The organism is Ramlibacter tataouinensis TTB310 (genome assembly GCF_000215705.1).
In the GTDB taxonomy this organism is placed as follows: domain Bacteria; phylum Pseudomonadota; class Gammaproteobacteria; order Burkholderiales; family Burkholderiaceae_C; genus Ramlibacter; species Ramlibacter tataouinensis.
Window position 1 is genome coordinate 325,960 of record NC_015677.1, and the last position, 52,962, is coordinate 378,921.

At 70.4% G+C, this 52,962-nt stretch carries 62 protein-coding genes (2 of these 62 cut by a window edge); 40 read left to right on the forward strand and 22 right to left on the reverse strand.

All coding sequences use genetic code 11. From position 1 onward, the window contains the following. The 20 genes from RTA_RS01585 to RTA_RS01680 form a co-directional block, all read left to right on the forward strand. Positions 1–807, forward strand: partial view of a VanZ family protein gene (locus RTA_RS01585; protein ID WP_013899620.1) — the 3' portion only. It extends 309 nt beyond the left edge of the window; only the last 807 of its 1,116 coding nucleotides appear in the window; its start codon lies off the left edge, out of view; its stop codon occupies positions 805–807. Positions 808–816: 9 nt separating this feature from the next. Continuing rightward, the gene (locus RTA_RS01590; protein ID WP_013899621.1) at positions 817–1,164 is read left to right on the forward strand and encodes a (2Fe-2S) ferredoxin domain-containing protein; all 348 of its coding nucleotides are present in this window, start codon (positions 817–819) and stop codon (positions 1,162–1,164) included. Next, on the forward strand, positions 1,164–1,790 hold the full coding sequence (locus RTA_RS01595; protein WP_013899622.1) for an alpha/beta hydrolase: 627 nt from the start codon (positions 1,164–1,166) through the stop codon (positions 1,788–1,790). Before RTA_RS01590 ends, RTA_RS01595 begins: the two co-directional genes overlap by 1 nt. 19 nt (positions 1,791–1,809) lie before the next feature. Then, positions 1,810–2,967, forward strand: coding sequence for a D-alanyl-D-alanine carboxypeptidase family protein (locus RTA_RS01600; RefSeq protein ID WP_041674953.1), 1,158 nt, complete (start codon positions 1,810–1,812; stop codon positions 2,965–2,967). A 162-nt stretch (positions 2,968–3,129) separates the two neighbouring features. After that, positions 3,130–3,507, forward strand: a complete 378-nt coding sequence (rpsL, locus tag RTA_RS01605) for a 30S ribosomal protein S12 (protein WP_013899624.1) — start codon at positions 3,130–3,132, stop codon at positions 3,505–3,507. A 142-nt stretch (positions 3,508–3,649) separates the two neighbouring features. Continuing rightward, positions 3,650–4,123 (forward strand): 30S ribosomal protein S7, encoded by a 474-nt coding sequence (gene rpsG / locus RTA_RS01610; RefSeq protein WP_013899625.1) that lies wholly within the window; start codon positions 3,650–3,652, stop codon positions 4,121–4,123. A gap of 68 nt (positions 4,124–4,191) precedes the next feature. Further along, complete coding sequence (gene fusA / locus RTA_RS01615; protein ID WP_013899626.1) at positions 4,192–6,294, forward strand: elongation factor G; 2,103 nt, start codon at positions 4,192–4,194, stop codon at positions 6,292–6,294. 196 nt (positions 6,295–6,490) lie between these two features. Continuing rightward, positions 6,491–7,681, forward strand: coding sequence for an elongation factor Tu (gene tuf / locus RTA_RS01620; protein ID WP_013899627.1), 1,191 nt, complete (start codon positions 6,491–6,493; stop codon positions 7,679–7,681). 15 nt (positions 7,682–7,696) lie between these two features. After that, positions 7,697–8,014 (forward strand): 30S ribosomal protein S10, encoded by a 318-nt coding sequence (gene rpsJ / locus RTA_RS01625; RefSeq protein ID WP_013899628.1) that lies wholly within the window; start codon positions 7,697–7,699, stop codon positions 8,012–8,014. Positions 8,015–8,199: 185 nt separating this feature from the next. After that, on the forward strand, positions 8,200–8,895 hold the full coding sequence (gene rplC, locus RTA_RS01630; protein ID WP_013899629.1) for a 50S ribosomal protein L3: 696 nt from the start codon (positions 8,200–8,202) through the stop codon (positions 8,893–8,895). After that, positions 8,895–9,515, forward strand: coding sequence for a 50S ribosomal protein L4 (gene rplD, locus RTA_RS01635; protein WP_013899630.1), 621 nt, complete (start codon positions 8,895–8,897; stop codon positions 9,513–9,515). The genes rplC and rplD overlap by 1 nt, the downstream gene beginning before the upstream one ends. Further along, the gene (rplW, locus tag RTA_RS01640) at positions 9,512–9,847 is read left to right on the forward strand and encodes a 50S ribosomal protein L23 (protein WP_013899631.1); all 336 of its coding nucleotides are present in this window, start codon (positions 9,512–9,514) and stop codon (positions 9,845–9,847) included. Before rplD ends, rplW begins: the two co-directional genes overlap by 4 nt. Positions 9,848–9,850: 3 nt before the next feature. Next, positions 9,851–10,675, forward strand: coding sequence for a 50S ribosomal protein L2 (gene rplB / locus RTA_RS01645; protein WP_013899632.1), 825 nt, complete (start codon positions 9,851–9,853; stop codon positions 10,673–10,675). Between the two features lie 13 nt (positions 10,676–10,688). Further along, positions 10,689–10,967, forward strand: a complete 279-nt coding sequence (gene rpsS, locus RTA_RS01650; protein WP_013899633.1) for a 30S ribosomal protein S19 — start codon at positions 10,689–10,691, stop codon at positions 10,965–10,967. 9 nt (positions 10,968–10,976) lie between these two features. Further along, positions 10,977–11,306, forward strand: a complete 330-nt coding sequence (rplV, locus tag RTA_RS01655) for a 50S ribosomal protein L22 (protein ID WP_013899634.1) — start codon at positions 10,977–10,979, stop codon at positions 11,304–11,306. A gap of 13 nt (positions 11,307–11,319) precedes the next feature. Further along, positions 11,320–12,252, forward strand: a complete 933-nt coding sequence (rpsC, locus tag RTA_RS01660; protein WP_013899635.1) for a 30S ribosomal protein S3 — start codon at positions 11,320–11,322, stop codon at positions 12,250–12,252. 2 nt (positions 12,253–12,254) lie between these two features. Further along, positions 12,255–12,671 (forward strand): 50S ribosomal protein L16, encoded by a 417-nt coding sequence (gene rplP / locus RTA_RS01665; RefSeq protein WP_013899636.1) that lies wholly within the window; start codon positions 12,255–12,257, stop codon positions 12,669–12,671. A 15-nt stretch (positions 12,672–12,686) separates the two neighbouring features. After that, a complete protein-coding gene (gene rpmC, locus RTA_RS01670) occupies positions 12,687–12,896 on the forward strand; it encodes a 50S ribosomal protein L29 (RefSeq protein ID WP_013899637.1) in 210 nt (69 codons plus the stop codon). A gap of 10 nt (positions 12,897–12,906) precedes the next feature. Beyond that, positions 12,907–13,176 (forward strand): 30S ribosomal protein S17, encoded by a 270-nt coding sequence (gene rpsQ, locus RTA_RS01675; protein ID WP_013899638.1) that lies wholly within the window; start codon positions 12,907–12,909, stop codon positions 13,174–13,176. Between the two features lie 77 nt (positions 13,177–13,253). Continuing rightward, positions 13,254–13,760 carry a peroxiredoxin gene (locus RTA_RS01680; RefSeq protein WP_013899639.1) on the forward strand — a complete coding sequence of 169 codons (507 nt, stop codon included), beginning with the start codon at positions 13,254–13,256 and terminating at the stop codon, positions 13,758–13,760. Between the two features lie 4 nt (positions 13,761–13,764). On the opposite strand, the gene RTA_RS01685 is transcribed toward RTA_RS01680, so the two are convergent. Together RTA_RS01685 and RTA_RS01690 are read right to left on the reverse strand one after the other, a co-directional pair. Further along, positions 13,765–14,205, reverse strand: coding sequence for a GNAT family N-acetyltransferase (locus RTA_RS01685; protein WP_013899640.1), 441 nt, complete (start codon positions 14,203–14,205; stop codon positions 13,765–13,767). A 129-nt stretch (positions 14,206–14,334) separates the two neighbouring features. Next, positions 14,335–15,009, reverse strand: coding sequence for a cytochrome b/b6 domain-containing protein (locus RTA_RS01690; protein WP_013899641.1), 675 nt, complete (start codon positions 15,007–15,009; stop codon positions 14,335–14,337). Positions 15,010–15,153: 144 nt separating this feature from the next. Between RTA_RS01690 and RTA_RS01695 the strand changes: the two genes are divergently transcribed. Further along, on the forward strand, positions 15,154–15,609 hold the full coding sequence (locus RTA_RS01695; protein WP_013899642.1) for a c-type cytochrome: 456 nt from the start codon (positions 15,154–15,156) through the stop codon (positions 15,607–15,609). A 4-nt stretch (positions 15,610–15,613) separates the two neighbouring features. On the opposite strand, the gene RTA_RS01700 is transcribed toward RTA_RS01695, so the two are convergent. The 3 genes from RTA_RS01700 to RTA_RS01710 are packed head-to-tail and all read right to left on the reverse strand — an operon-like array spanning position 15,614 to position 18,156. Beyond that, a complete protein-coding gene (locus RTA_RS01700; protein ID WP_041674954.1) occupies positions 15,614–16,126 on the reverse strand; it encodes a TlpA disulfide reductase family protein in 513 nt (170 codons plus the stop codon). Between the two features lie 59 nt (positions 16,127–16,185). Then, positions 16,186–16,920: an alpha/beta fold hydrolase gene (locus RTA_RS01705; RefSeq protein ID WP_013899644.1), complete on the reverse strand. Its 735-nt coding sequence runs from the start codon at positions 16,918–16,920 to the stop codon at positions 16,186–16,188. Further along, the gene (locus tag RTA_RS01710) at positions 16,921–18,156 is read right to left on the reverse strand and encodes a CaiB/BaiF CoA transferase family protein (RefSeq protein ID WP_013899645.1); all 1,236 of its coding nucleotides are present in this window, start codon (positions 18,154–18,156) and stop codon (positions 16,921–16,923) included. Between the two features lie 30 nt (positions 18,157–18,186). On the opposite strand from RTA_RS01710, the gene RTA_RS01715 reads away from it, so the two are divergent. The 5 genes from RTA_RS01715 (at position 18,187) to RTA_RS01735 (ending at position 23,843) form a co-directional block, all read left to right on the forward strand. After that, positions 18,187–19,398 (forward strand): MFS transporter, encoded by a 1,212-nt coding sequence (locus tag RTA_RS01715; protein ID WP_041674955.1) that lies wholly within the window; start codon positions 18,187–18,189, stop codon positions 19,396–19,398. After that, entirely contained in the window at positions 19,395–19,850 is a 456-nt protein-coding gene (locus tag RTA_RS01720; protein ID WP_013899647.1) for a PTS sugar transporter subunit IIA, read from the forward strand. The genes RTA_RS01715 and RTA_RS01720 overlap by 4 nt, the downstream gene beginning before the upstream one ends. Then, entirely contained in the window at positions 19,819–20,088 is a 270-nt protein-coding gene (locus RTA_RS01725; protein ID WP_013899648.1) for an HPr family phosphocarrier protein, read from the forward strand. The genes RTA_RS01720 and RTA_RS01725 overlap by 32 nt, the downstream gene beginning before the upstream one ends. Then, complete coding sequence (ptsP, locus tag RTA_RS01730; RefSeq protein WP_013899649.1) at positions 20,085–21,845, forward strand: phosphoenolpyruvate--protein phosphotransferase; 1,761 nt, start codon at positions 20,085–20,087, stop codon at positions 21,843–21,845. Before RTA_RS01725 ends, ptsP begins: the two co-directional genes overlap by 4 nt. Before the next feature lie 141 nt (positions 21,846–21,986). Then, positions 21,987–23,843, forward strand: coding sequence for a sensor histidine kinase (locus tag RTA_RS01735; protein WP_013899650.1), 1,857 nt, complete (start codon positions 21,987–21,989; stop codon positions 23,841–23,843). On the opposite strand, the gene RTA_RS01740 is transcribed toward RTA_RS01735, so the two are convergent. The 7 genes from RTA_RS01740 to RTA_RS01770 all read right to left on the reverse strand — a co-directional run bounded on the left by RTA_RS01740 (position 23,818) and on the right by RTA_RS01770 (position 30,270). Continuing rightward, the gene (locus tag RTA_RS01740) at positions 23,818–24,690 is read right to left on the reverse strand and encodes a DMT family transporter (protein ID WP_013899651.1); all 873 of its coding nucleotides are present in this window, start codon (positions 24,688–24,690) and stop codon (positions 23,818–23,820) included. The two genes, RTA_RS01735 and RTA_RS01740, sit on opposite strands and share 26 nt — an antisense overlap. A gap of 40 nt (positions 24,691–24,730) precedes the next feature. Then, complete coding sequence (locus tag RTA_RS01745) at positions 24,731–25,948, reverse strand: choice-of-anchor X domain-containing protein (RefSeq protein WP_049871203.1); 1,218 nt, start codon at positions 25,946–25,948, stop codon at positions 24,731–24,733. Between the two features lie 61 nt (positions 25,949–26,009). Then, positions 26,010–26,894, reverse strand: coding sequence for a hypothetical protein (locus tag RTA_RS01750; protein ID WP_013899653.1), 885 nt, complete (start codon positions 26,892–26,894; stop codon positions 26,010–26,012). A gap of 510 nt (positions 26,895–27,404) precedes the next feature. Beyond that, entirely contained in the window at positions 27,405–28,388 is a 984-nt protein-coding gene (gene lipA, locus RTA_RS01755) for a lipoyl synthase (protein ID WP_013899654.1), read from the reverse strand. A 12-nt stretch (positions 28,389–28,400) separates the two neighbouring features. Further along, positions 28,401–29,081 carry a lipoyl(octanoyl) transferase LipB gene (gene lipB, locus RTA_RS01760; RefSeq protein ID WP_013899655.1) on the reverse strand — a complete coding sequence of 227 codons (681 nt, stop codon included), beginning with the start codon at positions 29,079–29,081 and terminating at the stop codon, positions 28,401–28,403. A gap of 2 nt (positions 29,082–29,083) precedes the next feature. Continuing rightward, complete coding sequence (locus RTA_RS01765; RefSeq protein ID WP_013899656.1) at positions 29,084–29,380, reverse strand: YbeD family protein; 297 nt, start codon at positions 29,378–29,380, stop codon at positions 29,084–29,086. A 2-nt stretch (positions 29,381–29,382) separates the two neighbouring features. Further along, positions 29,383–30,270, reverse strand: a complete 888-nt coding sequence (locus RTA_RS01770; RefSeq protein ID WP_041674956.1) for a D-amino acid aminotransferase — start codon at positions 30,268–30,270, stop codon at positions 29,383–29,385. Positions 30,271–30,411: 141 nt separating this feature from the next. Here RTA_RS01770 and RTA_RS01775 point away from each other — a divergent pair, with 141 nt between their 5' ends. The 9 genes from RTA_RS01775 (at position 30,412) to RTA_RS01815 (ending at position 37,471) form a co-directional block, all read left to right on the forward strand. Beyond that, positions 30,412–30,873 (forward strand): ATP synthase subunit I, encoded by a 462-nt coding sequence (locus RTA_RS01775; RefSeq protein ID WP_041674957.1) that lies wholly within the window; start codon positions 30,412–30,414, stop codon positions 30,871–30,873. Between the two features lie 14 nt (positions 30,874–30,887). Continuing rightward, on the forward strand, positions 30,888–31,766 hold the full coding sequence (gene atpB / locus RTA_RS01780; RefSeq protein WP_041674958.1) for a F0F1 ATP synthase subunit A: 879 nt from the start codon (positions 30,888–30,890) through the stop codon (positions 31,764–31,766). 63 nt (positions 31,767–31,829) lie between these two features. Beyond that, the gene (gene atpE, locus RTA_RS01785; protein WP_013899660.1) at positions 31,830–32,078 is read left to right on the forward strand and encodes a F0F1 ATP synthase subunit C; all 249 of its coding nucleotides are present in this window, start codon (positions 31,830–31,832) and stop codon (positions 32,076–32,078) included. 37 nt (positions 32,079–32,115) lie between these two features. Next, positions 32,116–32,586 carry a F0F1 ATP synthase subunit B gene (locus RTA_RS01790; RefSeq protein WP_013899661.1) on the forward strand — a complete coding sequence of 157 codons (471 nt, stop codon included), beginning with the start codon at positions 32,116–32,118 and terminating at the stop codon, positions 32,584–32,586. Between the two features lie 2 nt (positions 32,587–32,588). Then, entirely contained in the window at positions 32,589–33,119 is a 531-nt protein-coding gene (locus tag RTA_RS01795; RefSeq protein ID WP_013899662.1) for a F0F1 ATP synthase subunit delta, read from the forward strand. A 45-nt stretch (positions 33,120–33,164) separates the two neighbouring features. Then, a complete protein-coding gene (gene atpA, locus RTA_RS01800) occupies positions 33,165–34,718 on the forward strand; it encodes a F0F1 ATP synthase subunit alpha (RefSeq protein WP_013899663.1) in 1,554 nt (517 codons plus the stop codon). Between the two features lie 9 nt (positions 34,719–34,727). Further along, on the forward strand, positions 34,728–35,612 hold the full coding sequence (gene atpG / locus RTA_RS01805) for a F0F1 ATP synthase subunit gamma (protein ID WP_013899664.1): 885 nt from the start codon (positions 34,728–34,730) through the stop codon (positions 35,610–35,612). Positions 35,613–35,630: 18 nt separating this feature from the next. Further along, positions 35,631–37,040, forward strand: a complete 1,410-nt coding sequence (gene atpD / locus RTA_RS01810; protein WP_013899665.1) for a F0F1 ATP synthase subunit beta — start codon at positions 35,631–35,633, stop codon at positions 37,038–37,040. Between the two features lie 2 nt (positions 37,041–37,042). After that, entirely contained in the window at positions 37,043–37,471 is a 429-nt protein-coding gene (locus tag RTA_RS01815) for a F0F1 ATP synthase subunit epsilon (RefSeq protein ID WP_013899666.1), read from the forward strand. 100 nt (positions 37,472–37,571) lie between these two features. Here RTA_RS01815 and RTA_RS01820 read toward each other — a convergent pair whose 3' ends face one another. From RTA_RS01820 to RTA_RS01830, 3 genes are read right to left on the reverse strand one after another with little or no spacing between them, the layout of a single operon-like run. Beyond that, positions 37,572–38,342, reverse strand: a complete 771-nt coding sequence (locus RTA_RS01820; RefSeq protein ID WP_013899667.1) for a carboxymuconolactone decarboxylase family protein — start codon at positions 38,340–38,342, stop codon at positions 37,572–37,574. Continuing rightward, positions 38,317–38,817: a (R)-mandelonitrile lyase gene (locus RTA_RS01825; RefSeq protein ID WP_013899668.1), complete on the reverse strand. Its 501-nt coding sequence runs from the start codon at positions 38,815–38,817 to the stop codon at positions 38,317–38,319. Before RTA_RS01825 ends, RTA_RS01820 begins: the two co-directional genes overlap by 26 nt. 17 nt (positions 38,818–38,834) lie before the next feature. Continuing rightward, on the reverse strand, positions 38,835–40,037 hold the full coding sequence (locus tag RTA_RS01830; RefSeq protein ID WP_081466183.1) for an MFS transporter: 1,203 nt from the start codon (positions 40,035–40,037) through the stop codon (positions 38,835–38,837). A 116-nt stretch (positions 40,038–40,153) separates the two neighbouring features. On the opposite strand from RTA_RS01830, the gene RTA_RS01835 reads away from it, so the two are divergent. After that, positions 40,154–41,044: a LysR family transcriptional regulator gene (locus RTA_RS01835; protein WP_041675901.1), complete on the forward strand. Its 891-nt coding sequence runs from the start codon at positions 40,154–40,156 to the stop codon at positions 41,042–41,044. Positions 41,045–41,050: 6 nt separating this feature from the next. Here the strand turns inward: RTA_RS01835 and RTA_RS01840 are convergent, their stop codons facing one another. From RTA_RS01840 to RTA_RS01850, 3 genes are read right to left on the reverse strand one after another with little or no spacing between them, the layout of a single operon-like run. After that, on the reverse strand, positions 41,051–43,270 hold the full coding sequence (locus RTA_RS01840; RefSeq protein ID WP_013899671.1) for a xanthine dehydrogenase family protein molybdopterin-binding subunit: 2,220 nt from the start codon (positions 43,268–43,270) through the stop codon (positions 41,051–41,053). Then, complete coding sequence (locus RTA_RS01845; RefSeq protein ID WP_013899672.1) at positions 43,267–44,268, reverse strand: FAD binding domain-containing protein; 1,002 nt, start codon at positions 44,266–44,268, stop codon at positions 43,267–43,269. The genes RTA_RS01840 and RTA_RS01845 overlap by 4 nt, the downstream gene beginning before the upstream one ends. A 3-nt stretch (positions 44,269–44,271) precedes the next feature. After that, positions 44,272–44,910, reverse strand: coding sequence for a (2Fe-2S)-binding protein (locus RTA_RS01850; RefSeq protein ID WP_013899673.1), 639 nt, complete (start codon positions 44,908–44,910; stop codon positions 44,272–44,274). 433 nt (positions 44,911–45,343) lie between these two features. Here RTA_RS01850 and RTA_RS01855 point away from each other — a divergent pair, with 433 nt between their 5' ends. Both RTA_RS01855 and RTA_RS01860 read left to right on the forward strand, forming a co-directional pair. After that, positions 45,344–47,035 carry a DUF1800 domain-containing protein gene (locus RTA_RS01855; protein ID WP_226986100.1) on the forward strand — a complete coding sequence of 564 codons (1,692 nt, stop codon included), beginning with the start codon at positions 45,344–45,346 and terminating at the stop codon, positions 47,033–47,035. Between the two features lie 16 nt (positions 47,036–47,051). After that, the gene (locus tag RTA_RS01860) at positions 47,052–48,437 is read left to right on the forward strand and encodes a DUF1501 domain-containing protein (protein WP_013899675.1); all 1,386 of its coding nucleotides are present in this window, start codon (positions 47,052–47,054) and stop codon (positions 48,435–48,437) included. 19 nt (positions 48,438–48,456) lie between these two features. On the opposite strand, the gene RTA_RS01865 is transcribed toward RTA_RS01860, so the two are convergent. The 4 genes from RTA_RS01865 to RTA_RS01880 form a co-directional block, all read right to left on the reverse strand. Beyond that, a complete protein-coding gene (locus tag RTA_RS01865) occupies positions 48,457–49,674 on the reverse strand; it encodes an MFS transporter (protein ID WP_013899676.1) in 1,218 nt (405 codons plus the stop codon). 61 nt (positions 49,675–49,735) lie between these two features. After that, positions 49,736–50,245 (reverse strand): TPM domain-containing protein, encoded by a 510-nt coding sequence (locus RTA_RS01870; protein ID WP_013899677.1) that lies wholly within the window; start codon positions 50,243–50,245, stop codon positions 49,736–49,738. Next, a complete protein-coding gene (locus tag RTA_RS01875; protein ID WP_013899678.1) occupies positions 50,245–51,195 on the reverse strand; it encodes a TPM domain-containing protein in 951 nt (316 codons plus the stop codon). Before RTA_RS01875 ends, RTA_RS01870 begins: the two co-directional genes overlap by 1 nt. Before the next feature lie 26 nt (positions 51,196–51,221). Further along, positions 51,222–51,848, reverse strand: a complete 627-nt coding sequence (locus tag RTA_RS01880) for a LemA family protein (protein WP_013899679.1) — start codon at positions 51,846–51,848, stop codon at positions 51,222–51,224. A gap of 46 nt (positions 51,849–51,894) precedes the next feature. On the opposite strand from RTA_RS01880, the gene RTA_RS01885 reads away from it, so the two are divergent. Both RTA_RS01885 and RTA_RS01890 read left to right on the forward strand, forming a co-directional pair. Then, complete coding sequence (locus RTA_RS01885) at positions 51,895–52,647, forward strand: hypothetical protein (RefSeq protein WP_013899680.1); 753 nt, start codon at positions 51,895–51,897, stop codon at positions 52,645–52,647. A 22-nt stretch (positions 52,648–52,669) separates the two neighbouring features. After that, positions 52,670–52,962, forward strand: the 5' portion of a protein-coding gene (locus RTA_RS01890) for a YybH family protein (RefSeq protein ID WP_013899681.1). Its footprint extends 157 nt past the window's final position; the window shows 293 of its 450 coding nt (coding positions 1–293); the start codon lies at positions 52,670–52,672; its stop codon lies beyond the right edge, outside the window.

Here is a 52,962-nt window from a genome sequence, read left to right on the forward strand (position 1 = left end):
CTGCAGACCTACCTGCCTTCGCGCGTGCCGTCGAATGTCGATTTCGCCCTCAATGCGGCGGGCACGCTGGGCGGCGCAGTGGCGGCCGGCGGGCTGGAGCTGGCCGGCGCCATCGACCGCTGGGGGCGCTTCCGCCAGCGCTGGTTCGTGGCCGAGGCGCGCGGCGCGCTGGTGCTGCTGGCGCTGTGGCCGTTCGCGCTGCTGTTCCCGGCCTCGGTGCCGCTGGGGCTGGGCCAGGTGTTCGAGCGCCTGGAGACGGCACTGGCCGAGTGGCTGCTGGACACGCCCTTCCTGGAATGGCTGCCGGTGCGCGACGTCGAGCTGCAGCCGCTGGTGCCCGGGGCCGAGATGGTCTGCGTGGCGCTGGGCACCCTGATCCCCTGCCTGCTGGGGTACTCGGTGATGCAGTCCATCAGCCGCCGGGCCGTGCTGGCCGGCGTGGCCGTGACGGCCGGGGTGCTGGCGACGGCCCTGTCGGCCGCGCTGAGCTGGGGCCCGGTGCATGCCTGGGCCTGGCTGAGCCTGCCGGTGCGGCTGGGCCTGGTGGTGGGCCTGGCGCTGGCCCTGGTCCTGCTGCCGCTGCCGCGGCGCGGCTGCGCCGCGCTGGTGCTGCTGGCGCTGGTGGTCCACCTCAGCCTGCTGAACCAGGCGCCGGCCAGCGCCTATTTCGCCGACACGCTGGCCGCCTGGGAGCAGGGCCGGTTCATCCGCTTCAACGGCCTGGCGCAGTGGCTCGGCTGGCTGTGGCCTTATGCCACCCTGGTGTATGTGCTGGTGCGGGTCTCGCGGGCGGAAGGCGGCTCCTAGAATCCCCGCATGAGCGCGCCGTCCGACCCCTCGGGTTCCTACTACAAGCACCACGTCTTCTTCTGCCTGAACGAGCGCAAGGGCGAGGCCTGCTGCGCCGACCATGGCGCCCAGAAGGCCTTCGACCGCTGCAAGAAGCAGGTGAAGGCGGCCGGCCTGGCCGGCCCCGGCGGCGTGCGCGTCAACAAGGCGGGCTGCCTGGACCGCTGCGCCGCCGGCCCGGTGGCGGTGGTCTACCCCGAGGCCGTCTGGTACACCTACGTGGATGCCGACGACATCGACGAGATCGTCGAGTCGCACCTGAAGAACGGGCAAGTGGTCGAACGGCTGCTGACCCCGCCCCACCTGGGGCGCTGATGAACGCGCACAGCGAGCGGCTGAGCGTGATCGGGCCGGCGGGCGCGATCGAGGTGCTGCGCGACGAGCCCGCGGCCGACGTGGCGGCGCGGGGCACGGCCGTGATCGCGCACCCGCATCCCCTGTTCGGCGGCACCATGGACAACAAGGTGGTGCAGACCCTGGCGCGCGCCTTCGTGCAGACCGGCTGGCGCGCCATCCGCTTCAACTTCCGCGGCGTGGGCGCCACCGAAGGCCAGCACGACGAGGGCCGCGGCGAGGCGCAGGACCTGCTGGCCGTGGTGGCCGCGCTCGCGCCGCAGGGCCCGCTGGCGCTGGCGGGCTTCTCCTTCGGCGCCTTCGTCGCGAGCCGCGCGCTGGAGGCCTTGTGGGCCGGCCGCCCGGCCGAGAGCCTGGTGCTGGTGGGCACGGCCGCGTCGCGTTTCCCGGTGGCCACCCTGCCGGCCCAGGTGCACGAGCGCACCCTGGTCGTCCACGGCGAGCAGGACGACACCGTGCCCCTAGCCTCGGTGATGGACTGGGCGCGCCCGCAGTCACTGCCGGTTACGGTCGTGCCGGGCGGCGGCCATTTCTTTCACGGACAATTGCCGCTCCTGAAGAGCTTGGTGGTTCGCCACCTGCGTTGACCCTCCCTCCTTCCGAACGATGAACCGAATCGCCAAGGCGCTGGCTGCGCCGTTGCTCGCGCTGATGTGCCTCGCGGCCGCCGCGCAGACCCCCCAGCCGCCCGAGATCGCCGCGCGCAGCTACCTGCTGTGGGACACCACCGCCAACCAGCTGCTGGCCGGCCGCGAGATCGACACCCCGGTCGAGCCGGCCTCGCTGACCAAGCTGATGACCGCCTACCTGGTGTTCGATGCGCTGCGCAGCAAGAAGATCGACCTGCAGCAGAGGCTGCCGGTGAGCGAGCGCGCCTGGAAGATGCCGGGCTCGCGCATGTTCATCGACCCCAAGATGAAGGTGCCGGTGGAGGACCTGATCAAGGGGATGATCGTGCAGTCCGGCAACGACGCCACGGTGGCCCTGGCCGAGGCGGTGGGCGGCAGCGTCGAGCGCTTCGTCGAGCTGATGAACGAGCAGGCCAAGGCCCTGGGTATGAAGTCCACCGGCTACCGCAACCCGGAGGGCCTCACGGCGCCGGGCCACACCACCACCGCCCGCGACCTGAGCATCCTGGCCACCCGCCTGCTGCAGGACTTCCCGGACTACGTGGGCTACTACGCCCTCAAGAAGTACCGCTACGAGGGCACGCCCACGGCCAACGACACCAACCGGAACATGCTGCTGTTCCGCGACCCGACCGTGGACGGCCTCAAGACCGGCCACACCGAGGCGGCCGGCTACTGCCTGATCGCCACGGCCCGGCGCGACTTCCCCAACGTGGGCGGCCGGCGGCTGGTCTCCATCGTGCTGGGCGCCTCCAGCGAGAACGCCCGGGCCAACGAGTCCCAGAAGCTGCTCAACTGGGGCTACACGGCCTTCGAGGCGGTCAAGCTGTTCGACGCCAACCAGGCCGTGGTCTCGCCCGAGGTCTGGAAGGGCGCGCAGAACGTGGTCAAGCTCGGCCGGCCCCAGGCCGTGGTGGTGGCCGTGCCGGCCGGCACGGCGTCGCGCCTGCAGACCCAGGTGGTGCGCCCGGACCCGCTGGTCGCGCCGTTCGCCAAGGGGCAGGCGGTGGGCACGCTCAAGGTGTCCGCCGGCGGCCAGCCGGTGCTGGACGTGCCGCTGGTGGCGCTCGAGGCCGTGGAGCAGGCCGGCGTGCTGGGCCGCGCCTGGGACGCCCTGCGCCTGTGGATCAAGTAGGGCCGCACCGGCCACAGCCCGCCTCCCCAAGCCCCTGTTTTGCAAGCCCGCCGGGCTCGGGCTATACTGGCGGGCTTTCCCGCGATTGGGGCGGGAGAGGTATTTGCGTTTGCCGCATGTTTTCGCGGCTGTCAGTCACGACGTTTAGGGACGTTTTTTCCAATGCCAACCATCAACCAACTCGTGCGTCACGGGCGGGAGGTCGAGAAGACCAAATCCAAGAGCCCGGCGATGCAGAACAGCCCGCAGCGGCGCGGCGTGTGCACCCGCGTGTACACCACCACGCCCAAGAAGCCGAACTCGGCCCTGCGCAAGGTCGCCAAGGTGCGCCTGACCAACGGTTTCGAGGTCATCTCGTACATCGGCGGCGAGGGCCACAACCTGCAGGAGCACTCGGTGGTGCTCGTGCGCGGCGGCCGCGTCAAGGACCTGCCGGGCGTGCGTTACCACATCGTCCGCGGTTCGCTCGACCTGCAGGGCGTGAAGGATCGCAAGCAGGCCCGCTCCAAGTACGGCGCAAAGCGTCCGAAGAAGGCCTAAACAGTTTTTCGTTTGTCGGTGCTTCATTCGCTCGGCAGGCGAATCGAAGCGTAGTGACCCGCTGTCGGGTCGAGTAAGCGGGAAGCCGGTTGGCTCCCAGGGCCTCGCGAGAGGCCAGCTGAAGCAATTTGAGAGGTGAAACATGCCACGTCGTCGCGAAGTCCCCAAACGTGAAATCCTGCCGGATCCCAAGTACGGCAATGTCGAGCTCGCCAAGTTCATGAACGTCATCATGCAAGGCGGCAAGAAGGCGATCGCCGAGCGCATCGTCTACGGCGCGCTCGAGCAGATCGAGAAGAAGAACCCCGGCCGTGACCCGGTCGAGGCCTTCACCCTGGCCATCAACAACGTCAAGCCGATGGTCGAGGTGAAATCCCGCCGCGTCGGCGGCGCCAACTACCAGGTGCCGGTGGAAGTGCGCCCGGTGCGCCGCCTAGCCCTGTCCATGCGCTGGCTCAAGGAAGCCGCCAAGAAGCGCGGCGAGAAGTCCATGGCCATGCGCCTGGCCAACGAGCTCATGGAGGCCACGGAAGGCCGTGGCGGCGCCATGAAGAAGCGCGACGAGGTGCACCGCATGGCCGAGGCGAACAAGGCCTTCAGCCACTTCCGCTTCTAAGAACCGTCCCCATCTGTCGGAGCGGGCCCGCCACGAGCGGGCCGTTCCACTTTCAACGAAAGACCATCATGGCCCGCAAGACGCCCATCGAGCGCTACCGCAACATCGGTATTTCGGCGCACATCGACGCCGGCAAGACCACGACCACCGAGCGCATCCTGTTCTACACCGGCGTGAACCACAAGATCGGCGAAGTGCACGATGGCGCCGCCACCATGGACTGGATGGAGCAGGAGCAGGAGCGCGGCATCACCATCACGTCGGCGGCCACCACCTGCTTCTGGAAGGGCATGGACATGTCCTTCCCCGAGCACCGCATCAACATCATCGACACCCCCGGCCACGTGGACTTCACCATCGAGGTGGAGCGTTCCATGCGCGTGCTGGACGGCGCCTGCATGGTGTACTGCGCCGTGGGCGGCGTGCAGCCGCAGTCCGAGACAGTCTGGCGCCAGGCCAACAAGTACCGCGTGCCGCGCCTGGCCTTCGTCAACAAGATGGACCGCACCGGCGCCAACTTCTTCAAGGTCTACGACCAGATGAAGCTGCGCCTGAAGGCCAACCCGGTGCCCATCGTGATCCCGATCGGCGCCGAGGAGAAGTTCACCGGCGTGGTCGACCTGCGCAAGATGAAGGCCATCTACTGGGACGAGGCGTCCCAGGGCATGAAGTTCAACTTCGCCGAGATCCCGGCCGATCTGGTCGAGCAGGCCAAGGAGTGGCGCGAGAAGATGGTCGAGGCCGCTGCCGAGGCCAACGAAGACCTGATGAACAAGTACCTGGAAGAGGGTGATCTGACCGAAGAGGAGATCACGCTCGGCCTGCGCACGCGCACCATCGCCGGCGAGATCCAGCCGATGCTGTGCGGCACCGCGTTCAAGAACAAGGGCGTGCAGCGCATGCTGGACGCCGTGATCGAGCTCATGCCCTCGCCGGTGGACATCCCCCCGGTGGCCGGCACCGACGAGGACGAGAAGCCCGTCACCCGCAAGGCCGACGACAACGAGAAGTTCTCGGCGCTCGCGTTCAAGCTGATGACCGACCCGTTCGTGGGCCAGCTGACCTTCGTGCGCGTCTACTCGGGCGTGCTGACCAAGGGCGACAGCGTCTACAACCCGGTGCGCGGCAAGAAGGAGCGCATCGGCCGCATCGTGCAGATGCACGCCAACAACCGCCAGGAAGTCGACGAGATCCGCGCCGGCGACATCGCCGCCTGCGTGGGCCTGAAGGACGTGACGACCGGCGAGACGCTGTGCGATCCGTCGTCGATCGTGATGCTCGAGCGCATGGTGTTCCCGGAGCCGGTGATCGCGCAGGCCGTGGAGCCCAAGACCAAGGCCGACCAGGAGAAGATGGGCATCGCCCTGAACCGCCTGGCCCAGGAAGACCCGTCGTTCCGCGTGCGCACCGACGAGGAATCCGGCCAGACCATCATCGCCGGCATGGGCGAGCTGCACCTGGAGATCATCGTCGACCGCATGAAGCGCGAGTTCGGCGTCGAAGCCAACGTGGGCAAGCCGCAGGTGGCCTACCGCGAGACGATCCGCAAGACCGTGGAGGACGCCGAGGGCAAGTTCGTGCGCCAGTCGGGCGGCAAGGGCCAGTACGGCCACGTGGTGCTCAAGATCGAGCCGAACGAGCCGGGCAAGGGCATCGAGTTCGTCGACGCGATCAAGGGCGGCGTGGTGCCCCGCGAGTTCATCCCGGCGGTCGAGAAGGGCATCAACGAAGCCGTCACGCAGGGCGTGCTGGCCGGCTACCCGGTGGTCGACGTCAAGGTCACGCTGCACTTCGGTTCGTACCACGACGTGGACTCGAACGAACTGGCGTTCAAGATGGCCGCGATCTTCGGCTTCAAGGAAGGCGCCAAGAAGGCCAGCCCGGTCATCCTGGAGCCGATGATGGCCGTGGAAGTCGAGACGCCCGAGGACTACGCCGGCAACGTGATGGGCGACCTGTCGTCCCGCCGCGGCATGGTGCAGGGCATGGACGACATGCCCGGCGGCGGCAAGGCCATCAAGGCCGAGGTGCCGCTGTCCGAGATGTTCGGCTACTCGACCACGCTGCGCTCCATGTCGCAGGGCCGTGCCACGTACACGATGGAGTTCAAGCACTACGCCGAAGCTCCGCGCAACGTGGCCGAGACGATCGTGGCGGCCCGGGCCAAATAAGGACCACCCCGAAGCGGCCTGCGGCCGCCTCCCCTCAAGGGGCGACACCAGTGGCCCGGCAAAGCCGGTTCCACGGTGTCACTGGAATGAGAGTTGGTCTTTGGCGCCATATGTGTGGTTGGCCCGCTGCCCGTGGCGAGGCCAGTGCCGGAGACGTTAAACAGTCACGGGCATTGTTCTTTTTCAAGGAGTTGAAATGGCAAAAGGAAAATTCGAGCGCACCAAGCCGCACGTGAACGTGGGCACGATCGGGCACGTGGACCATGGCAAGACGACGCTGACGGCGGCGATCACGACGGTGCTGTCGAGCAAGTTCGGCGGCGAAGCCAAGGCGTACGACCAGATCGACGCGGCGCCCGAGGAGAAGGCGCGCGGCATCACCATCAACACCGCGCACGTGGAGTACGAGACGGCCAACCGCCACTACGCGCACGTGGACTGCCCGGGCCACGCCGACTACGTCAAGAACATGATCACCGGCGCTGCCCAGATGGACGGCGCCATCCTGGTGTGTTCCGCCGCCGACGGCCCGATGCCCCAGACGCGCGAGCACATCCTCTTGGCGCGCCAGGTGGGCGTGCCGCACATCATCGTGTTCCTGAATAAGTGCGACATGGTGGACGACGCCGAGCTCTTGGAGCTGGTCGAGATGGAAGTGCGCGAGCTGCTGACCAAGTACGAATTCCCCGGCGACGACACCCCGATCATCCACGGCTCGGCCAAGCTGGCGCTGGAAGGCGACAAGGGCGACCTGGGCGAGAAGGCCATCATGAAGCTGGCCGAGGCGATGGACACGTACTTCCCGACGCCCCAGCGCGCGGTGGACGGCGCGTTCCTGATGCCGGTGGAGGACGTGTTCTCCATCTCCGGGCGCGGCACGGTGGTGACCGGGCGCGTCGAGCGCGGGGTGATCAAGGTGGGCGAGGAAATCGAGATCGTGGGCATCAAGGCCACCCAGAAGACCACCTGCACGGGCGTGGAGATGTTTCGCAAGCTGCTGGACCAGGGCCAGGCCGGCGACAACGTGGGCATCCTGTTGCGCGGCACCAAGCGCGAGGACGTCGAGCGCGGCCAGGTGCTGTGCAAGCCTGGCAGCGTCAAGCCGCACACGCACTTCACCGCCGAGATCTACGTGCTCTCCAAGGACGAGGGCGGGCGCCACACGCCGTTCTTCAACAACTACCGCCCGCAGTTCTACTTCCGCACCACGGACGTGACGGGCGCCATCGAGCTGCCCAAGGACAAGGAGATGGTGATGCCCGGGGACAACGTGTCCATCACGGTCAAGCTGATCGCCCCCATCGCCATGGAAGAGGGCCTGCGCTTTGCCATCCGCGAGGGCGGCAAGACCGTCGGCTCGGGCGTCGTCGCCAAGATCATGGAATAAGGCAAGGAAGCGAACATGGCCACCGCCCAACAAAAGATCCGCATCCGCCTCAAGGCTTTCGATTACAAGCTGATCGACCAGTCCGCGGCCGAGATCGTCGACACCGCCAAGCGCACCGGCGCCATCGTCAAGGGCCCGGTGCCCCTGCCGACGCGCATGAAGCGCTTCGACATCCTGCGCTCGCCGCACGTCAACAAGAGCTCGCGCGACCAGTTCGAGATCCGCACCCACCAGCGCCTGATGGACATCGTCGACCCGACGGACAAGACCGTCGACGCGCTGATGAAGCTGGACCTGCCGGCCGGCGTGGACGTCGAGATCAAGCTGCAGTAAGCCCAGGCCGGGCAGCAGGAAGTCAGTGCCCGCTCTTGCCGGTTTCGGCGGGAGCGGGCTATAATCTGCGGCTTCGCCTCATGGGCGGAGCCTTTTATCAACCTTCTTTCGCCGTCCTCCTTCGGGAAGACGCCAAACGCAGAAGCCAATTGAAGCGGCTGCGGCGGAAGCAACGGAGCAACAACATGAGTCTGAGCAACTCCCTTGGATTGCTGGGCCGCAAGGTGGGCATGATGCGCCTGTTCACCGATGACGGGGACGCCGTTCCCGTCACGGTGGTGGACGTGTCCGGCAACCGCGTGACCCAGGTCAAAACCCAAGAGAACGACGGTTACGTGTCCCTGCAGGTCACGTTCGGTTCGCGCAAGCCCTCGCGCGTGACCAAGCCGCTGGCCGGCCACCTCGCCAAGGCGGGCGTGGAGCCCGGCGAGATCATCCAGGAATTCCGCGTCACGCCGGAAACCGCCGGCAAGTACGCCGCGGGCGCCACGCTGCCCGTGACCGACGTGTTCGCCGTGGGCCAGCGGGTCGACGTGCAGGGCACCTCGATCGGCAAGGGCTACGCCGGCACCATCAAGCGCCACAACTTCAGCTCGCAGCGCGCCTCGCACGGCAACTCGCGTTCGCACAACGTGCCCGGCTCGATCTCCATGGCGCAGGATCCCGGCCGCGTGTTCCCCGGCAAGAGGATGACCGGCCACATGGGCGACGAGACCGTCACCACCCAGAACCTGGACGTGATCCGCATCGACGAGGCCCGCCAGCTGCTGCTGATCAAGGGCGCCGTGCCCGGCTCGCGTGGCGGTTTCGTCACCGTCCGTCCGGCCGTCAAGGGCCAGCCGAAGCCGGCCGCCGCCACGACCGCGAAGGGAGCGAAGTAATGCAGCTCGAACTCCTGAACGAGCAGGGCCAGGCCGCGTCCAAGTTCGACGCGCCCGAGACCGTGTTCGGCCGTGAATACAACGAGGACCTGGTGCACCAGGTCGTGGTCGCCTTCCAGGCCAATGCCCGCCAGGGCACGCGCGCCCAGAAGGACCGGCAGATGGTCAAGCACTCGACCAAGAAGCCGTTCAAGCAGAAGGGCACGGGCCGCGCCCGCGCCGGCATGACCTCCTCGCCGCTGTGGCGCGGCGGCGGCCGCATCTTCCCGAACAGCCCGGAAGAGAACTTCACGCAGAAGATCAACAAGAAGATGTACCGCGCCGGCATGGCGTCCATCTTCTCGCAGCTGGCCCGCGAAGGCCGCCTGGCGGTGGTCGACTCGATCAAGGTCGACTCGCCCAAGACCAAGGCGCTGGCGGCCAAGTTCAAGGCCATGAACCTGGACTCCGTCCTGGTCATCGCCGAAGAGGTCGACGAGAACCTGTACCTCGCCTCCCGCAACCTGGTGAACGTGCTCGTGGTCGAGCCGCGCTTCGCCGACCCGCTGTCGCTGGTGCACTACAAGAAGGTGCTGGTCACCAAGGGCGCCATCGACAAGCTCAAGGAGATGTTCGCATGAGCCGTGTGAACCCCACCCCCGCCGAACGCAAGTTCGACGAAGGGCGCCTGATGCAGGTGCTGGTCGCTCCCATCGTCTCCGAGAAGGCGACGCATGTGGCCGACAAGACCAATGCCGTGACCTTCAAGGTGCTGCAGAACGCCACCAAGCCCGAGATCAAGGCGGCCGTCGAACTGATGTTCAAGGTCGAGGTCAAGGGCGTCTCCGTGGTCAATACCAAGGGCAAGAGCAAGCGCTTCGGCCGCTCGATGGGCCGCCGCGACAACGTGCGCAAGGCCTACGTGACGCTCAAGCCGGGCCAGGAGCTCAACCTGTCCGGGGAGGCCGCTTAAATCATGGCAGTCATCAAGATGAAACCGACCTCGCCCGGCCAGCGCGCCGTGGTCAAGGTCTCGCGCGACCACCTGTACAAGGGTGAGGCGTACGCGCCCCTGCTGGAGCCGCAGTTCCAGAAGGCCGGGCGCAACAACAACGGCCACATCACCACCCGCCACAAGGGCGGCGGCCACAAGCACCACTACCGCGTGGTGGACTTCCGCCGCAACAAGGACGGGATCCCGGCCAAGGTCGAGCGCGTCGAGTACGACCCGAACCGCACGGCGCACATCGCCCTGGTGTGCTACGCCGACGGCGAGCGCCGCTACATCATCGCCCCGCGCGGCCTGGAAGTCGGCGCGACGCTGCTGTCCGGCGCCGAGGCCCCGATCCGCGCCGGCAACACGCTGCCGATCCGCAACATCCCGGTGGGCTCGACCATCCACTGCATCGAGCTGCAGCCGGGCAAGGGCGCGCAGATCGCTCGCTCGGCCGGCGCCTCGGCGACGCTGCTGGCCCGCGAGGGTACCTACGCCCAGGTGCGCATGCGCTCGGGCGAGGTGCGCCGCATCCACATCGAGTGCCGCGCGACGATTGGCGAGGTGGCGAACGAAGAGCACAGCCTGCGCCAGCTCGGCAAGGCCGGCGTCAAGCGCCACATGGGCATCCGCCCGACGGTGCGCGGCGTGGCCATGAACCCGATCGACCACCCGCACGGCGGTGGCGAGGGACGCACCGGCGAAGGCCGCGTCCCGGTCGATCCCTGGGGCAACCTGACCAAGGGCTACCGCACCCGCAACAACAAGCGCACGCAGGTCATGATCGTGTCGCGCCGCAAGAAGTAAGGGGTAAGGAGCAATGACTCGTTCTCTGAAAAAGGGTCCCTTCGTCGACCATCACCTGGTGGCCAAGGCCGACAAGGCCGTGACGACCAAGGACAAGAAGCCGATCAAGACCTGGTCGCGCCGCTCGATGATCCTGCCCGAGTTCATCGGGCTGACGATCGCCGTGCACAACGGCAAGCAGCACGTGCCGGTCTACATCACCGACCAGATGGTGGGCCACAAGCTGGGCGAATTCGCCCTGACGCGCACCTTCAAGGGCCACCCCGCGGACAAGAAAGTCCAGAAGAAGTAAGGAAAGACCATGGAAACACGTGCAGTCCTTCGGGGCGTCCGTCTGTCGGTCGACAAGGGCCGGCTGGTCGCCGACCTGATCCGCGGCAAGAAGGTGGACCAGGCGCTGAACATCCTGAACTTCACGCAGAAGAAAGCTGCGGTGATCGTCAAGAAGGTGCTGGAGTCCGCGATCGCGAACGCCGAGCACAACGACGGCGCCGACATCGACGAGCTGAAGGTCAAGACCATCTACGTGGAGCAGGGCGCCACGCTCAAGCGCTTCACGGCGCGCGCCAAGGGCCGCGGCAACCGCATCAGCAAGCCCACGTGCCATGTGTACGTGACGGTCGGCAACTGAGGCTAGGAAGAACATGGGACAGAAAATCCATCCGACCGGCTTCCGTCTTTCGGTCAGCCGCAACTGGGCCAGCCGCTGGTACGCCAACAACCGCGACTTCGCCGGCATGCTGGCCGAGGACATCAAGGTCCGCGACTACCTCAAGACCAAGCTGAAGAACGCCGCGGTCTCGCGCGTGCTGATCGAGCGTCCGGCCAAGAACGCCCGCATCACGATCTACTCCGCCCGCCCGGGCGTGGTGATCGGCAAGAAGGGCGAGGACATCGAGAACCTGAAGAAGGAACTCGCCACCCGCCTGGGCGTGCCGGTCGCGGTCAACATCGAGGAGGTGCGCAAGCCCGAGGTCGATGCCCAGCTGATCGCCGACAGCATCACCCAGCAGCTCGAGAAGCGCATCATGTTCCGCCGCGCCATGAAGCGCGCCATGCAGAACGCGATGCGACTGGGCGCCCAGGGCATCAAGATCATGTCCGCCGGCCGCCTGAACGGCATCGAGATCGCCCGCACCGAGTGGTACCGCGAAGGCCGCGTGCCGCTGCACACGCTGCGCGCCGACATCGACTACGGCTTCTCGGAGGCCAAGACCACCTATGGCGTCATTGGCGTCAAGGTCTGGGTCTACAAGGGCGACACGCTGGGCCGCAACGACGCGCCTTCGCTGGACTCGACGCCGCGCCCCGAGGGCGAGGAGCGCCGCGGTCCGCGCGGCCCGCGTCGTGACGGCGACCGCCGCGGCGGTCCCGGCGGCGACCGCCGTGGTCCCCCGTCGCGCGGCCCCCGTGGCGGCGGCGCCGGCACCACGAATGCCGCGCCGGCCGACGGCAGCGACAAGCCGCAAGAAGCAACCCCAGGTGCAGACGCACCGAAACCTGCCGTTAAGCGCGTCCGCAAAGTCGCCGCGCCGGCCACGGGCACTGCCGCCCCGGCCGACGGCAAAGGAGAGTAAACATGCTGCAACCCGCTCGCCGCAAATTCCGCAAAGAGCAGAAGGGCCGCAACACCGGCATCGCCACCCGGGGCAACTCGGTGGCCTTCGGTGACTTCGGCCTGAAGTCCACCGACCGCGGCCGCCTGACGGCGCGCCAGATCGAGGCCGCGCGCCGCGCGATCTCCCGCCACGTCAAGCGCGGCGGCCGCATCTGGATCCGCGTGTTCCCGGACAAGCCGATCTCCACCAAGCCGGCCGAGGTCCGCATGGGCAACGGCAAGGGCAACCCCGAATACTACGTCGCCGAGATCCAGCCGGGCAAGGTGCTGTACGAGATCGTGGGCGTGCCCGAGGAGTTGGCGCGCGAGGCGTTCAAGCTGGCCGCGGCCAAGCTGCCGCTGCGCACCACGTTCGTGGCCCGCATGATCGGCTCGTGATTCAGGAGTGATGAAATGACCAAAGCTGCTGAACTGCGCCAGAAGGACGTTGCCGGCCTGGAAGCCGAAGTGAAGGAACTGCAGAAGGCCCATTTCGGCCTGCGCATGCAGAAGGCCACGCAACAGTTGAACAACACCGGCTCGCTGCGCGTGACGCGCCGCGACATCGCCCGCGCCAAGACCATCCTGGCGCAAAAGCGTGCCGAAAAAACTGCCTCGAAGTAAGGAAGCGACCATGACGGAAGCCAAACCCTCCCTCAAGCGCACCCTGGTCGGCAAGGTGGTCAGCGACAAGCGCGCCAAGACCGTGACGGTGCTGGTCGAGCGCCGCGTCAAGCACGAGCTCTACGGCAAGATCGTGGCCAAGTCGAGCAAGTACCACGCGCACGACGAGAGCGGCCAGTTCCACCTGGGCGACGTGGTCGAGATCACCGAGAGCCGGCCCATCTCCAAGACCAAGAACTGGGTCGCGACCCGCCTCGTTGAAAAGGCTGCCGAGGTCTGAGGACCCCGGCTGCACAGCCCCGCGAAACGGCCCACAATGTGGGCCGTTTTTCTTTCCAAACCCACCAGGAGAAACCGATGATCAAGGTTGGAGACAAGCTGCCCGCCGTCACGCTGCAGGAGTACTCAGAGGTCGAGGGAGAGGGCTGCAGCATCGGCCCGAACCCGGTCGACGTGGCCAAGGCCAGCGCCGGCAAGACCATCGCCGTCTTCGGCCTGCCCGGCGCCTTCACGCCCACCTGCTCGGCCAAGCACGTGCCGGGCTATGTCGAGAACGCCTCGCAGTTCAAGGCCGCCGGCGTCGACGAGATCTGGTGCCTCAGCGTCAACGACGCCTTCGTGATGGGTGCCTGGGCGCGCGACCAGAAGACCGCCGGCAAGGTGCGCATGCTGGCCGACGGCAGCGCCGAGTTCGCCAAGGCCACCGGCCTCACCCTGGACCTGGCCGGCCGCGGCATGGGCCTGCGCAGCACCCGCTACTCCATGCTGGTCAAGGACGGCAAGGTGGCCGCGCTCAACATCGAGGCGCCCGGCAAGTTCGAGGTCAGCGACGCGCAGACGCTGCTGGCGCAAGCCAAAGGCTGAGGCATTACAAGTCGACCTTGAGGTAGTGCGCCCCAGCGATCGGGTTGTGGTAGTAGGGCGGGATGCTCCTGAAGCCCAGGTCCACGTACAGCGCCCGGGCCGCCTCCATGTCGTCCAGCGTGTCCAGCAGCACGCAGGCGTAGCCGGCCGCCCGCGCCGCGTCCAGCGTGGCCTCGGCCAGCTGGCGGCCCAGCCCCAGGCCGCGGTAGGCCCGGCGCACGTACAGGCGTTTCATCTCGGCGGCATTGGGGTAGTCGGCCGCGTCCAGCGGGCGCAGGGCGCAGCAGCCGGCCACCGCGCCATCGACCAGCGCCAGCAGCAGGGCGCCACGCGGCGCGGCGTACTCGCCGGGCAGCTGGGCCAGCTCCTCGTCGAAGTGCTGGAAGCACAGGTCCACCCCCAGGCCGTCGGCGTATTCGCGGAAGATCCCGCGCACGGCGTCCATCCCATCCCGGCCGGCGGGGGAGACAAGCCGGATCAGCGAAGCCTCGATCGATTCCAAGGAAAGGTACTGCAGGCGTGGTGACCAGCGGCCAGTTTAGCCGCTGCGCCGGCGGCTGGGTGCGCTGCAGCTCTACAGCGTCACCAGGCCGTACACCGCCGCCGAGCTCAAGGCCAGCAGCAGCAGGGCGACCACGCGGACCACGGCGTCGTCACGCGAGGAGGCGGCCGGCCGGGCCACCCGCTTGTCGCCATGCACCATGGGGCCGACCAGGTTGTCCTTGCGGGCCCAGAGGTAGTAGAGGATGGCGAGCACGTGCAGCGCCACCAGCGCCACCAGGATCCACTGGCCCACGTCCTTGTGGAACCAGGTGGCCGCCAGGCCCAGGTCGGTCGGGACGAAGCGGTTGAGGGGCCCGGTGAAGGCGATCTCGTCGTCGCCCACCAGGCCGGTGGCCACCTGCGCCAGCAGCGCCAGCAGCATCGCCAGGACCGAGGCCGCGCCCAGCGGGTTGTGGCCGATCAGGTGGTCGGGATGGGCGCGGCCGCGCAGGTAATTGACCACGCTGGACGGTGCGTAGAGGAAGGAGGCGAAGCGCGACCAGCGCCCGCCCACCACGCCCCACGCCAGCCGGAACAGCAGCAGGGCCAGCACGGCGTAGCCCAGGCGCGCATGCCACTCGATCTGCGAGCCGGGCAGGTACGCGGTCAGGAAAAGCCCGGCGACGCACAGCACCAGGGCCCAATGGAAGAAGCGCGTGGGCAGGTCCCAGACGCGCACCGTGTTGTTCCGACCGCCTTCCTGCATGTTGTTCCTCCGATGAAGCTGGAGCGCCCGATTGTGCTTGTTCTTGTGCTGGCCTCGCGCTCCCGGTAGATTCCCGCTGTCGGCGCCGGCCGCGTCAGCGACGAAGGCCGCCCGTCACCCTCATTCAGGAGTAGGAACACCCCCATGAAAGCCATCGCCTCCCTCGTCGCCGCTGCGGCTGCCGCCCTGCTGGCCCTGCCGGCCTCGGCGCAGAACTTCCAGAAACCGGAAGACGCGATCAAGTACCGCCGCGGCGCGTTCTCCGTGCTGGGGCCGCATTTCGCGGCGCTGGGCGCCATGGTGAACGGCCGCGCGCCGTTCGACGCCAAGGCGGCGGCGCGGCACGGCGAGGTGCTGGCCGTGGTGTCCACCCTGCCGTGGACGGCTTTCGGCCCGGGTACCGACAAGGGCGACACCAAGGCCAAGCCTGAGATCTGGACCGAGCAGGCCAAGTTCAAGGAAGGCGCCGACAAGATGCAGGCCGAGATGGCCAAGCTCGTGGCCGCCACCAAGACCGGCAACCTCGACAGCATCAAGGCCAGCTTCGGCCCGGCGGCCGGCACCTGCAAGGCCTGCCACGACGCCTACCGCGGCAGCTGAGAGCCTACGCTTCGGCGAGCAGTTGCTCGATCAGCCGGTGCAGTTCCGCGAAGTCCGGCTCGCCGATGTAGCGCTTCACGATCTCGCCGCGCTTGTTGACGATGTAGGTGGTGGGGGTGAGCTTGACGTCGCCCCAGGCCCGCGCCACCGCGCCGGTGTTGTCGATCGCCACCTTGAACGGCAGCTTGCGCGTCTGCGCATAGTTCACCACGTAGCTGGGCGGGTCGTAGCTCATGGCCACCGCCAGCGTGTCGAAGCCGCGCGAGCGGTACTTGTCGTAGGTCGCCACGATCTCCGGCATCTCGGCGACGCAGGTGGTGCAGCTGGTGGCCCAGAAGTTGACCAGCGTCACCTTGCCCTTGAGGTCGGCCGTGGTCTTGCTCGAGCCGTCCAGCAGGACGAAGGTGGAGGCCGGCGCGGGCGTGGCGCCCGAGCCCAGGTAGAGGGCGGCGCCGGCCGCCACCATGGCGGCGGCGGCCACGCCGATCAATGCTTTTTTCGTCGCAGGTGAGGCCATGGTGGCGGGCAGTGTAGTGCCGGTGTGACCCGGCTGCAGGCGGTAAGTTCGCGACTCCCTCAGGCGGCGGCCAGCAGCACCCGCACCAGCTCGGAGGGCGCGCTCACCATGGGATCGTGCCCGGTCTGCAGCTCCACCACGCGCGCGCCGCCCCCCGAGCGCCAGACGCCGGACCAGAAGCCGGCGTCCGCCATGCGCGGGCGGATGGAGTCGATGGTGGCCAGCGCCGGCGCCACGCAGCTGACGAAGGTGCGCCGCACCGACGCGACCCGCTGGGTGTCGAAGTCCAGCGGCGCGGTATAGGTGTGGCCCGGGTGCGGCGTCTGGCGGCGCCGGACCCAGGCATGGTCGGCACCGGCCAGGCCGAACACCTGCGGGTCCGGCGGCGGCATGCCGTGATCGGGCGAGGCCTGCGCCGCGGCGATGCGCGCCTCGCGCGTGGCGCTGCCGTGCGTGCTGCTCCAGCTCTCGCCCGGCTTGGGCACCACCGCGTCCACGTACACCAGGTGGCGCAGGCGTGCGGTCATGCGGTCGGCGACTGCCGTGCCCAGCATGCCGGCGTAGGAGTGCACGGCCAGCACCACGTCCTGCAGTTCCTCGGCCTCGATCACGCCCATCACGTCGGCGATGTGCGTCTCCAGCGTGATGGCCGGCGACAGCAGGTGGGCGCGCTCGCCCAGCCCGGTCAAGGTGACGGCGTGCACCCGGTGGCCGGACGCCGCCAGCGGCTGCACCACCCGCTGCCAGCACCAGCCGCCGTGCCAGGCCCCGTGGACGAGAACGAAGTTGGCCATTCAGATCACCTTGCCCTGCTGCAGCGCTTCGATGCGCGCCGCATCCCAGCCTAGCAGCTCGCGCAGCACTTCGCCGGTGTGCTGGCCCAGCAGCGGCGGCGGCCGCTCCCGCCGCACCGGCGTGGCGCCGAGCTTGAGCGGGCTGGCCACCAGCCGCAGGCCGGGCCGCAGCGGATGCGCCCATTCGTCGACCATGCCGCGCTGGTTCACCTGCGGGTCGGCGAACACCTCGGCCAGGTTGTTGATGGCGCCGCAGGGCACCTTGGCCGCCTCCAGCTCGGCCAGCCAGCGCGCCTTGGGCCGGGTCTTCATCAGGGCTTCGAGCAGCGGCACCAGCACGGCGCGGTGGCGCACCCGGTCCTGGTTCTTGGCGAAGCGCGGGTCGGCCGCCAGCTCGGGCCGGCCCGCGACCTCGCAGAACTTGGCGAACTGGCCGTCGTTGCCCACTGCCAGGATGATGTGGTCGGGCGAACCGTCCGTAGCCGGCGCCACCTCGAACACCTGGTAGGGAACGATGTTCTGGTGCGCGTTGCCGGCGCGGCCCGGCACCTGGCCGCTGACCAGGTAGTTGGCCCCCAGGTTGGCCAGCATGGCCACCTGCGTGTCCAGCAGGGCCATGTCGATGTGCTGGCCCTCGCCGGTGCGCTCGGCATGGCGCAGCGCCGCCAGCACGGCCACGGTGGCGTACAGGCCGGTGAACAGGTCGGCCACGGCCACGCCCACCTTCTGCGGGCCGCCGCCGGCATCGTCGCGCTCGCCGGTCACGCTCATCAGCCCGCCCATGCCCTGCACCGCGTAGTCGTAGCCGGCGCGCTCGCGGTAGGGGCCGGTCTGGCCGAAGCCGGTCACGCTGCAGTACACCAGGCGCGGGTTGACCGCGCGCAGGCTGGCCCAGTCCAGGCCGTAGCGCGCCATGTCGCCGACCTTGAAGTTCTCCACGAACACGTCGCAGTGCGCCGCCAGCTCGCGCACCAGCGCCTGGCCGGCCGGCTGGGCGATGTCGCAGGTGAGCGAGCGCTTGTTGCGGTTGGCGCCCAGGTAGTAGGCCGCCTCCTGGGTGTCGCGGCCCTGCGCGTCCTTCAGGAAGGGCGGGCCCCAGCCGCGGGTGTCGTCGCCGCTGCCCGGGCGTTCGACCTTGATCACGTCGGCGCCCAGGTCGGCCAGGGTCTGGGTGCACCAGGGACCGGCCAGCACGCGGGACAGGTCGAGCACGCGGATGCCATCGAGTGAGTTCATGGCGCGATTGTCGCCCCACATAATCGGGCCATGGTGCTCTCCCGCCGGGACGCGGTGGTGGTCTTCCTGGCCTTCGCGTTCGCCTACTTCTTCTCGGCGCTTGTGCGCGCCATCACCGCCACGCTGGCGCCGACGCTGACCCAGGAGTTCGCGCTCAGCGCGCGGGAACTGGGCCTGCTGGCTGGCGGCTACTTCCTCGGTTTCTCCGCCATGCAGCTGCCGCTGGGTTCCTGGCTGGACCGGCATGGCCCCAAGCAGGTGATCCTGGGCTTCCTGCTGGTCGCGGTGGCCGGCTGCATCGCCTTCTCGCTCGCGGCCAGCTTTTCCACCCTGCTGGCGGCGCGCATGCTGTGCGGCGTGGGGGTGGGCGCCTGCCTGATGGCGCCGCTCACCGGCTTCCGGCGCTGGCTCACGCCGGCGGCGCAGCTGCGCGCCAATTCCTGGATGCTGATGACCGGCTCGCTGGGCATGGTGGCGTCCACGCTGCCGGTGCAGTGGCTGGTGCCCGCGGTGGGCTGGCGGCCCCTGTTCTGGGGCCTGGCGGCCTGCATCCTGCTGGCCATGGGGCTGATCGCCTGGAAGGTGCCGGCCTGGGCGCCCGCCACCGCTTCCACGGGCCAGGGCGGCGGCTATGCCGAAGTCTGGTGCCATCCCTACTTCCGGCGCCTGGCGCCCATCGGCTTTTTCAGCTATGGCGGCATGGTCGCCATGCAGACCCTGTGGGCCGGGCCGTGGATGGTGCGGGTGGCCGGCTACGAGCCGCTGCAGGCGGCCGCCGGCCTGTTCACCATCAACCTGGCCATGCTCTGCACCTTCTGGAGCTGGGGCGTTCTCACCCCCTGGCTGGCCGCGCGCGGCTGGGGCACGGACCGGCTGATCGCCTGGGGCCTGCCCTCCAGCTTCGCCGTGCTGGCCTTCATCCTGGCGGCCGGCGAAGGCGCTGGCGCCTGGTCCTGGGCCCTGTTCTGCATGACCTGCACCGTCGTCGCGCTGGCCCAGCCCGCGCTGGGCCTGGCCTTTGCGCCGGCGCTGGCCGGCCGCGCGTTGTCGGCGTACAACCTGGTCATCTTCGCCGGCGTGTTCGTGATCCAGTGGGGCATCGGCCTGGGCATCGACGGTTTTGCCGCGCTGGGCCTGCCGGTCAAGGACAGCTTTCGCGCGGCGCTGGCGTTGTACCTGGGTTGCAGCCTGGCCTCGTGGGCGTATTTCGTGCTGAGCAGGCCGGATAATTCCCGTCAATGAACGCCATCCTCCTGATCGGCCACGCACCGCTGGCGCACGCGCTGCGGCAATGCGCGCTGCACGTCTTCCCGGACTGCGGCGCCAGCGTGGCTGCCATCGATGTGCAGCCCAACCTGTCGCCCGAGGAAACGCTGGCCACCGCCCGCATCGCCATGGAGCAGCTGTCGCGGCAGCCGCAGGTCAAGGGCGTGCTGGTGCTCACCGACATCTTCGGCGCCACCCCCAGCAACGTGGCGCAGAAGCTGGTGGACGGCGTGCGCTCGCGGCTGATCACCGGCGTCAACCTGCCCATGCTGCTGCGCGCGGTCAGCTACCGCCACGAGCCGCTGGACGCGCTGGTGGCGCGCGCGGTCACCGGCGGCACCCAGGGCGTGATGCAGGTGGCCGTCAGCGCGCCGCAGCACCAGCCCCAACGCAACCATGATCAAGACAAGTACGACCATCAGCAATAAGCTGGGCCTGCACGCCCGCGCCTCGGCCAAGCTCACCAAGCTGGCGGGCAGCTTCCCCTGCGAGGTCTGGATCAGCAAGGGCGAGCGGCGCGTCAACGCCAAGAGCATCATGGGGGTGATGATGCTGGCCGCCGGCATCGGCAGCCAGGTCACGCTGGAGACCGAGGGCCCGCGCGAGCAGGAGGCGATGGACGCGCTGCTGGCCCTGATCAACGACAAGTTCGGGGAAGGGGAATGACTTTCTCGATCCACGGCCTCCCCGTCGCGCGCGGCATCGCCATCGGCCGCGCCGTGATCATGGGCGGGCGCGTGGACGTGGCGCACTACTTCGTCGAGCCCACCCAGGTCCAGGCCGAGATCGCCCGCGTGCGCGACGGCCGCGACGCCGTGATCGAGGAGATCCACCGGCTGCAGCAGACCATCGCCGGCATGGGGCCGAAGGAGGCGCCGCACGAGCTGACGGCGCTGCTGGACGTGCACCTGATGCTGCTGCAGGACCAGGACCTGATCGACGGCGTCAAGCACTGGATCACCGACCGGCTCTACAACGCCGAATGGGCGCTGACCACCCAGCTGGAGGTGCTGTCGCGCCAGTTCGACGAGATGGAGGACGAGTACCTGCGCGAGCGCAAGGCCGACCTGGAGCAGGTGGCCGAGCGCATCCTGCGCTACATGAAGGGCGTGGCCGCGCCGGTGGCGCCCCGGCGTCCGGCAGGCCAGGCGCGCCAGCAGGACCTGCTGCTGGACGGCACGGTGGACGTGCCGCTGGTGCTGATCGCGCACGACCTGTCGCCGGCCGACATGCTGCAGTTCAAGCAGAGCGTGTTCGCCGGCTTCGTGACCGACGTGGGCGGCAAGACCTCCCACACCGCCATCGTGGCGCGCAGCATGGACATCCCGGCCGTCGTGGGCGCGCGCTCGGCCAGCCAGCTGGTGCGCCAGGACGACTGGGTGATCATCGACGGCGATGCCGGCGTGATGATCGTCGACCCTTCGCCCATCATCCTGGCCGAGTACGGCTTCAAGCAGCGCCAGGCCGAGCTCGAGCGCGGCCGGCTGGCGCGCCTGAAGCACACGCCGGCGGTGACGCTGGACGGGCAGCGGGTGGAGCTGCTGGCCAACATCGAGCAGCCCGAGGACGCGCACGGCGCCCTGGCCGCCGGCGCGGTGGGCGTGGGGCTGTTCCGCAGCGAGTTCATGTTCATGGGCCGCCAGGGCCGGTTGCCGGGCGAGGAGGAGCAGTACCAGGCCTACCGCCGCGCCGTCGAGGGCATGCAGGGCCTGCCGGTGACCATCCGCACCATCGACGTCGGGGCCGACAAGCCGCTGGACGAATCGCGCCGCGACGCGGCCCACCTCAACCCGGCCCTGGGCCTGCGCGCCATCCGCTGGAGCCTGGCCGACCCGGCGATGTTCCTGACCCAGCTGCGCGCCATCCTGCGCGCGGCGGCGCACGGCAAGGTGAACATGCTGATCCCCATGCTGGCCCACGCGAGCGAGATCCGGCACACGCTGTCGCTGATCGATTTCGCCCGCGCCGAGCTGGACAACCGCGGCCTGGCCTACGGCCCGGTGTCGCTGGGCGCGATGATCGAGATCCCGGCGGCGGCGCTCACGCTCAAGATCTTCCTCAAGTACTTCGACTTCCTGTCCATAGGCACCAACGACCTGATCCAGTACACGCTGGCGATCGACCGGGCCGACGAGTCGGTGGCCCACCTGTACGACCCCTGCCACCCGGCCGTGCTGCGCCTGGTGGCCGAAACCATCGCCGAGTGCCAGGCGCAGGGCAAGCCGGTCAGCGTGTGCGGCGAGATGGCCGGCGACGTGACGCTGACCCGGTTGCTGCTGGGGCTGGGTCTGCGCAGTTTCTCCATGCATCCGGCGCAGATCCTGGCCGTCAAGCAGGAGGTGCTGCGCGCCGACACCGGCCGCCTCAAGGCCTGGGCCGCCCAGGTCCTGGAGGCCGAGGACCCCGGCAAGCTCCTGGGCTGACGCCGGCGCGGCCCGGAATGGGCCCGAATGGCTGTCAAGCTTGCCAGGGGGGCAGCTCAGCCATGGCCTTCCTGCGTCGATACTGGCGGCCTGCCGCCGCCAATGGCGGTGGATGCGCCAGTCAAAGGGGAGCACGTGCCAGTGAGCACCTATTCTTGGGACCCGCCGGGCAGGGCCGCCACCGACGCGGCCCCTGCGGCCGCCGATGAGCCGGCGTCCCCGCTGGCCCTCCTGAACCCGCGCCGCCACCTGGCGGCCGCGATCGGCTGGTCGGTGTTCGCCGTGGTGACCGTGGCGGGCGCGGGCGCGGCGCACTGGGTGGGCCGGGCCGCCGAGCAGCAGGTGCGCTGGGGCAGCGAACAGCTGGTGCTGCAGCTGGCCAACCAGACCCGGCAGACCCTGGCCGACAGCCTGGACAACCGTTTGTCCATCGTGCAGGCCACGGCGGCGCAGATCAAGGCGGCCGGCGACACCGGCGCGGCGGCGCTGCGCGCATCCCTGGCGTCGGTGCAGTCGCAGTTCCCGGAGTTCGCATGGCTGGGCCTGGCGGACGCCGCCGGCATCGTGGTGGCGGCCACCGGCGGGCTGCTCGAAGGAAAGGACGTGTCCGGGCGGCCCTGGTTCCAGGCGGCCGCGGCCGGCCCCTGGCTGGGGGACGTGCACCGGGCCCTCATGCTGGAGAAGCAACTGCCCATGGCGCCGGACGGCCAGCCGCTGCGCTTCGTGGACGCGGCCGTTCCCCTGCACGACGCGAACGGCCGGCGCCTGGTCCTGGGTTCGCACCTGGCCTGGCGCTGGGTCGAAGACCTGCAGGCGGCCTCGCTGCGGGCGCTCAGCAGCCACGAGCAGCTGGAGCTGATGCTGGTGGCGGCCGACGGCGCGGTCCTGACCGGTCCCCTGCCCTGGCAAGGGCGCATGCTCCATGCCGAGCAGGACCTGACCGAGGCCGGGCGCTACATCGTGGGCCAGGCCCGGCACGAGCCGCAGGCGGGCAGCCCCGGCCTGGCGTGGACCGTGGTGGTGCGCCAGCGCAGCGACTCCGTGCTGCGGCCGGCCCGCCAGGCCCAGCGTGCCGCGTTCAGCACGGTGCTGGGGGCGGCCCTGCTGGCGGCCGGGCTGGCCATCGCCGCGACGCTGCTGCTCACGCGCCGGCTGACCCGGCTGGCCGCACACGCCCAGGCGGTGCATGACGGCCGCGCCGACCGGCTTCGCCCGATCGGCGGCATCGACGAGGTCGCGCGCATAGGCGCCACGCTCGCGGCGGCCGTGTCCCAGCTGCAGGAGGAAAAGCGCGCCCTGCAGTCGCTCAACGGCGCCCTGGATGCCAAGGTGGCCGAACGCACGCGCCGGGTGGAGCGGTTGGCCTTGCGCAACAAGCAGGTGGCCGTGGTGCGCGAGCGCCTGCGGCTGGCGCGCGACATCCACGACTCGCTGGCCAACTCCCTGCTGGCGCTGCTGAACGACATCCGCCTGATGCGGGTGCTGCGCCGCCAGGGCCGCATGGACGATTTCGACCAGCGCCTGGCGTCCGCGGAGTCGGCCGCCTCGCGCGGCCTGGGCGAGGCGCGCGCGGCCATCACGCAGATGCGGCACAACAACGTGGGCGAGGCGGGCCTGGCCGCCGCCCTGAAGGAACTGCTGGTGCGCTTCAGCGAGCGCACCGGCATCGCCCACACGCTGGACCTGCCGCCGGGCGAGCTGCCCATCGCCACGGCCACCGCCGAGGTGGTGTTCCGCATCGCCGAGGAGGCGATCCGCAACGTCGAGCGGCATGCCTGCGCGCGCTCGCTGCAGGTCACGCTCGCGCCCGCGGGCGGCGGTGCGGTACGGCTCACCCTGGCCGACGACGGCGTGGGCTTCGACACCGCCGTCGGCAAGTCCGGCCACTACGGCCTGCAGGGCCTGCGCGAGCAAGCAGCACTCGTGGGCGGCGATCTGGGCGTCGACAGCCGGCCCGGCGCGGGCACGCGCGTCACCCTGAGCTTCCCGCCCGGCTAGCGCGTTTCCCCGCCTCCTCCCCCCCGGCCCGCATGCCCAGCACGGCCGCGCCGATGATCAAGGCGGCCGCCACGGCGATGCTGCCGGTCAGCGGCCGGCCCGTCACCCCCAGCAGCAGCACGGTGGAGGCCAGCGGCGTCAGGTAGCTCAGGATGCCGATCTGCCGCGCGTCGCCGGTCTTGAGCGCCTTGTCCCACAGGAAGAAGGCCGCGCCCAGCGGCCCCAGCCCCATGGCCGCCAGCAGCGCCCAGTCGCGCGCGGACAGCGCCGTGACCGGCTCCAGCGCCCAGTGGCAGGCCAGCGAGAGCAGGCCCGATACCAGGCCGAACAGGCCGATGGCCGCGGTGGGGAAAGCCGCCACGCGCCGCGTCGCCAGCGAGTAGCTGGCCCAGATGAAGGCCGAGCCCAGCGCCGGCAGGTAGCCCCAGGACCAGGCGCCGCGCACGCCATCCCCCGCGCTGCCCAGGATGGCGATGGCCGCGCCGGCGAAGCCGGCCAGCGCCGCGGCCACGTGCGCCGCCCGCAGCCGCAGGCCGGGCAGGAACAGCGGCGCCAGCACCACGATCAGCAGCGGCCAGAGGTAGTTGACCAGGTTGGCCTCCACCGGCGGCGCCAGGCGCAGCGCCACGAACAGCAGGAAGTGGAAGCCGAACAGGCCATAGATGCCCAGGGCCAGCGTGCGCGGCGGCACGCGCCACTGGCGTGCCAGCGGCCAGGCCGGCACGCTGCCGATCACCAGCGCGATGCCGGTGAGCAGGAAGGGCGGCAGGTGCGAGAGCGAGACGCCCAGCGTGGCGATGGAGGCCCACAGGGCGATGGCGCCCAGGGCATACAGGTTGGCATGCATGCCGCGAGCGTAATGCCTGGCGCGGCCCGGGGCCGTGGCTTCAGCGCCCGAGCCGGGCCAGCACGTCCTCGGCCTCCTGCAGGTCGCGCCCGTACTCCGTCAGGTAGCGGTCCCGCTCCTCGCTGGACCATTCGGCCGGCGAGAAGCTGTCGGCGGCGTAGCGCCGGCTGGTGTGCACCAGGCCGGACAGCCGCTGCATCATCGCCCGGTCGGGGAAGGTGTCGGGCTGCAGCAGGAAGCCCTCCACGTCCACCAGCTTGAGCGGGAAGGCGGGCGACTTGTCGCGCAGCAGCGCGCCAAACAGGTTGAGCCGGAACTCGGCGGGGCCGGCCGGCACCTCGCCGTTGAACTGCAGCAGCGCCACGGGCTGGTCGTTGGCGTCGAACACGCGGCCGCTGACCACGTAGCGGCCGGCCACCCGCACCTGGGCGCCCAGGTAGAAGTTGAGCGAGCCGCGCTCCAGCGCCTCGCGCGCCCCGCCTGTCCAGGTGGCGGGCACCAGCGGCTGGTAGACCACGTCGAAATGCGCCACGCCGGCCTGGCCCTGGGCCTGCACCTGGGCCAGCACGCGGATGGTGCCGGCCTGCTGGGCGAAGCCCTGGGCCTGCGGCGTCAGGCGGGCGCTGTAGCGGCCGTCGCCGGCGGCCTCGTCGGCGCCCGCGCCGTCGTCGGTGAAGGCGAGCGGGGCTTCGACGATGGTGATCAGGGCCGTGGTGTCGGGAACGCTGCGTGCCGCGGCGCGCTCGACCACCAACGGCAGGCTGCGGCCGTTCTCGTCCACCGCCTCCACGGTGAACCGCACCGACTCGCCGCCGCTCAGGAACACGCGTTCTTGGGTGGTGCGCAGCCGCACGCCCCCGGGCGCCCGGCCCTGGGCGTTGCGCAGTGGCTTGTCCTCGGCCACCGGCTCGAACGGGCGCACCTGGTCCGGGTGCTCCGCCAGCGGCCGCGATTCGGGCGGGTAGCGCGTGGCCTCGCGGTAGCGGGTGTAGACCTCCTCGGCGCGGTCGTAGCGCGCCTGCCACAGCGTGCGCTGCTGCGCGCGCGCCGCGCGCGCAGCAGCGCCGAAGGCCTCGGGTGCGCTGGCGCCGGAAGCGGGCGAGGGCGCGGCCGCACTGGCACCGCCGGCGTTTCCGGCTGCGGCCAGGGACGCCTCGCTGCCGCGGGCCTGCGTGTCATGGCCCCACCAGGCCAGCAGCGCCGCGCCGGCCGCCACGGCGAAGGCCGCGGGCCAGCGCCTGCGCAGCGTCCGTCTCAATCCATCCCGCATGCGCGCCGGTCCTGCTGGTGCGCCATCCGTGCCATCGAATGGTTCGGTATCAGCGGGCGTTGGTGACCATGTCGGCCCGCACCTTGGACACCACGCCGGCCCAGTTGCCCCGGGTGTAGTGGTCCAGCGACTCGCTGTCGTCGCGGAAGCGCACCGAGTGGTAGGCCCACTTGGCGCGGCCACCCTCGTTGGCCGCGGTGCCCAGGGTCAGGTCGTTGCACAGCCAATCGGTGGGGTTGCAGTAGCTGCCGCCGCCCGAGCCGGACACGCCCCCGGCCGAGTGGTAGGCCACGGCCTCGTCGTCCTGGCCGGCCAGGATGCCCGAGTACAGCGTGCCCTTGGCGCCGGCGTACATGTAGAACCACTTGGCGCGGGTCTGGTTGTGGTCGTACATCGCGCGGGCGGTGGAGGTCTTGAGGTCCGAGGTGAGCGGGTCCGACACCGCCCAGCTGCCGGCGTCCGCCAGCTCGCTGCCGCCGGCCGCGCCGGCCGCGATGTTCACCCACTTGATGTTCCAGCCGGTCTGGGTTCCGCCGGTGTCGCCGCACACGCCGGAGCTGCTGGGCGCGGCGTTCTTCACGTTGCGCGTGCTGCCGCCGTACAGCGACAGGGCATAGCCGATCTGCAGGTCGCCGGCGCTGTGCGCCGCGACGTAGCACCAGTTGGCGCCGGTGCAGTAGCAGTCCAGCGCGTCGCGTATGCGGGCGTTGGTGGTGCTGATGCGGCCATAGCCGTCCCAGTTGACCGATTTCTTGTTGACGCCGGCCTCGGTACTGCCCGGGCCCCAGTAGGTGAAGTCGGCGTGGTTGCCCACGGCGCCGCCGCCGGTGCGGCCGTTGATCCAGAGCGAGTAGTTGGTGGCCAGGGCGCCGCCGGCGAGGCAGGCGAGGGCGCCGGCCAGGGCGATCCAGCGGCGCGAGCGAGACTGGGGCATGGTTTCCTCCCGTGTTGTGTTCTGTACCGCGGCCATTGTTCGCGGACGGAACCCGGCCCGGGATTGGTGGAAACACCGGGCGCGCCGGAGTTCGAAGGGTGCTACCGATTTGGCTTTATTTCCCCCCCCCCTTTTCCCCCCGCCCCTCTTCGCCCCCGCCGGGGCGAAGAGGGGAGCTTTGATTTGGTTTCGTCGCACCGGCTACGCCACTACAGGCCACCGTCGCCACCTCCGCGCGCGTCACGGCCCGGGCGCTGCAGTCCTAGGAATGGCTGCCCGACCAGCGCGCAGCCGCGAGCCAGCGCGCAAGCGCGGCTGGCTCGCAAGGGGAAGCCAGCATCCCCTCTTCTTGTCTCGTCCTGGCCAGCGCTTCGCGCGGCCAGCGGCTCCGAGCCTGCCAGCGTCGAAGCGCGTCCAACAGCAGGTTCGCGCCGGGGGGAGAAGGGGGAGAAGGCGAGGAGCTCCTGCAGCCTACAAGCAGGCCAGCACCACTATCCGCCGCGCGGCGTCTCAGGCCACGCCGGCCGCGTGCGCCTGCTGGTCGGCGTGGTAGCTGGAGCGCACCATGGCGCCGACGGCGGCGTGGGAAAAGCCCATCTCGTAGGCCTTGGCCTCGAACATCCTGAAGGTGTCCGGGTGCACGTAGCGCCGCACCGGCAGGTGCGAGGTGGAGGGCGCCAGGTACTGGCCGATGGTGAGCATGTCGATGCCGTGCGCGCGCATGTCGCGCATGACCTCCAGGATCTCCTCGTCGGTCTCGCCCAGGCCCACCATCAGCCCGCTCTTGGTCGGCACCGTGGGGTGCAGCGCCTTGAACTTCTTCAGCAGGTTCAGGCTGAAGCGGTAGTCGGAGCCGGGCCGCGCCTCCTTGTACAGGCGCGGGATGGTCTCCAGGTTGTGGTTCATCACGTCCGGCGGCGCGGCCTTGAGGATCTCCAGCGCGCGGTCGTCGCGGCCGCGGAAGTCGGGCACCAGGATCTCGATGGTGGTGCCGGGCGAGAGCTCGCGCGTGCGGCGGATGCAGTCCACGAAGTGCTGGCTGCCGCCGTCGCGCAGGTCGTCCCGGTCCACGCTGGTGATGACCACGTACTTGAGCTGGAGGCGGGCGATGGTGCGCGCCAGCATCGAAGGCTCGCTGGCGTCCAGCGGGTCCGGCCGTCCGTGGCCCACGTCGCAGAACGGGCAGCGGCGGGTGCACTTGTCGCCCATGATCATGAAGGTCGCCGTGCCCTTGCCGAAGCACTCGCCGATGTTGGGGCAGGACGCTTCCTCGCACACCGTGTGCAGGTTGCTTTCGCGCAGGATCTGCTTGATCTCGTAGAAGCGCGTGGTGGGCGAGCCGGCGCGCACGCGGATCCACTCGGGCTTCTTCAGCAGCTCGCCCTGCTCCACCTTGACCGGGATGCGCGACAGCTTGGCCGCGGCCTTCTGCTTGGCCAGCGGGTTGTAGGCCTCGGTGGCCTGGGCCTCGCGCACGACGGGGTTGGAGCTCATGGTGTGTGTCCTTCAGGGCGCCAGCAGCACGGCCAAGTGACGGCTCAGCCTTTGCGCGGCCTCGTCCCAGGGGAGGGAGACGCCGATTGTAGAAAGGTCCACCGTCCGCAGCCCGGCATGGCCGCAGGGGTTGATGCGGGAGAAGGGTTCCAGGTCCATGGCCACGTTCAGCGCCAGGCCGTGGTAGGTGCAGTGGCGGCTGACCTTGATGCCCAGGGCGGCGATCTTGCCCAGCCCTTCGAAGGAACTCCCTTCCCCTTTAGGGGATGGCTGGGGTGGGGGCAGGCGCGCATGGGCGAAGGGATCGTCCAGGCGCACGTAGATCCCCGGCGCGCCGGCCACCCGGTGCCCGGTCACCCCCAGGCCGGCCAGGGTGCGGATGACGGCCTCCTCCAGGCGGTAGACGTATTCCTTGATGAAGTAGCCGGCGCGCCGCAGGTCGATCAGCGGGTAGGCCACCACCTGGCCGGGGCCGTGGTAGGTGACCTGGCCGCCGCGGTCGGTGGCGACCACCGGGATGTCGCCGGGCAGCAGCAGGTGCTCGGGCCTGCCGGCCAGGCCCTGGGTGAACACCGGCGGGTGTTCGCACAGCCACAGCTGGTCGGGCGTGTCCGCCGCACGGGCGGCGGTGAAGGCCTGCATGGCCCGGTACGTGGCCAGGTAGCCGACCCGCCCGCGTACCTGCGGCTCCATGGTCAGAGCACGACCTTGACCATCGGGTGGGTGGACAGCGTGCGGTAGAGCTCGTCCAGCTGCTCGCGGCTGGTGGCGTTGATCGTGATGGTCACGCCCAGGTAGTTGCCGGCCTTGCTGTCGCGCAGCTCGATGCTGGACGCGTCGAAGCCCGGGTCGAAGCGCTGCGCGATGTGGGTGACGGCGTGGACGAAGCCGTCCACCTTGGCGCCCATCACCTTGATGGGAAAGCGCGACGGGTAGTCGATCAGGGAATCCTTGCGCGGATCGGTGGGCGGCGTGGCGGAGGAGGTGGTCATGGTCAGGAGGACTGCTTGGCGCGCTGGTAGAGCGCGTACAGCTGCTGGTAGATGGGGCCGGGCCGGCCGCTTCCAATGGGCCGGCCGTCCAGGCGGGTGACCGGCAGCACCTCCTTGGTGGCCGAGGACAGCATCAGCTCGTCGGCCGCGAACACCTCCTCGCGCGGGATGCGGCGCAGCTGGAAGCCGACGCCGGCATCGCGGCACAGCTGCTCGATCAGGCCGTAGCGTATGCCTTCCAGCACCAGATGGTCGCGCGGCGCGCCCATCACCACGCCGTCCTGGACCACCCACACGTTGGACGCGGCGGCCTCGCTCAGGAAGCCGTCGCGGAACATCACCGTCTCCGCCGCGCCCTCGTCGGCGCTGAGCTGGCGCGACAGCACGGCGCCGGCCAGGCTGATGCTCTTGATGTGCGCCTTCTCCCAGCGAAAGTCGTCCGCCGTGACGCAGGCCACGCCCTCGCTGCGGTCGCCGGGCTTGGCCGGGCTCATGCGGTTGCTCATCGCGAACACCGTGGGGGTGACGCCCTGCACCATCACATGGTCGCGCATGGCCACGCCGCGGGTGACCTGCAGGTAGACCAGCTGATCCAGGCTTTCCGCCTTTGCCCCGCAGGATCGGGCGTAGGCATCGATCAGCTTCATGACCAGCTCGCGCCACTGCGCCGCGCTCAGGGGATTGGCGATGCGCAGCTCGCCCAGGCTGCGGCCCAGGCGGGCCGTGTGCTCCTCGAAGCGGAACGGCCGCCCGCCGTACACCGGCACCACCTCGTACACGCCGTCGCCGAAGATGAAGCCGCGGTCCATGACGCTTACCTTGGCATCGCGCAGGGTGGTGAACTCGCCGTTCAGGTAGCAGGGCAGGGCGGGGAGGGCAGCGTCGGTCATGCGTGGATTGTCGCGGTTTGCAAAACACCCGTGACCCGCCTGAAGCCGAGCTCGCAGCTCAGGCTCGCGGAATCGTCGTGGTTTCTACCTATAATCAGTGGCTTTGTCGAAATTCAGGACCCAAGGCGCGGGCTGCGAACGATGACAACCAGGCCGGCGCCTCCTGATGCGGAGGACGAGCCCCCCATCACGCCGCTGAACGCCGAACAGGCACGTCAGCTGCGCGAGCGCCACCCATCAGTCTCCCCCTGGTGGGTGGTGTCGGGGCAGTTCGCGGTGGCGCTCGTGGCGGCCTTGGCCGCCTGGGCCTGGACCGGGAGGCACAACGTCGGTTGGTCGGTGGCCTATGGCGCGCTGGCCGTGGCGGTGCCGGCCGGCGTGTTCGCGCGGGCGCTGGCCCGGCGGACCGCCCGGGGCGGCGGCGTCGGTGCCGGGCTGCTGGCGTGGGAGCTGGTCAAGATCGGCCTGACCGTGGCCTTGCTGGCGGCGGCGCCCCGTGTGGTGGCGCAGCTGGACTGGCTGGGCTTGCTGGCGGGCGTGGTCCTGGCGACGAAGGTGTATTGGGTGGCGCTGGCCGTGTGGCGGGCGCCCAGGGCGAATTGAGAACTGAAAGAGCCATGGCTGCCGAAAACGGACCGAACGCAGGCGAGTACATCCAGCACCACCTGCAGCACCTGCAGAAGAACTTCTCGTTCGAGAGCGTGCAGCAGACATCCATCGTCGACTTCAGCGTCTTCAACCTCGACTCCGTCTTCTATTCGGTGGTGCTGGGCATCATCGGCTGCTTCATCCTGTGGCGCGCCGCGCGCCGCGCCACCTCGGGCGTGCCGGGCCGCTTCCAGGCCGCGGTGGAGATCCTGGCCGAGATGGTGGAGACCCAGGCCCGGGGCGTGATCCACAACGAGAAGAGCCGCAAGCTGGTCTCGCCGCTGGCGCTCACGGTGTTCGTCTGGATCTTCCTGATGAACTTCATGGACATGCTGCCGGTGGACCTGCTGCCGCAGATCTGGCACACGGCGGGGCCCGCGCTGGGCTTCAAGGACTACATGCGGGTGGTGCCCACGGCCGACCTGTCCACCACCTTGGGCCTGTCGGTGAGCGTGCTGCTGGTGTGCCTGGCCTACAACATCAAGATCAAGGGCCTGGGCGGCTGGGGCCACGAGCTGATCTCCGCGCCCTTCGGCGCCCATCCGCTGCTGTGGCCGTTCAACTTCGCCATGCAGATGATCGAATTCCTGGCCAAGACCGTCTCGCACGGCATGCGGCTGTTCGGCAACATGTTCGCCGGCGAACTCGTGTTCATGCTGATCGCGCTGATGGGCGGCGTGTGGGCCTGGCAGTTCAACCCGCTGTCCGGCGGCTTCTGGCTGGGTGTCGGCCACGTCGCCGCCGGCACGGTGTGGACGCTGTTCCACATCCTGATCATCACGCTGCAGGCCTTCATCTTCATGATGCTGACGCTGATCTACGTGGGCCAGGCGCACGACGCGCACTGATCAAAAGAACCAACGCTTCCCTTCCCTTCCTTTCCTTTTTCCACTTTCTTACTAGGAGCAATCATGGAAAACATCCTCGGTCTCGTCGCGCTGGCTTGCGGCATCATCGTCGGCCTGGGCGCCATCGGCGCCTCCATCGGCATCGCGCTGATGGGCGGCAAGTACCTCGAGTCCTCGGCCCGCCAGCCGGAGCTGATGAACGAGCTGCAGACCAAGATGTTCATTCTGGCCGGCCTGATCGACGCGGCCTTCCTGATCGGCGTGGCCATCGCCCTGCTGTTCGCCTTCGCCAACCCCTTCGTCCTGCGCTGATCCCGGCCGCCGGGGCCACGACGGAAAGGACCGTTCCGTGAATATCAACGCGACACTGTTCCTGCAGGCGATCGTCTTCGCGATCCTTGTGTGGTTCACGATGCGCTACATCTGGCCGCCGATCGCCACGGCGCTCGACGAGCGCGCCCGCAAGATCGCCGAGGGCCTGGCCGCCGCCGACAAGGCCAAGGCCGACCTCGCCGCGGCCGACCGCCGCGTCGAGGAGGAGCTGGCCCGCGCCCGCACCGAGACCGCCACGCTGCGCGCCGACGCCGAGCGCCGCGCCCAGGCCACCATCGAGGAGGCCAAGGCGCGCGCCACGGAGGAAGGCAACAAGATCATCGCCGCCGCCCGCGCCGAGGCCGAGCAGCAGACCGTCAAGGCCCGCGAGGCCCTGCGCGAGCAGGTCGCCGCCCTGGCCGTCAAGGGCGCCGAGCAGATCCTGCGCCGCGAGGTCAATGCCGGCGTGCACGCCGAGCTGCTCAACCGGCTGAAGACCGAGCTGTAGACATGGCTGAACTCGCCACCATTGCCCGCCCGTACGCCGAGGCGCTGTTCGAGTCGTCCAAGGCCGATCTGAACGGCACCGCGCAGTGGCTGGACGCGCTGGCGGCCGTGGCCGGCAACGCCCAGCTGCTGGACTTCGCGGCCAACCCCCGGGTCACCGACCAGCAGGTCTTCGACCTCACCGTCGGCGTGGCCAGGGTTGAATTGCCGCCGGCGGCCCGCAACTTCCTGCGCACCGTCATCGAGAACGGCCGCCTGGCCGCGCTGCCCGAGGTCGCCGCCCAGTTCCGCGCGCTGAAGAACTCGCAGGGCGGCTCGTCGGACGCGGTGGTCTACAGCGCGTTCCCGATCCCGGCCGCCTCGCTGGCCGAGGTCGCCGGGGTGCTGGAGAGGCGCTTTCGCCGCAAGCTCAACCTCACCGTGCAGGAAGACCCGTCCCTGATCGGCGGGATCCGCGTGGTGGTCGGCGACGAGGTGCTGGACACCTCGGTGCGCGCCCGCCTCGAACAGATGAAAGTCGCGCTCACCGCCTGAAGCCCTCACCGGCGTCGGCCCGCAAACCTTAACTAGGAAAGAGTCATGCAACTCAATCCCGCTGAAATTTCCGAATTGATCAAGAGCCGGATCGAGGGCCTGGCCGCCAGCGCCGACATCCGCAACCAGGGCACGGTGATCTCCGTGACCGACGGCATCGTCCGCATCCACGGCCTCTCGGAAGCCATGGCCGGCGAGATGCTGGAGTTCCCGCCCACGCCCGACGGCACGCCGACCTTCGGCCTGGCCCTGAACCTCGAGCGCGACTCCGTCGGCGCGGTGATCCTGGGCGAGTACGAGCACATCTCCGAGGGCGACACCGTCAAGTGCACGGGCCGCATCCTGGAAGTGCCCGTGGGCCCCGAGCTGGTGGGCCGCGTGGTCAACGCCCTGGGCCAGCCGATCGACGGCAAGGGCCCGATCAACGCCAAGCTGACCGACGTGATCGAGAAGGTCGCCCCGGGCGTGATCGCGCGCAAGTCGGTGGACCAGCCGGTGCAGACCGGCCTGAAGTCGATCGACGCCATGGTGCCCATCGGCCGCGGCCAGCGCGAGCTGATCATCGGCGACCGCCAGACCGGCAAGTCCGCCGTCGCGGTCGACACGATCATCAACCAGAAGGGTCAGAACATGACCTGCGTGTACGTCGCCATCGGGCAGAAGGCGTCCACGATCAAGAACATCGTGCGCTCGCTCGAAGCCAACGGCGCGATGGAGTACACCATCGTCGTCGCCGCCTCGGCCTCCGAGTCGGCCGCCATGCAGTACGTCTCGGCGTACTCCGGCTGCACCATGGGCGAGTACTTCCGCGACCGCGGCCAGGACGCGCTGATCATCTATGACGACCTGTCCAAGCAGGCCGTCGCCTACCGCCAGGTGTCGCTGCTGCTGCGCCGCCCGCCGGGCCGCGAAGCCTACCCCGGCGACGTGTTCTACCTCCACAGCCGCCTGCTGGAGCGCGCCGCGCGCGTGAACGCCGACTACGTGGAAGCCTTCACCAAGGGCCAGGTGAAGGGCAGGACCGGCTCGCTCACGGCCCTGCCGATCATCGAGACGCAGGCCGGCGACGTGTCCGCCTTCGTGCCGACCAACGTGATCTCGATCACCGACGGCCAGATCTTCCTGGAGACCAGCCTGTTCAACGCCGGCATCCGTCCCGCCATCAACGCCGGCATCTCGGTGTCGCGCGTGGGCGGCGCCGCCCAGACCAAGCTGATCAAGTCGCTGTCCGGCGGCATCCGTACCGACCTGGCGCAGTACCGCGAGCTGGCCGCCTTCGCGCAGTTCGCGTCCGACCTGGACGCCGCCACGCGCAAGCAGCTGGACCGCGGCGCCCGCGTGACCGAGCTGCTCAAGCAGCCGCAGTACAGCCCGCTGCCCATCTCGCTGATGGCCGCTTCGCTGTTCGCGGTGAACAAGGGCTTCTTCGACGACGTGGACGTCAAGAGGGTGCTGGCCTTCGAATCCGGCCTGCACGGCTGGCTGAAGGACAAGAACGCCGGCCTGCTGGCCAAGCTGGAGAAGGACAAGGCCATGGACAAGGACGCCGAGGCCGAGCTGACCTCCGCCATCCAGGCCTTCAAGAAAACCTTCGCTTAAGGAACTGCCATGGCAGCCGGCAAGGAAATCCGCGGCAAGATCAAGTCGGTGGAGAACACCAAGAAGATCACCAAGGCCATGGAGATGGTCGCCGCCTCCAAGATGCGCAAGGCGCAGGAGCGGATGCGTTCCGCCCGGCCCTACAGCGAGAAGGTCCGCAACATCGCCGCCAACCTCGGCAAGGCCAACCCGGAGTACACGCACGCGTTCATGAAGACGAACGACGTGAAGGCTGCGGGCATCATCGTGGTCTCTACCGACAAGGGCCTGTGCGGCGGGCTCAACACCAACGTGCTGCGCGCCGTGACGCAGAAGCTGCGCGAGCTGCAGGGCGGCGGCACAGCGGTGCAGACCGTGGCCATCGGCAACAAGGGCTTCGGCTTCCTGAACCGCATCGGCGCGGCGGTGGTGTCGCATGTCACCCAGCTGGGCGACACGCCGCACCTGGAGCGCCTGATCGGGCCGGTGAAGGTGCTGCTGGACCAGTACGCCGAAGGCAAGCTGAACGCGGTGTACATCTCGTACACCAAGTTCATCAACACCATGCGCCAGGAGCCCGTGCTGGAGCAGCTGCTGCCCCTGTCCGCCGCGAAGATGCAGGCCGAGTCCGCCGCCAGCGCCAGCGCCGGCGAGCACGGCTGGGACTACATCTACGAGCCGGACGCCCGCAGCGTCATCGACGAGCTGCTGCTGCGCTACGTCGAGGCGCTGGTCTACCAGGCGGTGGCCGAGAACATGGCGTCCGAGCAGTCGGCCCGCATGGTGGCCATGAAGGCCGCCACCGACAACGCCGGCAACCTCATCGGCGAGCTCAAGCTGGTCTACAACAAGACGCGCCAGGCCGCGATCACGAAAGAGCTTTCGGAGATCGTGTCGGGTGCGGCGGCCGTTTAAATATTCGGAGCAAACAACATGGCTCAAATCCAAGGAAAGATCGTCCAGTGCATCGGCGCCGTCGTGGACGTCGAGTTCCCGCGCGACCACATGCCGCGCGTGTACGACGCACTGAAGATGGAAGGCACCGCGCTGACGCTGGAAGTGCAGCAGCAGCTGGGTGACGGCGTGGTGCGCACCATCGCGCTGGGCTCGTCCGACGGCCTGCGCCGCGGCTCCATGGTCTACAACACCGGCGCGCCGATCACCGTGCCGGTGGGCAAGGCCACGCTGGGCCGCATCATGGACGTGCTGGGCAACCCGATCGACGAGCGCGGCCCCGTGGACCAGCAGCTCACGGCCGCCATCCACCGCAGGGCCCCCGCGTACGACGAGCTGTCCCCCTCGCAGGAACTGCTGGAGACCGGCATCAAGGTGATCGACCTGATCTGCCCGTTCGCCAAGGGCGGCAAGGTGGGCCTGTTCGGCGGCGCCGGCGTCGGCAAGACCGTGAACATGATGGAGCTGATCAACAACATCGCCAAGGCCCACTCCGGCCTGTCGGTGTTCGCCGGCGTGGGGGAGCGCACCCGCGAGGGGAACGACTTCTACCACGAGATGGCCGACTCCGGCGTGGTGAAGCTGGACAACCTGGCCGAGTCGAAAGTGGCCATGGTGTACGGCCAGATGAACGAGCCCCCGGGCAACCGCCTGCGCGTGGCGCTGACGGGCCTGACGATCGCTGAGTCCTTCCGTGATGAAGGACGTGACGTTCTCTTCTTCGTCGACAACATCTACCGCTACACGCTGGCCGGCACCGAGGTGTCGGCGCTGCTGGGCCGCATGCCCTCTGCCGTGGGCTACCAGCCGACGCTGGCCGAGGAGATGGGCCGCCTGCAGGAGCGCATCACCTCCACCAAGGTGGGCTCCATCACCTCCATCCAGGCCGTGTACGTGCCCGCGGACGACCTGACCGACCCGTCGCCCGCCACCACCTTCGCCCACCTGGACGCCACCGTGGTGCTGTCGCGCGACATCGCCGCGCTGGGCATCTACCCCGCCGTGGACCCGCTGGACTCCACCAGCCGCCAGGTCGACCCGAACGTGGTCGGCGAGGACCACTACAGCACCACCCGCTCGGTGCAGGCCACCCTGCAGCGCTACAAGGAACTGCGCGACATCATCGCGATCCTGGGCATGGACGAACTCTCGCCCGAGGACAAGCTGGCCGTGGCCCGCGCCCGCAAGATCCAGCGCTTCCTGTCCCAGCCCTTCCACGTGGCCGAGGTGTTCACCGGCTCGCCCGGCAAGTACGTGCCGCTGGCCGAGACCATCCGCGGCTTCAAGATGATCGTGGCCGGCGAGTGCGACCACCTGCCCGAGCAGGCCTTCTACATGGTCGGCACCATCGACGAGGCCTTCGAGAAGGCCAAGAAGCTGGCAGCCTGAGCATGGTCGACAGCACGCACACCATCCACGTCGACGTGGTGAGCGCCGAGGAGTCGATCTTCTCGGGCGAGGCGCGCTTCGTCGCGCTGCCCGGCGAGGCCGGCGAGCTCGGCATCTACCCGCGCCACACGCCGCTGATCACGCGCGTGCGGCCCGGCTCCGTGCGCATCGAGAAGGCCGACGGCGGCGAGGAGTTCGTGTTCGTGGCCGGCGGCATCCTGGAGGTGCAGCCCAATCGCGTCACCGTGCTCTCGGACACCGCCATCCGCGGCAAGGACCTGGACGAGCAGAAGGCCACCGAAGCCCGCCAGGCCGCCGAAGAGGCGCTGAAGAACGCCAAGAGCGAGATCGACATCGCCAAGGCGCAGTCCGAGCTGGCCGTCATGGCCGCCCAGATCGCGGCCCTGCGCAAGTACCGCCAGAAGAAATAACCAGCAGGCGGCGAACCCGACAAGAACGCGCTAAAAACCCGCGCACTCGAGCCCCGGCCGCAAGTCCGGGGCTTTTTTCCTGGGGCCGCACGGGGCCGCGCTACTTCCCGGAGGGCGCCGCCTTCTCCAGCGCCGCGCGGGCGCGCCGCGCCGCCTCGGCCTGGCCGCGTTCGGACAGCGTGTCCGCCACGCTGCGCAGCTGCTGCGCCGTCAGGCCCACGTTCATGCTGATGCGCATGTGCGCCTGCAGCTGCGGTTCCACGCCGGGCATCGCGGCCAGTGCGCCCACGGTGGCCAGTTCGCGGCTGCGCCAATCCAGGTTGTCGCGCCCGAAGATGTCGCCGAACAGATGCGTCTTCAGGTACTCGTCGATGGCCGGCGCGAACTCGAACAGCGGCCCGCGCACGGGTGCACCCGAGAGCCTGGTCTGGTTGGCCGTGCCCAGGGCGAGCAGTTCCTTGCCGGTCGGCACAGGCCCCGGCGCACGGCCGGGGGCATCCTGCACGCCGCGCTGGCGCCGCGCGTCCAGCACCTTCATCAGCTCGCCCAGTGCGTTCAGGCTGCGCGGGAACCCCGCGTAGGCATACAGCTGGACCAGGATCTCCTTGGCGTCGCTGATGGCCAGCCCCGCGTCCAGCCCTTCGTCCAGCGCGGCTGCCAGCCGAGGCATGTCGCCCAGCGCCATGGCCGCGCCGATGGGGGCGATGGCTTGCTGCCTGCGCGGCAGCGGGGTGTTCGCGTCCGGGGTCGCGGCCGCCGGCGCGGGTTGCGCGGCAGCGCCGCCGCTTCCCGGCAACGCGACCCAGGCGAGGGCTGCCCCGAGGATTGCGCGCCGGCCGGCCAGGTCAGTGGGCGTTGTATTGCTCGTCATCGACTTTCTCCATCCAGGTCACGTTCCTGCCGTCCGCCGTGCCCGTCACGGCCAGGTGGGTCATCGCCGTGGTCGGGCCCGCCCCGTGCCAGTGCTTGACGCCGGGCGGGCACCAGACGACGTCGCCGGGGCGGATCGCCTGCACGGGCCTGCCCCATTCCTGCGTGAGGCCCACGCCGGAGGTGACCACCAGCCGCTGGCCCGCGGGGTGCGTGTGCCAGGCCGAGCGCGCGCCCGGCTCGAAGGTGACGAATGCCCCCGAGGCATTGATGCTGCCGTCTGAGGGCCAGACGGGATCCACCCGCACGCGGCCGGTGAAGAACTCGGCCGGGCCGGCGGCCGAGGCCTGGCTGCCGGCGCGGGTGATCTCCTGCGCCGCGGCGCCGGTGGCCTGCGCGATGGCGACCTGCGCCGGTGCCACCTGCAGCAGCGCCGCGCAGGCCGTGGCGGCCAGGAGCTTTGCTTTCGTCCTCATCGTCTTCCTTTCGTGAATCAAGCCGTTGGCGGCCGCAGCCGGCGGCCGCTGCCCACCGCCAGCGAGGCGAGCACGAGCAGGGCCGCGCCGCCGGCGAACGTCGCCATGATGGAAAAGCGGTCGAGCAGCCAGCCGCCGAATGCCGCGCCCAGCATGATGGCCAGCTGGATCGCGGCCACCATGAGGCCGCCGCCGGCCTCGGGCTCGTCGCCCACGCCGTGCGCCAGCCAGTTGGACCAGCACACGGGGATCGCGGCATTGAGCGTGCCCCAGGCCGCCATCGCCGCTCCCGCGGCCCCCAGCACCTGGCCGCCGGCCAGCAGGGCGAGCGTCACGGCCGCCAGGGCCAGCGGCAGGCCGCCCAGCAGCCCGTAGAGGTGGCGCCGCAGCAGCGCCGTGGCCAGGGAGGTGCCGGCGAAACCGGCCACGCCCAGGCCCAGCAGCAGCATCGACAGCTGCGGCAAGGACGCGCGGGTCACCGTTTCCAAAAAGGGCCGCAAGTAGGTGAAGGTGGTGAACGCGCCGCCGAAGGAGAGCATCACGCCCAGCATCGCGAACGCCACGTTGCGCCGCCGCAGCAACCCCAGCACGCGCCCGAGGGGGACCGCCGCCTGCGGCCGCATCGCGGGCAGGCTGGTCCACTGCCACGCCAGGTTCAAGGCCGCCAACGGCACCAGCAGCCAGAACACGCCGCGCCAGCCGATCAGGCCCCCGAGCAGGCTGCCCACCGGCGCCGCCACCGCCGTCGCCACGGCGTTGCCCATGTACAGCAGGCCCATGGCGCGCGGCAGGGAGGCGCGCGGCACGAGGCGCATCACGGTCGCGGTCGACAGCGCCCAGAAGCCGCCCACGGTCACGCCCAGGAGGGCCCGTGCCGCCATCAGCAGCGCGAAGCTGGGCGCCAGCGCGATGAGCACGAGGGACGCGAGCATGCAGCCCGTGAGGGCCGTCAGCACCAGCCGCCGGTCGAACCGGCCGGCGATGGGCGCGATCAGCAGGCTGGTCAGCACGGCGAACAAGCCGGAGATGGAAATCGCCTGGCCGGCCATGCCGTCGGTCGCTCCCAGGTCGCGGGCGATCGGCGTCAGGAGGCTGACGGGCATGAACTCGGCGGCGATGAGCAGGGCGACGCACATCGTCATCGAGCCCACGGCGCCCCGGGTGCCTCGGGCCGCGGGCAGGCCGGCCGGGTGTGCTTGCGCGGAGGGTGTCGTTGGCATGGGGCCATGGTAGGGACGGACCTGCGCGCGCGGACTGCCGGCGGCCGCACGACGCCATGAGGACTGCTCATGAATCGCGGCCTCCTAGAATGGATGAGGCCCCCAGCACCCATCCCATGCCCCGCGAGAACCTCAACGACCTGCTCGCCTTCCTCGCGGTGGCGCAGGAGCGCAGCTTCACCCGCGCTGCCGCCAAGCTCGGGGTGTCGCAGTCGGCGCTGAGCCACACCCTTCGCGCGCTCGAAACCCGCCTGGGCGTGCGGCTGCTGACGCGCACCACGCGCAGCGTGTCGCCCACGGAGGCGGGCGAGCGCCTGATGCAGACCGTGGCGCCACGGCTGGAGGAGATCGAGGCCGAGATCGCTGCCGTCAGCGACCTGGGGGACCGTCCCTCGGGCACGATCCGCATCACGGCGATCGACCACGTCATCGACACGGTGCTGTGGCCCCGGCTGGTCGGCGTGCTGCAGCAGTACCCCGACGTGCGCGTGGAACTGAGCGCCGAGTACCGCATGGTGGACATTGCGGCCGAGCGCTACGACATCGGCGTGCGCTACGGCGACCAGGTGCAGAAGGACATGGTGGCGGTGCGGCTCACGCCGGACGTTCCCATGACCATCGTCGGCTCGCCGCGCTACTTCCGCACGCACAAGCTGCCCACGCGCGTGCAGGACCTGGTGCGCCACAACTGCATCACGCTGCGGCTGACCGGGGGCGGCATGTATGCCTGGGAACTGCGCGACGGCGGCCGCGACGTCGAGGTGCGCGTCGAGGGGCAGGTGACCTTCAACGGTGCCTACCAGATGCTCCATGCCGCGCTGGACGGCTATGGCCTGGCCTTCCTGCCGGTCGACATGACGCAGCCGCACGTCGACGCCGGCCGCCTGGTGCGCGTGATGGACGACTGCTGCCCGAACTTCCCCGGGCTGCACGCGTACTACCCCAGCCGCCGGAACTCGTCGCGCGCGCTGCGGCTGGTGATCGAGGCGATCAGGCTGAAGGCCTGATCGCGGTCACAACAGCTTGTCCGGCGTGGCCGGCAGCTGGCGGATGCGCCTGCCGGTGGCGTGGTGGATCGCGTTGAGGATCGCCGGCGCGACCCCCACCATCGCGATCTCGCCCAGGCCCTTGACGCCCAGCGGGTTGAGGTGCGGGTCCTCCTCCGGCACGAAGATCACCTCCATGACCGGCGGCGCATCGGCATGGACCGGAACGGCGTACTCGGCCAGGTTCGCGTTCGGCATGCGCCCGTTGCGGCCGTCCACGACCGAGTGCTCCATCAGCGCCATGCCGATGCCGCCGATCATGCCGCCGATGCACTGGCTGCGGGCCAGCTTCGGGTTGATGACGCGCCCCGCGCCGTAGGCGCCCACCATGCGCCGCACGCGGGTCTCGCCCAGGTCGGGGTCGACGGCCACTTCCACGAAGACGGCGCCGAATGCGTGCTTGGAAAAGCCCTTGCTCTGCTCGTCGGGTGCGGCGGACTCGGTGGCCTCCACGGGCCGTCCCAGCCTGCGCATGGCTTCGCCGACGTCGGCGATGTCGCCGCCGATCCCGGCCCGTGCGAGGGCGTCCTGCCGCACCTTGCGGCACGCGGCCTGGACGGCGCTGCCCACGCTGGCCATGGTCATCGAGCCGCCGTGCACCGGTGCCCTGGGCAGCCGGGTGTCGCCGAGCATGAAGCGCACGCGGTCCATGGGCAGGCCCAGCGTTTCGGCGGCCACCTGCGTCATCGAGGTCCAGGTGCCCGGCCCCATGTCGCTGGACGCGGTGCTCACCTCCGCCGTGCCGTCGGGCAGGAGCCGGGCGCGGGCCGACGCGGGCGCGAAGTTCATCGGGTAGGTGGCCGTGGCCATGCCCCAGCCGATCAGCCAACGACCGTCGCGCATCGACCCGGTGGCCGGGTTGCGCCGGCTCCAGCCGAAGCGCTCGGCCGCCAGCCGGTAGGCCTCGCGCGTGGCGCGGCTGGAGAACGGCAGGTTGCGGAACTCGTCGCGCTGCGGCTCGTTGCGCAGCCGCAGTTCCACCGGATCGATCCCCAGCTGCGCGGCCAGCTCGTCCATCGCGCACTCCAGCGCGAACACGCCGCTGGCTTCGCCGGGCGCGCGCATGTACGTGGGGGTGTGCACGCTCAGCCGCGCGATGCGGTGCCGCGTGGACACGTTCGGGCAGGAGTGGAGGACGCGGGTGGCGTTCAGCAGGGCCTCGGAGAACTCCTCGTAGGTGGACGTCTCCTGCCATCCGTCGTGCACGATCGCCTGCAGCCTGCCATCTGGCGACGCGCCCAGCGCCACCCGCTGCACCGTGTGCGGCCGGTAGCCGGTGCCGTAGTACATCTCCCGGCGCGACAGCACCAGCTTCACGGGCCGGCCGGTGGCGCGTGCGCCGAGGGCGGCCAGCGTCACGTGGGGCCAGGTGCGCAGCCCCGAACCGAACGCGCCGCCGACGAAGGGCGACACCACGCGGATGTTGGCGGCGGGAGTGCCGAACACCGCCCCGATCTCGTCGGCCACGTTGTGCACCCACTGGGTCTTGTCCCACAGCGTGAGGCGCTCGCCCTCCCAGGCGGCGATGGTGGCGTGCAGTTCGATCGGGTTGTGGTGCTCCCGCGGGATCACGTACTGCTGGTCGACCTTGCGCGGCGCGGCCGCGAGCGCTGCGTCGGGATCGCCCCGCCGCGTTTGCGGCGGCGTGGCGGCGCCCTGGTCCGTCTTCTCCTGGGTAGGCAGCACCGGCCCGGCCTTGGACACGTCCAGCACCGCCGGCTCGGAGGCATAGGTGGCGCGCACCAGGCTCGCGGCGTGCTGCGCCTGCTCGAGCGTCTGCGCGACGACCAGGGCGATGGGCTGGCCCTGGTGGTGCACGCGCTCGTCCTGCAGCACGTGCAGGCGTTCGCCCTGGGCCGGGTCGGTCGCGCCCTTGTGCGGCCGGTAGGGCAGGCGCGGCGTGTTCCGGTGGGTGAGCACGGCGATGACGCCGGGCGCGCGCTCGGCGCGAGCCGTCTCGATCGCGGAAATCCGTCCGCGCGCGATGGTGCTGCGCACCACGGCCGCATGCGCGAGGTTGGGGGCCTGGAACTCGGCGGCGTAGCTGGCGCGGCCGGTGACCTTCAGGCGCCCGTCGACCCGGCTCGCGGGTTGCCCGATGGCGCTGGTGCTGGTGCTGGTGCTGGTGCTGGTGCTGGTGCTGGTGCTGGTGCTGGTGCTGGTGCTGGTGCTGGTGCTGGTGCTCATGCGCGTTCTCCCGCGGTCTCGATGGCCCGCACGATGGCGCGCTGCATCAGCTCGATCTTGAAGTCGTTGTGCCCGCGCCCCTGGGCGCCTTGGGCCGCCAGCCGCGCCGCCTGCCGCAGCGCATCGCGCTGCAGCGCCGCGCCGGCAAGCGCCGCTTCGACCTGCGGCAGGCGCCAGGGCTTGGTGCCCACCCCGCCGACGGCCACGCGCGCCTGCCCGATCCGGCCATCGGGCCGCAGGTCCAGGGCCACCGCGGCCGAGACGACGGCGAACTCGAAGGACGCCCGGTCGCGCACCTTGAGGTAGTGCGAGCGGCGCGCTGCCGGATGCGCCGGCAGGGTGATGGCCGCGATGACCTCGCCGGGGCGCAGGTCCGCCTCCAGGTGCGGCGTCGATCCGGGGAGCCGGTGGAAGTCGCGCAGCGGCACCTGGCGTTCGCCCCGCGCGCCGCGCAGGTGCACGACGGCATCGAGCGCGACCAGCGCCACGGCCAGGTCGGACGCATGGGTGGCGATGCAGGCGTCGCTGCCGCCGAGCACGGCATTCCAGCGGTTCTCGCCGCCCAGGGCCGCGCAGCCGGAGCCGGGCTGGCGCTTGTTGCATTCGGCATAGCCGGTGTCGCGGAAGTAGGGGCAGCGCGTGCGCTGCAGCAGGTTGCCGCCGATCGTGGCCACGTTGCGGACCTGCGGGCTGGCCGAGTTCAGCAGCGCTTCGCTCACCACGGGAAACTGCCGGGCCATCTCGGGATGCGCGGCCGCGGCCGCCATCGTGGCGCCGGCTCCCAGGCGCACGCCACCCGGCGTGACCTCGATGCCGCAGTCGAGGAGCCGGCCCAGGCTGACCAGGCGCGCGGGGCGGCGCACGTCCTCCTGCAGCAGCTGGACCATGTCGGTCCCGCCGGCGATGTATTCGGTGGCCGCGTCATTGCGGCCCGCCTGCGCGCGCAGCGCAAGGGCGGCGGCCAGGGTCTGCGGGCGCTCGAGCGTGAACGGGTGCATGCCTCAGCCCCCCTGCCTGCGGCCGGCGGCGTCCTGGATGGCGAGGACGATGTGGTCGTACGCGCCGCAGCGGCAGAGGTTGCCGCTCATCCAGTCGCGGATCTCCTGCGGCGAGCCCGCGTGGCCTTCCGCGATGCAGGCCACCCCGGCCATGATCTGTCCCGAGGTGCAGTAGCCGCACTGGAAGGCGTCGCGCTCGATGAAGGCGGCCTGCAGCGGGTGCAGCTGTTCGCCTTGCGCGAGGCCTTCGATGGTGGTGACCTCGCGGCCTTCGGCCAGCGCGGCCAGCGACAGGCACGACTTCACCCGCTGCCCGTCCATCAGCACCGTGCACGCGCCGCACTGGCCGAGGCCGCAGCCCTTCTTGGCACCGGTCAGGTGCAGGTGCTCGCGCAGGGCGTCGAGCAGCGTCGTTCGCGGGTCCAACTGGAGGCGGTGCTCGGCCCCGTTGATGCGCAGCACGACCGGGAGGGCGCCTGCGGCGGCGGGCTCGCGTTCGCGCGACTGCGCCTGGGCCGGCGCAGCGCCGGCCAGGAGCGGGGCGGCCGCCGCCGCGGCGCCGGTGGCGGCCGTTGCCTTCAGCACGTCGCGGCGGCGCACCTGTGTCGGTGCGGCCGGTGCAGTCTCATCGTTGTCGGTCATGGGAGAGCCCTTCGGTTCTGGCGCTTGCGGAAGCGGCCAATCTACGCGCCTCTCCCGGCTTGCGGGCCGGTCCGGCGCGATTGCCGTTATGCGCCGCATTCATGAACGCCGGACACCGAAGAGCTCGGGCGACCCCCGGCAGTGTGTATCCATTTGCTAAGCCTTCGATGAGCCATGTGCACTGCAAAGCTGAGCTAATTGACTGTCAGATGTGTCCTACGTTCGCGTAGGACAAAAGCGCGACAGTAACCAGCTCTCACGGTCCCACACAGTTCCACACTTGAGCTTTACGTACCGTCGCCTGCTCTAGCTCAACAGGAAGAACAGCATGAAGCGTGGTGAGGGCATGCCGGCACCGGCAGGGTGGCCAACCGGAGGAAAACACAAGGGAAGCCGTGCGCGCTGGCACCTGCGTGCCGCGTCGGCGCTGGCCTTGGCAGCGCTGTTGGCCGGGTGCGGCGGCGGCGGAGGCGGTGGTGCGGACGGCAGCGCTTCCTCGACGGCCGGCGGCCCGGCCAGCGTGCCCGACGTGGCGGCACAGCCCACCTCGCTGGCCGACGCCTCGCGCCTGGCCGACCAGGCCAGCTTCGGCGCCACCGAGGCGATGCTGCAGGCGATCATGGCCGACGGTCCGGCGCGCTGGGTCGCGCAGCAGATGCGCGCCGACGTCTCGCGCTACACGCGCGGCGGCAGCGACGCCATCCACCGCTACACCGGCCGCGACTACTGCGCCGACAACAACCTGGGCGCCAGCTGCTGGGCCGACAACTACTCGCACGAGCCGCTGGCGTCGGACTTCTTCCGCAACGCGGTGAGCCGGCCCGACCAGCTGCGCCAGCGGGTGGCGCTCGCGCTGCAGCAGATCCTGGTGGTCTCGTCGCTGGAGGTGGAGGGCACCTACGGCCTGCGCCACTACCAGAACCTGTTCCTGGCGCATGCCTTCGGCAACTGGCGCACGGTGCTGGAGAAGGTCGCGCTGTCACCGCTGATGGGCGACTACCTGAACAACCTGAACAACGACAGGACCGACCCCAACGAGAACTTCGCGCGCGAGCTGCTGCAGCTGTTCTCGCTGGGCACCTGCGAGCTGGAGGCCGACGGCAACCTGCGCGGCGGCGCCTGCCAGCCGACCTACGACAACGCCCAGGTGCGCGCCTATGCCTACGCCCTGACCGGCTGGACCTATCCCGCGGGTGGGGCCTCCCCCTGGTGCCAGGGCACGGGCGGTCCCGACGGCAACTGCCGCTACTACCAGGGCGACATGGTGCCGCGCCCCGGCGCACACGACGACCAGCCGCGCGCCTTGCTGTCGGGCGTGACGCTGCCGGCCGGCCGCGGCGCGCCTGCGGCCCTTCAGGGGGTGCTGGACAGCCTGATGGCCCATCCCAACATCGGCCCCTTCATCGGCCGCCAGCTGATCCAGCACCTGGTAACCAGCAATCCCTCGCCGGCCTACGTGCGGCGCGTCGCCACCGCCTTCGACACCGGCCGCCACGCGCCTTTCGGCTCGGGCACCAAGGGCGACCTGCAGGCCACCGTCGCCGCCGTGCTGCTCGACCCGGAGGCGCGCGGCGACTCGGCCGGCGCCCAGGCCGGGCGGCTGCGCGAGCCGGTGCAGTACTTCGCCGGCGTGCTGCGCGCGCTGGGCGGCCAGACCGACGGCAGGGTGCTGACCTGGTCGTGGGGCGCCGACCTGGGCCAGCACGTGTTCCGCCCGTCCTCGGTGTTCAACTTCTACCCGCCCGACTACCCGGTGGCCGGCACGGCGCTGCAAGGCCCGCAGTTCGGCATCCTCAACGCCGGCAGCGGCCTGGCGCGCATCAACTACCTCAATTTCCTGCTGTACTGGGGCGGCGCGGCGCCCAGCGCCGGCATGGCCGACGCACTGGGCACGCGGGTGGACCTCCAGGCCTTCGAGGCCGATGCGGCCGACCCGGCCCGGCTGGTCGACCGCATGCTGCGGCTGGCGGTGGGCGGGCGCATGAGCCCGGCCGGGCGCCAGGCCATCATCGACGCGGTGGCCGCCTGGGACAGCCGCGCCGGCGCCCCGGCCTACCTGCACGAGCGCATCAAGACCGCCGCCTACCTGGTGTTCGCCTCGCCGCACTACCAGGTCACCCGCTGAACCGACGAAAGCCAACATGCAACGCAGACAGTTCCTCTCCGCCGCCGGCGCCTCGCTGGCCGCCGGCCTGGCGTCGCCGGCCCGCGCCCAGTCCACCGACTACCGCGCCCTGGTGTGCATCTTCCTGTACGGCGGCAACGACGGCATGAACATGGTGGTGCCGCGCGACGCCGGGCGCCACGGCCAGTACGCCGCGGTGCGCAAGGCCCTGGCGCTGCCGCAGGGGTCGCTGGTCCCGCTGGGCGCCGACTATGGCCTGCACCCGTCCATGGCGGCGCTGGCGCCGGCCTGGGCCGCGCAGTCGCTGGCGCCGGTGTTCAACGTGGGGCCGCTGTACCAGCCGCTCACCCGCGACGAGTACCTGAACCACAAGGCGCGCGGCAAGACCGTGCCCGAAAGCCTGTTCTCGCACCACCACCAGCAGCTGCTGTGGGAGACGGCGCACCACGACGCCAGCCGCCTGAGCGGCTGGGGCGGGCGCGCGGCCGCGGCGCGTTCCGGCACCGTGATGGCCGGCGGCGGCAACGGCCGCTTCGGGCTGACCGAGCATCAGGCGGCCCTGGTGTTCCCGGCGCCGGGCGCCGCCTTCGGCCTGGAGGGCTGGTTCGGCAACCAGAACGCGGCGCGCCTGGCCGCGCTGCGCACCCTGCATGCCGAAAGCAGCGAGCAGATCCTGCACAACGCCTATGCCGGCCGGCAGCGCGAGGCCATGGCACTGGCCGACCAGCTGGGGCCGACCCTGCGCATCAACCCCAAGGACAACCCGGGGGAGGCCATCAACAGCGCCTTCGCGCCGCTGATCGACGCCCAGCGCGCGCTCACCACGCCGCTGGCCAGGCAGCTCTACCAGATAGCCAAGCTGATCGAGTACCGCGCCAACCTGCCCGCCGGCCTGGGCGGCTCGCGCCACATCTACTTCGCCACGCTGGGCGGCTTCGACACCCATGGCAACCAGATCGGCACCGACGTGCTGCAGGGCACCCATGCCAACCTGCTCAAGACCCTGGCCGATGCGATGGCGGCGTTCCATGCCGCCACCGAGGATCTGGGCCTGGCCGCCAACGTCACCACCTTCACGCAAAGCGATTTCGGCCGCACCTTCGCGCCCAACTCCAGCCGGGGCACCGACCATGCCTGGGGCAACCACCAGCTGGTGCTGGGCGGCGCCGTGATTGGCAACGCGACCTACGGCCGTTATCCGGAGCTGGCGCTGGGCGGCCCGGACGATGCCGGCCAGGCGCAGTGGGAGCGCCTGGGCCGCTGGGTGCCCACCGCCTCGGTGGACCAGTACGCGGCCACGCTGCTGCGCTGGTGGGGACTGGGCGAGGGCCAGATCGACGGCGTGCTGCCGAACCTGCGCAACTTCGGCTCGGCGCGCGGCTTGAACTTCCTGCGCGCCTGAGCGCGCAGGGTGGGGCTTTTCAGCCCGCGGCCGGCAGGCGCCGCAGCGCGCCCAGCGGCGAGGCCAGCACGATGCCGGCCTGCAGGATGAAGCCAGCCAGGGCCAGCAGCAGGCAGGCGGCCTCGCCCCAGTGGGCGCCGACCCAGCCGCCCAGCAGCGCGCCCAGCGGCCGGGCCCCGGCGTTGGCCGTGAGGAACACCGCCGACACCCGGCCCAGCCGCTCGGCCGGCGTGACCGCCTGCCGCAAGGTGGTCGAGGTGATGGTCCACACCATGGGCCCGGCGCCGAACAACAGGAAGGACAGCAGCGCCAGCGCCGCGCCCGGCCGCCACAGCGTGGCCGCCATCGCCGCCGCGGCGACCACCGACACCAGCGGCCCGAGCTGGACGGCGCGGCCGAACGGCAGCCCTGCCAGCAGGCGGGGCGTGGCCAGCGCGCCGGCCACCATGCCGGCCCCGTAGGCGGCCAGCGTGGCGCCCACCGCGCCGGGCCCCAGGCCCATGCCGCGCATCGCATACGGCACGTAGGCGGCCTGCAGCACGAACCAGGAGAGGTTCCAGGCCAGCGCCGTCAGCAGCATGGGCCGCAGCAGGGGTTGGCGCCAGGCCTGGTGCAGGCCTTCGGCCAGCTCCTCGCGCACCCGCCGGGCCGGCGCCGGGCTGCGGGGCGGCTCGCGCAGGCGCCAAAGCCAGCCCACGGCCGCTCCGGACAGCACCGCCGCCAGCACGAAGGCGGCGCCCGCGCCGGCCCAGGCGACCAGCGCGCCGGCCACGGCCGGCCCGGCCGCGAAGGCCGCACTGCGCGCCAGTTCGAGCCGGCCGTTGGCGCGGGCCAGGGCGGCCCGCTCCACCAGGTGGGGCACCAGGGCCGGCGCAGCCACACTGTAGCCGACCGTGCCCACCGCGCCCAGGAAGCCCAGCACCGCCATGCCCGCCAGGCTCAGCGTCCCGGTCAGCCAGCCGGCCAGCAGGGCCGCCAGCGACAGCATCCGCAGCAGCTCGCAGGCCAGCATCACGCGCCGGCGCGGCAGCCGGTCGGCCAGCAGGCCCAGCGGGATGGACGCCAGCAGGAAGGGCAGCGACTGCGCCGCCGCCAGCAGGCCGATCTCGGCGGCCCCGGCGCCCAGCGCCAGCACGGCGACCATGGGCAGCGCCGCCAGGCTGATCTGCTCGGCCGATTGCGCCGCCAGGTTGGACAGGACCAACCGTTGCAAGGCGGGCGAGGGGTAGGCGGGCATGGCGCATGCTGCCGCGCCGCGGCCGCGCCCACTTGCCGTTTCCGGACCTGCGATCCGGGCGCTAGCCGACCACCGGCGCGTCGGGCAGCTCGTTGGGGTTGGCCTGGCCCGGGGCCAGGGGGAAGTGCCGCACCAGCAGCGCCGACACCTCCTCCAGCGCCTGGGTGAGGCCGTCCTCGAAGCGGCCCTCGCGGAACGCCTGGCGCATGTGGGCGACGATGGCCTGCCAGTCGTGCGCCTCCACCTGGCGCGCCAGACCGCGATCGGCCACGATCTCGATGGCGTGCTCGGCCAGCAGCAGGTAGATCAGCACGCCGTTGTTCTGCTCGGTGTCCCAGACGCGCAGCTTGCCGAACAGGGCCACCGCGCGCTCGCGCGCCGTCGCGCCGCGCCAGATGTAGCTGTTGGGCAGGCCGGCCTCGACGTAGAGGCGGATCTCGCCGCTGTGGCGGCGCTCGCTCGCTGCCACGCGCCCTGCCAGGCGCTCCAGCAGCTCGGGCGGCAGGGCACGCCGGGTGTCGAAGTCATCGAGCCAGCGGTGCTTGAGCAATCGTCGGATCTTGGACACCATCACCAGTCTCCCGAGGCGCCGCCGCCGCCGAAATCGCCACCGCCGCCCGAGCCGAAGCCGCCGCCGCCGAAGCCCCCGGCGCCGCCGCCCCAGCCCCCGCCGCCAAAGCCGCCGCCGATGTAGGGCCCGGCCACCCAGCCGCCGCCGTACCCGCGGCGGCGGCCGCCCAGGCCGGCGCCGAAGCCGCCGGACACCAGGGTGATCAGCAGGGCCACCAGGCCGGCGACGCCGGCCACCACCAGGCTGGAGGTGATGAGCAGCGCGATGCCGCCCACGCCGCCGCCGGTGACCAGGGCGCCCAGCTTGCGGCCGAAGACGCCGCGCAGCACCGCCCCGGCGATGGGCACGGCGAAGAACAGGAAGATCGCCAGATCGAAGAAGTTGAAGCCCCCCGCGCCGGCAGCGCCGCCGCCGGGCGTGCGCTGCTGCTGCGGCGCCGGCAGCGGCTCGTTGTTGATGCGCGCGGCAATCTGGTCGGCCGCGGCCTGCAGGCCGCCCGCGTAGTCGCCGCGGCGGAACGCCGGCGTGATGGCATCTTCGATGATCTGCCGCGCCGCCAGGTCGGGGATGGCGCCCTCCAGCGTCTTGGCCACCTCGATGCGCACCCGGCGGTCGTCCTTGGCCACGATCAGCAGCACGCCGTCGCCCACCTCGCGCCGGCCGATCTTCCAGGTGTTGGCGACGCGGTTGGCGTAGCTGGCGATGTCCTCCGGCTGCGTGGTGGGCACCATCAGGAACACCACCTGCGAGCCCTTGCCGCGCTCGATCTGCGCCAGCCGCTCCTCGATGCCCTGGCGCTGGACGGGGTCCAGCGTGCCGGTCTGGTCGATCACCCGCGCCGTGAGCTCGGGCACGGGCAGCACGTCCTGGGCGCGCGCCAGCGCGGCCAACAGCAGCAGCGCCAGCAAGGCGAGGGCTGCTCGCGCCCAGTGCAGGCGGGCGGCATCCATGCGGAATTGCACCGGCAGCGCTGGGATCAGCGGGCGGGCGCGCTGGCGCCGCCGGTGCCGAAGTCCACCCGCGGCGGCGCGGAGATCTCGGCCTCGTTCTGCACGGTGAAGCTGGGCTTGGGCTCGTAGTTGAACGCCATCGCCGTCAGGTTGGTGGGAAAGCTGCGCGCCAGCACGTTGTACTGCTGCACCGCCTGGATGTAGCGGTTGCGCGCGACGGTGATGCGGTTCTCCGTGCCTTCCAATTGCACCCGCAGGTCGCGGAAGCCCTGGTTGGCCTTGAGGTCCGGGTAGCGCTCGCTCACCACCAGCAGCCGACTGAGCGCGGAGGACAGCTCGCCCTGCGCCTGCTGGAAGCGCTGGAAGGCCTGCGGGTCGTTCAGCGTCTCGGGCGTGACCTGCACCGAGGTGGCCTTGGCGCGCGCGTCGATCACGCGGGTCAGCGTCTCCTGCTCGAAGTTGGCCTCGCCCTTGACGGTGGCCACCAGGTTGGGCACCAGGTCGGCGCGGCGCTGGTACTGGTTGAGCACCTCGCTCCAGGCGGCGCGGGTCTGCTCGTCCAGGCGCTGGAATTCGTTGTAGCCGCAGCCGCTCACGGCCAGGGCCGTGGCGAGGAGGGCCAGCCATCGTGTCAAGCTTCGCAGGGTCCGCATTCTTGTTTCTCCGGTTCGGTCCAACGGCCAAGGTAGCATAGATGCGATGCATGTGGACCCGATTCAAGCCCTGCAGGCCGGGCAGCGGCCGGCCGCCGCGCCGGCCGGCTCGCGCGCCGAGGTGCTGGTGGCCGGCGCCACCGGGGTGCTGGGCGCCGAGGTGCTGCAGCGCCTGCTGGCCGCGCGCGCCTTCGGCACGGTCCGGGTGCTGGCCCGCGAGCCGATCAGGGCCGGGCTGCGCGGCGTGGCCAGCCAGCTCGTGCCTTCCGACACGCCGCAGGACTGGCCGGCGCTGGCGGGCGCGGACCGCACCGGCATCGTGCTGTTCGAGCCGCCGCGCCTGTTCAACGACCGCGAGCGCGCGCTGTGGGCGCCGCAGCCGCTGCAGCTGCCGGCACTGGCGCGCTGGATGCGCGGCAGCGGCGTGGCCACGCTGGCCGTGGTGCTGCCGCACGACCAGGGCCGCCTGCCGCAGGCGCTGCAGCGCGGCCTGGCCAGCCTGGACGAGCATGCCGTGGCGGCGCTGGGCTTCGAGCGGCTGATCGTCATCCGCTCGGCGCGCAAGCCGCCCGAGGCCCGCCTGGCCGCCTTGCCGGCGCTGGCGCGCTGGATGCTGTCCATCACCCGCTACATGGTGCCGGGCAGCGAGCAGCCGGTGCGCGCCGCCAAGGTGGCCGAGCTGCTGGCGGTGGCGCTGGCCACCGCGCCGCCGGGCATCCACATCGCCGCGCCCGAGACCGTGTGGCGCGCCGCCCAGGGCGAGCTGCAGGCGGTGGCCCGGCAGTGGCTGATCGCGTAGGCCGAGGCACAATCCCGCAGCCATGCGCAAGACCAAGCTCCAGGCCGCCAACCTCGAGGGGAACGCCGACGACGTGGAGGCCGCGTTCTACGACGCGCTGCAGAGCGGCGACATCGACAAGCTGATGGCTTGCTGGGCCGACGAGGACGACATCGTCTGCATCCACCCGGGCGGCCCGCGGGTGGTGGGCGCCATGGCCATCCGCGCCACCTTCGAGGCCATGTTCGCCAACGGCAGCATCCGCGCCTGGCCGGAGCGGCTGCGCAAGATCGAATCGGTGGGCAGCGCGGTGCACCACCTGGTCGAGCGGGTGGA

Excerpts from the sequence above, each read along its gene's own strand:
- RTA_RS01590 (WP_013899621.1), top strand. The coding sequence starts at position 817 with ATGAGCGCGCCGTCCGACCCCTCGGGTTCCTACTACAAGCACCACGTC.
- RTA_RS01595 (WP_013899622.1), top strand. The coding sequence starts at position 1,164 with ATGAACGCGCACAGCGAGCGGCTGAGCGTGATCGGGCCGGCGGGCGCG.
- RTA_RS01600 (WP_041674953.1), top strand. The coding sequence starts at position 1,810 with ATGAACCGAATCGCCAAGGCGCTGGCTGCGCCGTTGCTCGCGCTGATG.
- rpsL (WP_013899624.1), top strand. The coding sequence starts at position 3,130 with ATGCCAACCATCAACCAACTCGTGCGTCACGGGCGGGAGGTCGAGAAG.
- rpsG (WP_013899625.1), top strand. The coding sequence starts at position 3,650 with ATGCCACGTCGTCGCGAAGTCCCCAAACGTGAAATCCTGCCGGATCCC.
- fusA (WP_013899626.1), top strand. The coding sequence starts at position 4,192 with ATGGCCCGCAAGACGCCCATCGAGCGCTACCGCAACATCGGTATTTCG.
- tuf (WP_013899627.1), top strand. The coding sequence starts at position 6,491 with ATGGCAAAAGGAAAATTCGAGCGCACCAAGCCGCACGTGAACGTGGGC.
- rpsJ (WP_013899628.1), top strand. The coding sequence starts at position 7,697 with ATGGCCACCGCCCAACAAAAGATCCGCATCCGCCTCAAGGCTTTCGAT.
- rplC (WP_013899629.1), top strand. The coding sequence starts at position 8,200 with ATGAGTCTGAGCAACTCCCTTGGATTGCTGGGCCGCAAGGTGGGCATG.
- rplD (WP_013899630.1), top strand. The coding sequence starts at position 8,895 with ATGCAGCTCGAACTCCTGAACGAGCAGGGCCAGGCCGCGTCCAAGTTC.
- rplW (WP_013899631.1), top strand. The coding sequence starts at position 9,512 with ATGAGCCGTGTGAACCCCACCCCCGCCGAACGCAAGTTCGACGAAGGG.
- rplB (WP_013899632.1), top strand. The coding sequence starts at position 9,851 with ATGGCAGTCATCAAGATGAAACCGACCTCGCCCGGCCAGCGCGCCGTG.
- rpsS (WP_013899633.1), top strand. The coding sequence starts at position 10,689 with ATGACTCGTTCTCTGAAAAAGGGTCCCTTCGTCGACCATCACCTGGTG.
- rplV (WP_013899634.1), top strand. The coding sequence starts at position 10,977 with ATGGAAACACGTGCAGTCCTTCGGGGCGTCCGTCTGTCGGTCGACAAG.
- rpsC (WP_013899635.1), top strand. The coding sequence starts at position 11,320 with ATGGGACAGAAAATCCATCCGACCGGCTTCCGTCTTTCGGTCAGCCGC.
- rplP (WP_013899636.1), top strand. The coding sequence starts at position 12,255 with ATGCTGCAACCCGCTCGCCGCAAATTCCGCAAAGAGCAGAAGGGCCGC.
- rpmC (WP_013899637.1), top strand. The coding sequence starts at position 12,687 with ATGACCAAAGCTGCTGAACTGCGCCAGAAGGACGTTGCCGGCCTGGAA.
- rpsQ (WP_013899638.1), top strand. The coding sequence starts at position 12,907 with ATGACGGAAGCCAAACCCTCCCTCAAGCGCACCCTGGTCGGCAAGGTG.
- RTA_RS01680 (WP_013899639.1), top strand. The coding sequence starts at position 13,254 with ATGATCAAGGTTGGAGACAAGCTGCCCGCCGTCACGCTGCAGGAGTAC.
- RTA_RS01685 (WP_013899640.1), bottom strand. The coding sequence starts at position 14,205 with ATGGACGCCGTGCGCGGGATCTTCCGCGAATACGCCGACGGCCTGGGG.
- RTA_RS01690 (WP_013899641.1), bottom strand. The coding sequence starts at position 15,009 with ATGCAGGAAGGCGGTCGGAACAACACGGTGCGCGTCTGGGACCTGCCC.
- RTA_RS01695 (WP_013899642.1), top strand. The coding sequence starts at position 15,154 with ATGAAAGCCATCGCCTCCCTCGTCGCCGCTGCGGCTGCCGCCCTGCTG.
- RTA_RS01700 (WP_041674954.1), bottom strand. The coding sequence starts at position 16,126 with ATGGCCTCACCTGCGACGAAAAAAGCATTGATCGGCGTGGCCGCCGCC.
- RTA_RS01705 (WP_013899644.1), bottom strand. The coding sequence starts at position 16,920 with ATGGCCAACTTCGTTCTCGTCCACGGGGCCTGGCACGGCGGCTGGTGC.
- RTA_RS01710 (WP_013899645.1), bottom strand. The coding sequence starts at position 18,156 with ATGAACTCACTCGATGGCATCCGCGTGCTCGACCTGTCCCGCGTGCTG.
- RTA_RS01715 (WP_041674955.1), top strand. The coding sequence starts at position 18,187 with ATGGTGCTCTCCCGCCGGGACGCGGTGGTGGTCTTCCTGGCCTTCGCG.
- RTA_RS01720 (WP_013899647.1), top strand. The coding sequence starts at position 19,395 with ATGAACGCCATCCTCCTGATCGGCCACGCACCGCTGGCGCACGCGCTG.
- RTA_RS01725 (WP_013899648.1), top strand. The coding sequence starts at position 19,819 with ATGATCAAGACAAGTACGACCATCAGCAATAAGCTGGGCCTGCACGCC.
- ptsP (WP_013899649.1), top strand. The coding sequence starts at position 20,085 with ATGACTTTCTCGATCCACGGCCTCCCCGTCGCGCGCGGCATCGCCATC.
- RTA_RS01740 (WP_013899651.1), bottom strand. The coding sequence starts at position 24,690 with ATGCATGCCAACCTGTATGCCCTGGGCGCCATCGCCCTGTGGGCCTCC.
- RTA_RS01750 (WP_013899653.1), bottom strand. The coding sequence starts at position 26,894 with ATGCCCCAGTCTCGCTCGCGCCGCTGGATCGCCCTGGCCGGCGCCCTC.
- lipA (WP_013899654.1), bottom strand. The coding sequence starts at position 28,388 with ATGAGCTCCAACCCCGTCGTGCGCGAGGCCCAGGCCACCGAGGCCTAC.
- lipB (WP_013899655.1), bottom strand. The coding sequence starts at position 29,081 with ATGGAGCCGCAGGTACGCGGGCGGGTCGGCTACCTGGCCACGTACCGG.
- RTA_RS01765 (WP_013899656.1), bottom strand. The coding sequence starts at position 29,380 with ATGACCACCTCCTCCGCCACGCCGCCCACCGATCCGCGCAAGGATTCC.
- RTA_RS01770 (WP_041674956.1), bottom strand. The coding sequence starts at position 30,270 with ATGACCGACGCTGCCCTCCCCGCCCTGCCCTGCTACCTGAACGGCGAG.
- RTA_RS01775 (WP_041674957.1), top strand. The coding sequence starts at position 30,412 with ATGACAACCAGGCCGGCGCCTCCTGATGCGGAGGACGAGCCCCCCATC.
- atpB (WP_041674958.1), top strand. The coding sequence starts at position 30,888 with ATGGCTGCCGAAAACGGACCGAACGCAGGCGAGTACATCCAGCACCAC.
- atpE (WP_013899660.1), top strand. The coding sequence starts at position 31,830 with ATGGAAAACATCCTCGGTCTCGTCGCGCTGGCTTGCGGCATCATCGTC.
- RTA_RS01795 (WP_013899662.1), top strand. The coding sequence starts at position 32,589 with ATGGCTGAACTCGCCACCATTGCCCGCCCGTACGCCGAGGCGCTGTTC.
- atpA (WP_013899663.1), top strand. The coding sequence starts at position 33,165 with ATGCAACTCAATCCCGCTGAAATTTCCGAATTGATCAAGAGCCGGATC.
- atpG (WP_013899664.1), top strand. The coding sequence starts at position 34,728 with ATGGCAGCCGGCAAGGAAATCCGCGGCAAGATCAAGTCGGTGGAGAAC.
- atpD (WP_013899665.1), top strand. The coding sequence starts at position 35,631 with ATGGCTCAAATCCAAGGAAAGATCGTCCAGTGCATCGGCGCCGTCGTG.
- RTA_RS01815 (WP_013899666.1), top strand. The coding sequence starts at position 37,043 with ATGGTCGACAGCACGCACACCATCCACGTCGACGTGGTGAGCGCCGAG.
- RTA_RS01820 (WP_013899667.1), bottom strand. The coding sequence starts at position 38,342 with ATGACGAGCAATACAACGCCCACTGACCTGGCCGGCCGGCGCGCAATC.
- RTA_RS01825 (WP_013899668.1), bottom strand. The coding sequence starts at position 38,817 with ATGAGGACGAAAGCAAAGCTCCTGGCCGCCACGGCCTGCGCGGCGCTG.
- RTA_RS01830 (WP_081466183.1), bottom strand. The coding sequence starts at position 40,037 with ATGCCAACGACACCCTCCGCGCAAGCACACCCGGCCGGCCTGCCCGCG.
- RTA_RS01835 (WP_041675901.1), top strand. The coding sequence starts at position 40,154 with ATGCCCCGCGAGAACCTCAACGACCTGCTCGCCTTCCTCGCGGTGGCG.
- RTA_RS01840 (WP_013899671.1), bottom strand. The coding sequence starts at position 43,270 with ATGAGCACCAGCACCAGCACCAGCACCAGCACCAGCACCAGCACCAGC.
- RTA_RS01845 (WP_013899672.1), bottom strand. The coding sequence starts at position 44,268 with ATGCACCCGTTCACGCTCGAGCGCCCGCAGACCCTGGCCGCCGCCCTT.
- RTA_RS01850 (WP_013899673.1), bottom strand. The coding sequence starts at position 44,910 with ATGACCGACAACGATGAGACTGCACCGGCCGCACCGACACAGGTGCGC.
- RTA_RS01860 (WP_013899675.1), top strand. The coding sequence starts at position 47,052 with ATGCAACGCAGACAGTTCCTCTCCGCCGCCGGCGCCTCGCTGGCCGCC.
- RTA_RS01865 (WP_013899676.1), bottom strand. The coding sequence starts at position 49,674 with ATGCCCGCCTACCCCTCGCCCGCCTTGCAACGGTTGGTCCTGTCCAAC.
- RTA_RS01870 (WP_013899677.1), bottom strand. The coding sequence starts at position 50,245 with ATGGTGTCCAAGATCCGACGATTGCTCAAGCACCGCTGGCTCGATGAC.
- RTA_RS01875 (WP_013899678.1), bottom strand. The coding sequence starts at position 51,195 with ATGGATGCCGCCCGCCTGCACTGGGCGCGAGCAGCCCTCGCCTTGCTG.
- RTA_RS01880 (WP_013899679.1), bottom strand. The coding sequence starts at position 51,848 with ATGCGGACCCTGCGAAGCTTGACACGATGGCTGGCCCTCCTCGCCACG.
- RTA_RS01885 (WP_013899680.1), top strand. The coding sequence starts at position 51,895 with ATGCATGTGGACCCGATTCAAGCCCTGCAGGCCGGGCAGCGGCCGGCC.